General features: G+C 69.4%; 50 protein-coding genes. 29 read left to right on the top strand and 21 right to left on the bottom strand.

The features are described from left to right. On the bottom strand, positions 1-1,033 hold a 1,033-nt coding region (locus KIP79_RS37050), incomplete at its 3' end, for an ROK family transcriptional regulator (protein WP_308170077.1). Between the two features lie 101 nt (positions 1,034-1,134). On the opposite strand from KIP79_RS37050, the gene xylA reads away from it, so the two are divergent. From xylA to KIP79_RS37025, 5 genes are all read left to right on the top strand, one after another. After that, positions 1,135-2,277, top strand: coding sequence for a xylose isomerase (xylA, locus tag KIP79_RS37045; RefSeq protein ID WP_214109663.1), 1,143 nt, complete (start codon positions 1,135-1,137; stop codon positions 2,275-2,277). Further along, positions 2,274-3,653 (top strand): xylulokinase, encoded by a 1,380-nt coding sequence (xylB, locus tag KIP79_RS37040; RefSeq protein WP_214109662.1) that lies wholly within the window; start codon positions 2,274-2,276, stop codon positions 3,651-3,653. Before xylA ends, xylB begins: the two co-directional genes overlap by 4 nt. Positions 3,654-3,793: 140 nt before the next feature. Then, positions 3,794-4,399, top strand: coding sequence for a DUF998 domain-containing protein (locus tag KIP79_RS37035; RefSeq protein WP_214109661.1), 606 nt, complete (start codon positions 3,794-3,796; stop codon positions 4,397-4,399). 52 nt (positions 4,400-4,451) lie between these two features. Then, a complete protein-coding gene (locus KIP79_RS37030; RefSeq protein WP_214109660.1) occupies positions 4,452-6,365 on the top strand; it encodes a sensor histidine kinase in 1,914 nt (637 codons plus the stop codon). Continuing rightward, positions 6,362-6,754 carry a DUF742 domain-containing protein gene (locus tag KIP79_RS37025; protein ID WP_214109659.1) on the top strand — a complete coding sequence of 131 codons (393 nt, stop codon included), beginning with the start codon at positions 6,362-6,364 and terminating at the stop codon, positions 6,752-6,754. The genes KIP79_RS37030 and KIP79_RS37025 overlap by 4 nt, the downstream gene beginning before the upstream one ends. A 6-nt stretch (positions 6,755-6,760) precedes the next feature. Here the strand turns inward: KIP79_RS37025 and KIP79_RS37020 are convergent, their stop codons facing one another. From KIP79_RS37020 to KIP79_RS37010, 3 genes are all read right to left on the bottom strand, one after another. Further along, positions 6,761-8,047: a sulfotransferase family protein gene (locus tag KIP79_RS37020; RefSeq protein ID WP_214109658.1), complete on the bottom strand. Its 1,287-nt coding sequence runs from the start codon at positions 8,045-8,047 to the stop codon at positions 6,761-6,763. Positions 8,048-8,234: 187 nt separating this feature from the next. After that, a complete protein-coding gene (locus KIP79_RS37015; RefSeq protein ID WP_308170076.1) occupies positions 8,235-9,371 on the bottom strand; it encodes an acyltransferase family protein in 1,137 nt (378 codons plus the stop codon). A gap of 59 nt (positions 9,372-9,430) precedes the next feature. Further along, positions 9,431-10,231, bottom strand: coding sequence for an SDR family NAD(P)-dependent oxidoreductase (locus KIP79_RS37010; RefSeq protein ID WP_214109656.1), 801 nt, complete (start codon positions 10,229-10,231; stop codon positions 9,431-9,433). 188 nt (positions 10,232-10,419) lie between these two features. On the opposite strand from KIP79_RS37010, the gene KIP79_RS37005 reads away from it, so the two are divergent. From KIP79_RS37005 to KIP79_RS36990, 4 genes are read left to right on the top strand one after another with little or no spacing between them, the layout of a single operon-like run. After that, a complete protein-coding gene (locus KIP79_RS37005) occupies positions 10,420-12,816 on the top strand; it encodes a sensor histidine kinase (protein ID WP_214109655.1) in 2,397 nt (798 codons plus the stop codon). Further along, a complete protein-coding gene (locus KIP79_RS37000; protein WP_214109654.1) occupies positions 12,813-13,220 on the top strand; it encodes a roadblock/LC7 domain-containing protein in 408 nt (135 codons plus the stop codon). The genes KIP79_RS37005 and KIP79_RS37000 overlap by 4 nt, the downstream gene beginning before the upstream one ends. After that, the gene (locus tag KIP79_RS36995) at positions 13,217-13,585 is read left to right on the top strand and encodes a DUF742 domain-containing protein (RefSeq protein ID WP_214109653.1); all 369 of its coding nucleotides are present in this window, start codon (positions 13,217-13,219) and stop codon (positions 13,583-13,585) included. Before KIP79_RS37000 ends, KIP79_RS36995 begins: the two co-directional genes overlap by 4 nt. Then, positions 13,566-14,141 (top strand): GTP-binding protein, encoded by a 576-nt coding sequence (locus KIP79_RS36990; RefSeq protein WP_214109652.1) that lies wholly within the window; start codon positions 13,566-13,568, stop codon positions 14,139-14,141. The genes KIP79_RS36995 and KIP79_RS36990 overlap by 20 nt, the downstream gene beginning before the upstream one ends. Positions 14,142-14,236: 95 nt before the next feature. Here KIP79_RS36990 and KIP79_RS36985 read toward each other — a convergent pair whose 3' ends face one another. Further along, the gene (locus KIP79_RS36985) at positions 14,237-16,303 is read right to left on the bottom strand and encodes a glycosyltransferase family protein (RefSeq protein WP_214109651.1); all 2,067 of its coding nucleotides are present in this window, start codon (positions 16,301-16,303) and stop codon (positions 14,237-14,239) included. A gap of 91 nt (positions 16,304-16,394) precedes the next feature. Beyond that, positions 16,395-17,534, bottom strand: a complete 1,140-nt coding sequence (gene wecB, locus KIP79_RS36980; protein ID WP_214109650.1) for a non-hydrolyzing UDP-N-acetylglucosamine 2-epimerase — start codon at positions 17,532-17,534, stop codon at positions 16,395-16,397. Positions 17,535-17,621: 87 nt separating this feature from the next. On the opposite strand from wecB, the gene KIP79_RS36975 reads away from it, so the two are divergent. The 8 genes from KIP79_RS36975 (at position 17,622) to KIP79_RS36940 (ending at position 26,548) form a co-directional block, all read left to right on the top strand. After that, positions 17,622-19,256: a glycosyltransferase family 4 protein gene (locus KIP79_RS36975; protein WP_308170075.1), complete on the top strand. Its 1,635-nt coding sequence runs from the start codon at positions 17,622-17,624 to the stop codon at positions 19,254-19,256. 113 nt (positions 19,257-19,369) lie between these two features. Next, positions 19,370-20,632: a nucleotide sugar dehydrogenase gene (locus tag KIP79_RS36970; protein WP_214109648.1), complete on the top strand. Its 1,263-nt coding sequence runs from the start codon at positions 19,370-19,372 to the stop codon at positions 20,630-20,632. A 13-nt stretch (positions 20,633-20,645) separates the two neighbouring features. Next, a complete protein-coding gene (locus KIP79_RS36965; RefSeq protein WP_214109647.1) occupies positions 20,646-21,737 on the top strand; it encodes a glycosyltransferase in 1,092 nt (363 codons plus the stop codon). A 93-nt stretch (positions 21,738-21,830) separates the two neighbouring features. Further along, positions 21,831-23,603, top strand: a complete 1,773-nt coding sequence (locus tag KIP79_RS36960) for a DUF4434 domain-containing protein (RefSeq protein ID WP_308170074.1) — start codon at positions 21,831-21,833, stop codon at positions 23,601-23,603. A gap of 41 nt (positions 23,604-23,644) precedes the next feature. Continuing rightward, a complete protein-coding gene (locus KIP79_RS36955; RefSeq protein ID WP_214109645.1) occupies positions 23,645-24,301 on the top strand; it encodes an NUDIX hydrolase in 657 nt (218 codons plus the stop codon). 89 nt (positions 24,302-24,390) lie between these two features. Continuing rightward, positions 24,391-24,981 (top strand): dihydrofolate reductase family protein, encoded by a 591-nt coding sequence (locus tag KIP79_RS36950; protein WP_214109644.1) that lies wholly within the window; start codon positions 24,391-24,393, stop codon positions 24,979-24,981. Positions 24,982-24,995: 14 nt separating this feature from the next. After that, on the top strand, positions 24,996-25,334 hold the full coding sequence (locus KIP79_RS36945; RefSeq protein WP_214109643.1) for a YciI family protein: 339 nt from the start codon (positions 24,996-24,998) through the stop codon (positions 25,332-25,334). Continuing rightward, positions 25,331-26,548: an RNA polymerase sigma factor gene (locus tag KIP79_RS36940; protein WP_214109642.1), complete on the top strand. Its 1,218-nt coding sequence runs from the start codon at positions 25,331-25,333 to the stop codon at positions 26,546-26,548. The genes KIP79_RS36945 and KIP79_RS36940 overlap by 4 nt, the downstream gene beginning before the upstream one ends. Positions 26,549-26,940: 392 nt before the next feature. Here the strand turns inward: KIP79_RS36940 and KIP79_RS36935 are convergent, their stop codons facing one another. Next, positions 26,941-27,594, bottom strand: a complete 654-nt coding sequence (locus KIP79_RS36935; protein WP_214109641.1) for a hypothetical protein — start codon at positions 27,592-27,594, stop codon at positions 26,941-26,943. A gap of 120 nt (positions 27,595-27,714) precedes the next feature. Between KIP79_RS36935 and KIP79_RS36930 the strand changes: the two genes are divergently transcribed. The 4 genes from KIP79_RS36930 (at position 27,715) to KIP79_RS36915 (ending at position 31,188) form a co-directional block, all read left to right on the top strand. After that, positions 27,715-28,053, top strand: a complete 339-nt coding sequence (locus KIP79_RS36930) for a hypothetical protein (RefSeq protein ID WP_214109640.1) — start codon at positions 27,715-27,717, stop codon at positions 28,051-28,053. A gap of 154 nt (positions 28,054-28,207) precedes the next feature. Beyond that, the gene (locus KIP79_RS36925; protein WP_214109639.1) at positions 28,208-29,002 is read left to right on the top strand and encodes a DUF1707 SHOCT-like domain-containing protein; all 795 of its coding nucleotides are present in this window, start codon (positions 28,208-28,210) and stop codon (positions 29,000-29,002) included. Between the two features lie 238 nt (positions 29,003-29,240). Next, on the top strand, positions 29,241-29,924 hold the full coding sequence (locus KIP79_RS36920; RefSeq protein WP_214109638.1) for a type IV toxin-antitoxin system AbiEi family antitoxin domain-containing protein: 684 nt from the start codon (positions 29,241-29,243) through the stop codon (positions 29,922-29,924). Between the two features lie 157 nt (positions 29,925-30,081). Then, entirely contained in the window at positions 30,082-31,188 is a 1,107-nt protein-coding gene (locus KIP79_RS36915) for an acyltransferase family protein (RefSeq protein ID WP_308170073.1), read from the top strand. A gap of 24 nt (positions 31,189-31,212) precedes the next feature. Here KIP79_RS36915 and KIP79_RS36910 read toward each other — a convergent pair whose 3' ends face one another. Further along, complete coding sequence (locus KIP79_RS36910; protein ID WP_214109636.1) at positions 31,213-31,929, bottom strand: polysaccharide deacetylase family protein; 717 nt, start codon at positions 31,927-31,929, stop codon at positions 31,213-31,215. A 146-nt stretch (positions 31,930-32,075) separates the two neighbouring features. On the opposite strand from KIP79_RS36910, the gene KIP79_RS36905 reads away from it, so the two are divergent. After that, the gene (locus KIP79_RS36905; protein WP_214109635.1) at positions 32,076-35,156 is read left to right on the top strand and encodes an AfsR/SARP family transcriptional regulator; all 3,081 of its coding nucleotides are present in this window, start codon (positions 32,076-32,078) and stop codon (positions 35,154-35,156) included. On the opposite strand, the gene KIP79_RS36900 is transcribed toward KIP79_RS36905, so the two are convergent. Together KIP79_RS36900 and KIP79_RS36895 are read right to left on the bottom strand one after the other, a co-directional pair. Next, positions 35,132-35,785, bottom strand: coding sequence for a M15 family metallopeptidase (locus tag KIP79_RS36900; protein WP_214109634.1), 654 nt, complete (start codon positions 35,783-35,785; stop codon positions 35,132-35,134). The two genes, KIP79_RS36905 and KIP79_RS36900, sit on opposite strands and share 25 nt — an antisense overlap. A gap of 83 nt (positions 35,786-35,868) precedes the next feature. Further along, the gene (locus KIP79_RS36895) at positions 35,869-36,810 is read right to left on the bottom strand and encodes a CHAP domain-containing protein (protein WP_214109633.1); all 942 of its coding nucleotides are present in this window, start codon (positions 36,808-36,810) and stop codon (positions 35,869-35,871) included. A 331-nt stretch (positions 36,811-37,141) separates the two neighbouring features. On the opposite strand from KIP79_RS36895, the gene hisC reads away from it, so the two are divergent. Further along, positions 37,142-38,203 carry a histidinol-phosphate transaminase gene (gene hisC / locus KIP79_RS36890; protein WP_250214440.1) on the top strand — a complete coding sequence of 354 codons (1,062 nt, stop codon included), beginning with the start codon at positions 37,142-37,144 and terminating at the stop codon, positions 38,201-38,203. Here the strand turns inward: hisC and KIP79_RS36885 are convergent. The 4 genes from KIP79_RS36885 to purD form a co-directional block, all read right to left on the bottom strand. Then, on the bottom strand, positions 38,190-39,122 hold the full coding sequence (locus tag KIP79_RS36885; protein ID WP_214109631.1) for an EamA family transporter: 933 nt from the start codon (positions 39,120-39,122) through the stop codon (positions 38,190-38,192). The two genes, hisC and KIP79_RS36885, sit on opposite strands and share 14 nt — an antisense overlap. A 110-nt stretch (positions 39,123-39,232) precedes the next feature. Continuing rightward, entirely contained in the window at positions 39,233-40,459 is a 1,227-nt protein-coding gene (locus KIP79_RS36880; protein ID WP_214109664.1) for a GTP cyclohydrolase IIa, read from the bottom strand. 288 nt (positions 40,460-40,747) lie between these two features. After that, positions 40,748-42,049 (bottom strand): UDP-N-acetylglucosamine 1-carboxyvinyltransferase, encoded by a 1,302-nt coding sequence (gene murA / locus KIP79_RS36875; protein ID WP_214109630.1) that lies wholly within the window; start codon positions 42,047-42,049, stop codon positions 40,748-40,750. A gap of 210 nt (positions 42,050-42,259) precedes the next feature. Beyond that, on the bottom strand, positions 42,260-43,489 hold the full coding sequence (purD, locus tag KIP79_RS36870) for a phosphoribosylamine--glycine ligase (RefSeq protein ID WP_214109629.1): 1,230 nt from the start codon (positions 43,487-43,489) through the stop codon (positions 42,260-42,262). A 324-nt stretch (positions 43,490-43,813) separates the two neighbouring features. Here purD and corA point away from each other — a divergent pair, with 324 nt between their 5' ends. From corA to KIP79_RS36855, 3 genes are all read left to right on the top strand, one after another. Continuing rightward, positions 43,814-44,947, top strand: a complete 1,134-nt coding sequence (gene corA, locus KIP79_RS36865) for a magnesium/cobalt transporter CorA (RefSeq protein WP_214109628.1) — start codon at positions 43,814-43,816, stop codon at positions 44,945-44,947. A 213-nt stretch (positions 44,948-45,160) separates the two neighbouring features. Beyond that, positions 45,161-45,862 carry a DUF433 domain-containing protein gene (locus KIP79_RS36860; protein WP_214109627.1) on the top strand — a complete coding sequence of 234 codons (702 nt, stop codon included), beginning with the start codon at positions 45,161-45,163 and terminating at the stop codon, positions 45,860-45,862. Further along, complete coding sequence (locus tag KIP79_RS36855) at positions 45,837-46,121, top strand: PIN-like domain-containing protein (protein WP_214109626.1); 285 nt, start codon at positions 45,837-45,839, stop codon at positions 46,119-46,121. The genes KIP79_RS36860 and KIP79_RS36855 overlap by 26 nt, the downstream gene beginning before the upstream one ends. 171 nt (positions 46,122-46,292) lie before the next feature. On the opposite strand, the gene KIP79_RS36850 is transcribed toward KIP79_RS36855, so the two are convergent. The 6 genes from KIP79_RS36850 to fbaA form a co-directional block, all read right to left on the bottom strand. Beyond that, positions 46,293-49,145 carry a tetratricopeptide repeat protein gene (locus KIP79_RS36850; protein ID WP_214109625.1) on the bottom strand — a complete coding sequence of 951 codons (2,853 nt, stop codon included), beginning with the start codon at positions 49,143-49,145 and terminating at the stop codon, positions 46,293-46,295. A 783-nt stretch (positions 49,146-49,928) separates the two neighbouring features. Then, on the bottom strand, positions 49,929-50,552 hold the full coding sequence (locus tag KIP79_RS36845; protein ID WP_214109624.1) for a type IV toxin-antitoxin system AbiEi family antitoxin domain-containing protein: 624 nt from the start codon (positions 50,550-50,552) through the stop codon (positions 49,929-49,931). A gap of 82 nt (positions 50,553-50,634) precedes the next feature. Next, positions 50,635-51,564, bottom strand: coding sequence for a glycerophosphodiester phosphodiesterase family protein (locus KIP79_RS36840; protein WP_214109623.1), 930 nt, complete (start codon positions 51,562-51,564; stop codon positions 50,635-50,637). Positions 51,565-51,854: 290 nt separating this feature from the next. Beyond that, complete coding sequence (locus KIP79_RS36835; protein WP_214109622.1) at positions 51,855-53,138, bottom strand: adenylosuccinate synthase; 1,284 nt, start codon at positions 53,136-53,138, stop codon at positions 51,855-51,857. A gap of 79 nt (positions 53,139-53,217) precedes the next feature. Beyond that, positions 53,218-53,637 (bottom strand): DUF3151 domain-containing protein, encoded by a 420-nt coding sequence (locus KIP79_RS36830; protein WP_214109621.1) that lies wholly within the window; start codon positions 53,635-53,637, stop codon positions 53,218-53,220. Positions 53,638-53,775: 138 nt separating this feature from the next. Then, positions 53,776-54,798: a class II fructose-bisphosphate aldolase gene (fbaA, locus tag KIP79_RS36825; RefSeq protein WP_214109620.1), complete on the bottom strand. Its 1,023-nt coding sequence runs from the start codon at positions 54,796-54,798 to the stop codon at positions 53,776-53,778. Between the two features lie 138 nt (positions 54,799-54,936). Here fbaA and KIP79_RS36820 point away from each other — a divergent pair, with 138 nt between their 5' ends. Then, positions 54,937-55,617, top strand: a complete 681-nt coding sequence (locus KIP79_RS36820) for a DedA family protein (RefSeq protein ID WP_214109619.1) — start codon at positions 54,937-54,939, stop codon at positions 55,615-55,617. Between the two features lie 54 nt (positions 55,618-55,671). Then, entirely contained in the window at positions 55,672-56,100 is a 429-nt protein-coding gene (locus KIP79_RS36815; protein ID WP_214109618.1) for a hypothetical protein, read from the top strand. On the opposite strand, the gene pyrE is transcribed toward KIP79_RS36815, so the two are convergent. After that, positions 56,097-56,630: an orotate phosphoribosyltransferase gene (gene pyrE, locus KIP79_RS36810; protein WP_214109617.1), complete on the bottom strand. Its 534-nt coding sequence runs from the start codon at positions 56,628-56,630 to the stop codon at positions 56,097-56,099. The two genes, KIP79_RS36815 and pyrE, sit on opposite strands and share 4 nt — an antisense overlap. A 191-nt stretch (positions 56,631-56,821) precedes the next feature. Here pyrE and KIP79_RS47800 point away from each other — a divergent pair. After that, the coding region (locus KIP79_RS47800) for an NYN domain-containing protein (RefSeq protein ID WP_308170072.1) at positions 56,822-57,626 on the top strand (805 nt) is incomplete at its 3' end.

Here is a 57,626-nt window from a genome sequence, read left to right as displayed (position 1 = left end):
CCCGGGCCGAGGTGCCAGCCCCTGCCGGGACGGCGGTCCTTGCGGGGGCGGATGGGGGTTGTCCCACCCACCCACCCTTGTGACTCTCCGGGTCCGGGCCTGGCTCCGCCGGGAGGGCCGACTCCGGAACGGTTGGGACGATCGGCGGGCTGGCCGTAGTGGCCCCCGGTGGGCTGGGCGGTGAGGGTGGTGAGGTCAGTGGGCGGAGGAGGGCGTCCTGGCCGGCGTACTGTTCCAGGCAGCCGCGGCCGCCGCAGCGGCAGGGGGGGCCGTTCGGGGCGACCACGACGTGGCCGAGTTCACCCGCGAAACCCCGGGAACCCCGGAAGAGGGCGCCGGCCACGACCAGTCCGGCACCGATGCCGATCTCGCCGGAGACGTACAGGAAGTCGCTCGGGCCGGAGCCGAACCAGAGTTCGCCGAGTGCGGCCAGGTTGGCCTCGTTCTCCACGCGGAGTGGCATCCCGAGGTCCAGCAGGGAGAGCACCGGTACGTCCCGCCACCCGAGGTTGGGCGCGTTGTGCACGATGCCGCTGCGCGGATCCACGGGGCCGGGCACCGCGAGCACCCCGCCCACGATCCGCAGCCCGTTACCCACAGCTTCATCCACAGCCGAAAGGGCCAGTTTCCTGAGTCTGGCGATGACATCCACAGGCTGTGCATAACGGTTGTCCACAGCCTGTGTACGACGGAGCCGCACCGACCGGGACAGGTCCACGACCCGCACGGCCAGGTAGTCGACGTTGACCTCCAGCCCGAGGGCGGCGATCCGGTCCCCCCGGATGCGCACCTCGACCCCGGGCCGCCCCCGCTCGCCCGCCCGCACCGCGCCGGTCTCCACCACCAGCCCGGTCTCGATCAGATCCGCCACCAGCTTGGAGACCGTGGTCTTGGTCAGCCCGGTCACCTCGGCGAGCGCGGCCCTGGTCAACGACCCCCGCGCGCTGACCTCGCCGAGCACCAACGCCAGGTTGCGCGCCCGCATGGCGTCATGCCGTACCGCCGTCATCAACGCATCAACTCCGGTGCGCACCTGGAGAAAAAGTGACCGGTGAAATCCTAGACATCCCTACTTGACCCACGCCCAGCAACGCCCGATATTTAGTCCACAACGTAGACTAATTGGAGGCACCGATGTACACGCCCACTCCCGAGGACCGTTTCACGTTCGGGCTGTGGACGGTCGGCTGGCAGGCACGGGACCCGTTCGGCGACGCGACCCGCGCCGCGCTCGACCCGGTGGAGAGCGTGCACCGGCTCGCCGAGCTGGGCGCTTACGGCGTGACCTTCCACGACGACGACCTGCTCGCGGTCGAGCCGGACCGGGCCAAGGCGATCGAGAGCTTCAAGAAGGCGCTGGAGGAGACCGGCCTGAAAGTGCCGATGGCCACCACCAACCTGTTCACCCACCCGGTCTTCAAGGATGGCGGTTTCACCAGTAACGACCGCGATGTGCGGCGCTACGCGATCCAGAAGGTGATCCGCAACCTCGACCTGGCCGCCGAGCTCGGCGCCCGCACCTACGTCTGCTGGGGCGGCCGGGAGGGCGCGGAGTCCGGCGCCGCCAAGGACGTCAAGGCGGCCCTGGCCCGCTACAAGGAGGCCATGGACATCCTCTGCCAGTACGCGATCGACAAGGGCTACCAGATCCGCTTCGCGCTGGAGCCCAAGCCGAACGAGCCGCGCGGGGACATCCTGCTCCCGACCATCGGCCACGCGCTGGCCCTGATCAACGAGCTGGAGCACCCGGAGATGGTGGGCCTCAACCCCGAGGTCGGCCACGAGCAGATGGCGGGCCTCAACTTCGCGCACGGCATCGCCCAGGCGCTCTGGCACGGCAAGCTCTTCCACCTCGACCTCAACGGCCAGCACGGCACCCGCTACGACCAGGACCTGATCTTCGGCCACGGTGACGTGAAGGACGCCTTCTTCCTGGTCGACCTGCTGGAGAACGGCGGCTACGACGGCCCCCGGCACTTCGACTACAAGCCGCTGCGCACCGAGGACTCCGAGGACGTCTGGGTCTCCGCCGCCGCCAACATGCGCACGTACCTGATCCTCAAGGCGAAGGTGGCCGCCTTCCGCGCCGACCCCGAGGTGCAGGAGGCGCTGGCCGCCAGCCTGGTGCCGGACCTGTCGCTGCCCACCCTCGGCGAGGGCGAGACCATCGACCAGCTGCTCGCCGACGAGAAGGACCCGGAGGTGCTGGCCGAGCGCGGCTTCCACTTCACCAAGCTCAACCAGCTGGCCATGGAGCACCTGCTGGGGGTGCGATGACCCCAGGGGAAAGGACATTAGTGGCCGGGGTCGACTCCTCAACCCAGAGCTGCAAGGTGGTGGTGCGGGACGCCGCCACCGGCGCACTGGTCCGCGAGGGCCGGGCGACGCACCCGGACGGCACCGAGGTGCACCCCGACCACTGGTGGCGGGCGCTCCAGGAGGCGATCGAGCAGGCCGGCGGGCTGGCCGACGTGGCGGCGGTGTCCGTCGCGGGCCAGCAGCACGGCATGGTCTGCCTGGACGAGTCGGGCGCGGTGGTCCGCCCGGCGCTGCTCTGGAACGACACCCGTTCCGCCCAGGCCGCGCTGGACCTGATCGAGGAGCTGGGCGGCCCGGAGAAGTGGGCGGACGCGGTGGGCAGCGTGCCCGTCGCCTCGTTCACCGTCACCAAGCTGCGCTGGCTGGCCGAGCACGAGCCGGAGCACGCGCGCCGGACCGCCGCGGTCTGCCTGCCGCACGACTGGCTGACCTGGAAGCTGGCCGGCAGCCCGGAGACCATCACCACCGACCGGGGTGACGCCTCGGGCACCGGGTACTGGTCGCCGTTCTCCGGGACGTACCGGACGGATCTTCTCAACCGGGCCATCGGCGGCGACCCCGCGCTGCCGCGGGTGCTCGGCCCGGCCGAGCAGGCCGGGGAGACCGCCGCCGGGGTCCGGATCGGGCCCGGCACCGGTGACAACATGGCCGCCGCGCTCGGCGTCGGCGCCCGCCCCGGCGACGTGGTCGTCTCCATCGGCACCTCGGGTACGGCGTTCGCCGTGGCCGACACCCCGTCCAGTGACCCGTCCGGCGCGGTGGCCGGGTTCGCCGACGCCACCGGGCGTTTCCTGCCCCTGGTCTGCACGCTCAACGCGGCCCGGGTGCTGGACGCCACGGCCAGGATCCTCGGGGTCGGCCCCGCCGAGCTCAGCGACCTGGCCCTGTCGGCTCCGCCGGGGGCGGACGGGCTGGTGCTGGTGCCGTACCTGGAGGGGGAGCGCACCCCCAACCGGCCGGACGCGACCGGCTCGGTGCACGGGCTCCGGCTGGGCAACGCCACCCCGGCGCACCTGGCCAGGGCGGCCGTGGAGGGCATGCTCTGCGGGCTCGCCGACGCGCTGGACGCGCTCGGCCTGCGTCCCAACCGGGTGCTGCTGATCGGCGGCGGCGCGCGCTCGGAAGCGGTCCGCCGGATCGCGCCCGCCGTGTTCGGCTGCGCGGTCCAGGTGCCGGAGCCGGGTGAGTACGTGGCCGACGGCGCCGCCCGGCAGGCCGCCTGGCTGCTGGCGGGTTCGGCGGAGCCGCCGGAGTGGGACGCCGGGGAGACGGTCGGCTACCAGGCCGACCCGATCCAGGGACTGCGCGAGCGTTACCGCGAGGCGAGCGCCTGACCTGCGGGGACGGGAGTGGGGTGGAGCCAGCCCCACCCCGTCCCTGAGGCGACCCTGATGCCCCCTCGGGGGTGGGCATCAGGGCTATTTAGGTATTTAGCCGGATGGCTTGGGGCGGCGAACCGGATCACTCTAGAAGCATGGTCAAGAGGATCTCCCCCCTGGTCGCCGGCGCGGGACTGCTGCTGGCGCTGGCCGCGGTAGTCGCGGGCCTGCTCGACCCCGATCCCTACCTGGACCCTGCCCAGCTGACCCTCAGCGAGTACGTGGCGCTCGACCACGGTGGGAGCACCCGGGTAGCGCTCCTCGGCCTGGGCGTGGCCGGTCTGGCCTTGCTGGCCGGGCTGCGGGCCAGGCGGGCGCCGGTGCACGGATGGCCGGAGCGGCTGATCCTGATCTGGGCGGCGGGGGTGGCGCTGCTCGCGGTGGTTCCGGTGAAGGGCCTTGAGGTGGTGGCGTTCGTCGCGCTGCCGGTCGCGGCGGCCCAGTTGGCCGGGCGGTTCGCCGGGGAGGAGCGGTGGCGGGCGGTGGCCCGTCCGATGGAGTGGCTGGCGCTGGCCGCCGGGCTCGGCGTGGCCGTGCTCACCTATGTCGCGCTACCCGGCGAGGGCGTGCTGATCGGTCTGGTGGAACGCGGTCTGCTCGGCATTGAGATGGCCGTACTCGCGTTGCTGACCTGGTGTCAAATGCCTGTAACTGTAACAAGTCTGGCAATTCGTAACATGTCCTTAACTAGATCCAAATAGCACATCGCATACTGCTACTCTCATCGGCTACGAACGGCCTTTGAGGGTAGCGATGACAGCGAGCAGATCCGTCCGCTTCAAGATTTCGATGTTGCTGGTGATCCCGCTGATCTCACTGATCGCCCTCTGGGGGTTCGCGGCCACCATCACGGTCGGTGACTCGCTGAGCCTGTTGAACGTGCGCACCCTCTACGAGGAGATCGGCAACCCCGGTGACAAGCTGGTCCGCTCGCTCCAGCGGGAGCACCTGCTCGCCGCCGAGTACCTGGCCACCGGTTCCACCGAGGCCCGTGAACTCCTCGACGACCAGCGGCGCATCACCGACGACGACCGCCAGCTGATGCGCCGCAGCTCGCAGACCAACCAAGCGCAGAACGCGATGAGCCTCGCCATGAAGGCCAGGTACGACGACGTGATGGCCGCCGTGGACGGGATCGACGACCTCAGGCAGGACGTCAACGCCCGCCGCATCGACCTGGTCACCCTCAACCAGCGGTTCTCCTGGCTGCCCACCGCCATGCAGGCGCTGATCAACAGCATGACCGCCACCAACAACCTGGAGCTCTACCAGCAGTCCCGCAGCCTCACCATGATCGGCTTCTCCATCGACCACATGTCCAGGGAGTTCGCCCTGGCCGCGGGGCTGCTGGTGGTGGCCAACCGGTGGGAGGAGCCGGAGCGGCGGCTGTTCGTGCAGCTGGCCACCAAGCGGGAGTTCCTCTTCGAGCAGGGCATGGCCGAGCTGGAGCCCGAGCTGCGCGTGCCGTTCGAGCAGCTGATCGTCTCCGACGTGTACCGGCGGTTCCAGCGCATGGAGGCCCGCCTGGCCGCGGGGACCCCCGGCGCCGACATCACCTACCAGGCCTGGCGGCAGGCCGCCGTGGACCTGGAGAAGATCGCCCGGGAGGCGCTGGACTCGGGTGGCGTGGCGCTGGCCTCCCGGGGAGAGCCCGCCGCCATGGCCACCTTCGCCCGGGCCGGCGTGGCCGGCGTCGTCGGCCTGGCCGCCGTGGTGCTCTCGGTCTTCGTCTCCTTCCGCTCGGCCGCCGCCATCTCCCGCGAGCTGGCCGCGCTGCGCTCGGCCGCCCAGGAACTGGCCGAGGTACGGCTGCCGCGGGTGGTCGCGCGCCTGCGCCGTGGCGAGAAGGTGGACGTGGCCGTGGAGGCCCCGCCGCTCGAGCCGCCCGGTACCACCGGCGAGGTGCGGGACGTGGCCGCCGCGTTCAGCGTGGTGCAGCACACGGCGGTGGACGTCGCGGTGGACCAGGCCCGGCTCAGGGAGAGCATCGGGGAGGCCCTGCGCAATCTGGCCCGGCGCAGCCAGGGGCTGCTCCAGCGCCAGCTCAAGCTGCTCGACGCGATGCAGCGGCAGACCGAGGACACGGAGGCGTTGGAGGACTTGTTCCGGCTGGACCACCTGACCACCCGGATGCGCCGGCACGCGGAGGGCCTGATCGTGCTCTCCGGCGGCACCCCGGGGCGGACCTATCGCAACCCCGTGCCGGTGGCCGACACCCTGCAGGGCGCGGTCGCCGAGGTCGAGGACTACCAGAGGGTGCGGGTCTACCCGATGCCCGACGTGGCGGTGCAGGGCGCCGTGGTGACCGACCTGATCCACCTGTTCGCGGAACTGATCGAGAACGCCACCGCGTACTCGCCGCCGCACACCGAGGTGTCCATCAGGGGCGAGTCGGTGGCCAAGGGCTTCGCCGTCGAGGTCGAGGACCGGGGGCTCGGCATGGGCGAGGCGGAGATCGAGGCGATCAACCGGCGGCTGGCCGCGCCGCCGGAGTTCAACCTGTCCGACACCGACCGGCTGGGGCTGGTGGTGGTCGGGCGGCTGGCCACCCGGCACGGCGTGCGGGTGGAGCTGCGGCCGTCGCCGTTCGGCGGGACGACCGCGATCGTGCTCATCCCGGCGGACGTGCTGGCGCCGGAGCCGGTGCTGGAAGGGGCGGGCGCGTGAACTACTCAGAAGAATGGGTCGACGACGGCCCGGTGGTACGCTCCTACGCGCTGACCAGGGGCCGGGCGGCCACCAAGGCGCCGCTGGACCTGCTGTCGGTGGTCGCCGCCACCGGGGCCAAGGCGCCCAACAGCCCCGACCTGGGGCGGGAACACCTGCGCCTGCTGGAACTCATCCCGCGCTCCCGCCAGGTGGCCGAGGTCGCCTCCGAGGCCGACCTGCCGCTCGGCGTGGTCCGGGTGCTCCTCGGCGACCTGCTCGACTACGGCCTGATCCTGGTACGGCCCCCGGCCGGCGGCGCCTACGAGCCCGGCTCCGGCCAGGGCCCGGCGACACCGCCCTCGGAGAGCATCCTGCGCGAGGTGATCAACGGCCTGCGCGCGCTCTGATCACCCTCACGGCCCTTCGTGCGAGACGGCGAAGTGCTCGTAGTAGAAGGCGAAGCGTTCCCGCAGCCGGTCGGGGTGCAGGCCGAAGTCGGCGGGGACGTGCTGGTGGATGCCGTGGCGGCCCCGGCGGTGGCGGGGGTACCAGACGGTCATCAGGCGGTGGGCGTCGTCGGTCAGCGACATGCCCGCCGCCTTGTAGACCTTGTGCACGATGGCCAGCGGGTCGGCGTTGAGCTGGGTGAAGTGCACGTCCACGAAGCGCGGGTCGGTGGTCGAGCGGTCCCGCAGCGCGGCCCGCAGCAGGCGCTCGGTGAGATCGGCCGCGTGGCTGCCGATCAGGTGTGGGTTGGGGTGGAAGTAGTTCTGCCGCAGTGCGTGGCAGAGCGTCGAGGCCATGGAGAGCACGCTCCGCACGGGGTCCCGGTGGGTCTGCACGAAGGTCCCGTCGGGGAACGTCTCGGTGAGCGGGACCAGGTGCTCCAGGTGCTGGGGTGACCTCAGCAGCCAGCGCTCCCCGGCCGGACGGATCCACTGCATGGCCTGGAGGGTGCGGCGGAGGTAGGCGTACCCGGGGGTGTGGTCGGCGGTGAGGTACCAGGGCAGGTAGCCGGGGACGGGGGAGATCGTCTCGAAGAACAGCGAGGCGAACCCCATGGCCAGCAGGAGGAGTTCCTCGTCCGGCGCCTCGTTCTCCAGCTCGTGCATCTTGATGATCTCGGGGGAGACCCGTTCGATGAGGGCGAGCGCGCGGGCCCCCGCCTCGATCCGGGGGTCCGGCGCCGGAACCGGCGCGGTGACGTCCCCCAGCGGCAGCGGGTTGAGCGCCTCCCAGAAGGGGATCGACCGCAGGCCGGGGTCGCGGGCCAGCAGGCGGTGCAGGAAGGTGGTGCCGCTGCGCTGCAGCCCGGCGATCACGATGGGGGCCTCCACCGGCCGTTCGAAGACGTGCGGCCGGCGCCGGGCCAGGTCCTCCAGCCTGAGCCGGTTGACCAGCGCGCCGACCAGCGTGGAGTGCACGGTGAGCCGCCCCAGCGCGTGCAGCTCAGCGTCCTCGTCGAAGGCCAGGCAGAGCAGCCGGAGCGGCTCGTCCAGCGGCGCCAGGTCCCCGAACTCCGTCAGACCGGTCAGCCGCCGCGCCTTGGCCTTGAGCGCCTCCGGTTCCAGCGGCCACCAGAGCCGGGCGAAGGGGGTCCTGGCCGCCAGCCAGAGCGGGAACGGCAGCCGGGGATTCTGATAGGCGTACGCTCGTTCGGTCAGCTCGGCGCGCCCAGGTTGCGGAACACCCTTCAGCATGTGAACTCCGCATCATGAGACCGTCGACTCCCAAATCCCCCAAGAGGCTCCCCAGGGGCTCAGGAACCCGAAATCTCACTCAAACCGGATCCTCGGGTTGATCACAACCCTTGACAGCGGATGGAATAGCCCTCTGACTGACGGGCCCGCGCGGGTCAGTAAAGTGGCCGCGTCCCGGCCTTTCCGGTCAGCGGCGGCGGGCCCCGGCACGCCGCCGGAAGGCCCATGACATGTCCGGTTCTATCGCCCAGCTCGTGAGGCGGCGGACCGGCCGGGTACAGAGCACGGCGGTCAGCACGACCGCGAACGCGATCATGGCGGCCACCCCGAGCGGGTTGACCAGCTGGTCGTGGAAGCGCTCGACGACCTTCACCACGAAGCCGTGCAGCAGGTACGCGTAGATGGTGGCCGCGCCGAGCGCGGTGAACCAGGTCCGGCGCGAGGTGGTGATCGCCAGGAAGGCGGCCACCAGGAGGGCCCCCACCAGCAGCATGGCCAGCCGGATGAGGCTGCCGGTGACGTCGTCCACGCCGATCGCGGTGTTGGCGTGCCGCCACCGGATCCACTCGGTCTTCACCCCTCGGTGCACGAGGAACGCCAGCCCCAGCCCGGCCACCAGGATCACCGCGCCGGTCAGCCGCACCCAGCGCCTGCGCAGGAACGCGAAGTGCTCCGGCTTGAGCATGAGCCCGAGCACGTAGAACGGCAGCAGGCCCATGGTGCGGTTCATGGACAGCTCGTCGGGCAGGTTGCTGGTGCCGGACAGGATCGAGATGCCCACCGCCCAGGCCAGCGGCCAGCGCAGCTGGAACCAGACCGGGGTGGAGAGCCGCCACAGGAACAGCGACATCAGGAACCAGGTCAGGTAGTACGGGTCCAGCAGGCTGATCTCGAACTTCCCGTACAGGAAGTAACGCGGCAGCGAGTAGGCGATCTCGAAGATGACGTACGGCACCGCCAGGCCGGTGATCAGCTTCCGCGCCCGCAGGATGGTGAAGTTCCTGGACAGATAGCCGCTGATCACGATGAACAGCGGCATGTGGAACAGGTAGACGAAGAAGTAGATCGCGTGCGCCGCCTGCACGTCCCGCAGGTCCTCGATCAGGTGCCCCGCCACCACCATCACGATCGCCAGGAACTTCGCGTTGTCCAGGAACGGGTCCCGCTCCTTCGGCTGCGCCGGGGTCGCGGGGCCGTCGGTGGCCGTGCCGTCCCGGGGAGCGGGCGTGCCGAGCGGTAAGGACGACGGGTCGGAAGGCCCGGGCGAGGCCCCGGGGACGGTGGTGGCCGAGGACGGGGAAGGTGAAGGTACTGGCGGGGTCACCCGCCGGACCATAGAACAGGCCGCCTAACGCCGTCCCAACTTCAGCCGAACAGTGGCGGTCAGGATCCGGGGAGTTCCGTGAGCTCCGCGCTCACCTTCCACAGGGACTCGGCCAGCACGGGGTCGCTCATCACCCGGCTCGTCCGCGCGGGACGGCTGTTCCTGAAGTACCGGCCCGGGTGCCGCAGCCCGGCCTCACTCGTGGCCAGATAGGTCAGCCGCGCGGCGCCGATCTCCGGGGACGCGGCGATGCCCGGGAGGAGGAACAGGCGCATCATGAAAGTTCCAGTGGCGAAGCCCGTACGGTTGATCCCCGGATGGAAGCAGGTGGCGGCGACCCCGCGGGCGGCCAGGGCCACGGTGAACAGGATGTTGGCCTGCTTGCTGTCCCCGTACTGCATCCAGCCGTTCCACCGGCGCCGGGAACGCGATAAATCCGAAACGTCGATCCTGCCGGTCCGCGCGGCCATGGAGGACGTCGTCACCACCCGCCCCACCCGGTCCAGCAGCAGGTTGGTGAACAGGAACGGCGACAGGTGATTGACCTGGATTATCAGCTCGTGCCCGTCGGGGGTTAACTGCCGCGACGGCACCATCACGCCGGCGTTGTTCACCAGCACGTCCACCTGGGGGTGCCGCTCCAGGATTTCGGCCGCCGCCCGGCGTACCTCCGTGAAGGATGAGAAATCGGCCGAAACCACCTCTGGCTGACGGCCCGAAATCGCCGCGACACGCTCGGCCACCGAGCCCAGCCGGTCGGCCGATCGGCCGACGAGAACAAGTTGGTGCCCTTTTTGCGCGAGATCAAGGGCGGCAGCTGCGCCGATTCCGGCACTTGCCCCGGTGATCACAGTAATCATCAGTTCCTCCACTGCGCCAGAACAGTATCGGTGCTAGTCTCCTGTGCGATCTTCCGGAGGTGCATTTCCCCCCAAATGCGGTGTGAGCCTCCACACGCTGCACTGGAGTGGCCATGGGTTCAAGAAACCGGTCGATTCGGTTCAAGATCTTCTTGCTGCTGCTCTTACCCTTGCTGACCCTGAGTGCTTTGTGGGGATTCGTCCTCAACCTCACCATCGGCGATGGATTAGCCCTCCTCCGAGCCAACACCCTGTACGAGACCATCGGTATCACATCTACCGATCTTGGTATCCGGATTCAGGAAGAACGGGCGCTCACCGCCGACGTGCTCAGCTCGGGCCAGACCAGTTCGGCCGCGCTCAGCGAGAGCCAGGCCCGCACCAGCTCTGCGGTGGACGCCTTCACCAAGGCCGCCGCCGCCCCCGCCACCCGCTCCGCGATGAGCGAGGAGCTGCACGCCCCCCTCGACAACCTGATCTCCAGCCTGGACGGCCTGCCCTCCATCCGGGACGCGGTGGCTCTCGGCAAGGCCTCCCGCCTGGACGCCGTCAAGGCCTACAACGGGGTCATGGACGAGCTCTTCCGGGTCTACGACCGGCTCGTCTCGGTGCCGGACCTGAGCATCTTCCAGCAGGCCAGCGCCATGCAGGCGATGGGCAACGCGCACGAGATGATCACCCGCGAGGACGCGCTGATCCGGGGCGCGCTGGTCAAGGGCAAGCTCTCCGCCGAGGAGCACAACGCCTTCGGCGAGTGGGTGGCCACCCGGCACTTCCTCTACCAGAAGAACCTGCCGGTGCTGGAAGGCGACATGCGGGCGCCGTACGAGACGGTGCTCAACTCCGACCTGTTCACCCAGTTCCAGATGCTGGAAGGGCAGATCGTCAACCAGGTCAGGTCCGGCGGGCCACTCCCCGCCGAGGCGGGCAAGTGGAAGACCACGGTGGACAGCCTGATCGTCCGGCTGGACGACGCGCGCATCCGCTCCTCGGACGCCCTGACCGCCAGCGCCACCTCGGTGGCCACCGGCATCATGGCCCGCATCGCGGTGGCCGGCGGGCTCGGCCTGGTGGCCGTGGTGGCCACCATCATCTTCTCGGTGCGGTTCGGCCGCCGCCTGGTCCGCGACCTGGCCGGGCTCCGGCACGCCGCCCTGGAACTGGCCGACGTACGGCTCCCGCGCGTGGTCAGCCGCCTCCGCAAGGGCGAGGACGTCGACGTGGAGGCCGAGGCGCCGCCGATCACCGCCGGCGGCTCCAGCGAGGTCGCGGACGTGGCGCACGCGTTCAGCTCGGTGCAGCGCACGGCGGTGGAGGCCGCCGTGGGGCAGGCCCGGCTGCGCCGCGGCGTCAACCACGTCTTCCTCAACCTGGCCCGGCGCAAGCAGAGCCTGCTCCACCGCCAGCTCACCCTGCTCGACTCCATGCAGCGCCGGGCCACCGAGCCGGAGGCCCTGGAGGACCTGTTCCGGCTGGACCACCTGACCACCCGGATGCGCCGCCACGCGGAGGGCCTGATCATCCTCTCCGGCGCCGCCCCCGGCCGCTCCTGGCGCAAGCCGGTGCCGATCGTGGACGTGGTCCGCGCGGCGGTGGCCGAGGTGGAGGACTTCACCCGGGTGAACGTGCTGCCGATGCCGGACACCTCGGTGGCGGGCGCCTCGGTGGCCGACCTCATCCACCTGGTGGCCGAGCTCATCGAGAACGCCACGATCTTCTCCCCGCCGCAGACCAAGGTGCAGGTCAGGGGTGAGATGGTGGCCAACGGGCTGGTGCTGGAGGTGGAGGACCGCGGCCTCGGGCTCGCCCCAGAGGAGTACGCCGAGATCAACGCCAGGCTGGCCACGCCGCCCGAGTTCGACCTGGCCGACAGCGACCGGCTGGGCCTGTTCGTGGTCGGCCAGCTGGCCGCCCGGTACAACATCAGCGTGGTGCTCCGCTCCTCCCCGTACGGGGGCACCACGGCGATCGTGCTGGTGCCCCGGTCCCTGGTGGCCGAGGACGGGTCCCCGGCCGCCATCCCCCCGGTCACCGTCACCGCGACGGTGCTGCCCGCGCAGGCGATCACCTCACCGGAGGAGCCCGGCGACGACCGGTCCGGGCCCGACACCTCCCCGTTCTTCACCCCCGCCGCGCTGCGCACCGAGCCGGTGCCGCCCGCGCCCCGCAACGACGGTCTTTCTGTGGTGCCGGAGCGCGGCTCCGGCGGGCCGCCGGCGCTGCCGTCCCGGCGGCGCACCAGCCCGCGCCCCAGGCCCGAGAAGATCGAGAAGACGGAAACGCCCGCGCCCGCTCCGGTGACGCCCGCGCCGAGCCACACCGGCTCGGTGGCCAGCGGCACCCACGCGGGCCTGCCACGCCGGGTCCGCCAGTCGCACCTGGCCCCCCAGCTGAAGGAACGGGCGCAACCCCTGTCCGCACCCACGGAGCCCGCCGCCCCCGCCGCCCCGGCGGAGCGCTCACCCGAGCAGGCGCGCGCGATGTTCTCCGCCTTCCAGGCGGGTTCGCGGCGCGGCCGCGAGGATGCAGACTACGCAGATACAAACAGCGGCGAGACCACCAACGGCGAGAAGGGCGAGGAATGACCGGGAAAGTTACTGCGTCCGGCGAGCTGAACTGGTTGCTCGACGACCTCATCAGCAGGGTCGGCGCGGTTCGGCAGGCGGTGATCCTGTCCACGGACGGGCTCGTCGTCGGCGCGTCGCAGGGACTGGCCCGCGAGGACGCCGAGCACCTGGCCGCCGTGGCCGCCGGATTCCAGAGCCTGGCCCGCGGCGCGGGCCGTCACTTCGCCGGCGGCGAGGTACGCCAGACCATCGTGGAGATGGAGGCGGCCTTCCTGTTCGTCACCGCCGCCGGGCAGGGCACCTGCCTGGCCGTGCTGGCCGCCTCCGACGCGGACGTCGGGCACATCGCCTACGAGATGGCGATGCTGGTGAAGCGGGTCGGACAGCACATATCCACAACTCCCCGGCGGAACTTGCCATGACGCCCCCGGAGTGGCTGGACGACGATGCCGGGCCGGTGGTCCGGCCCTATGCTCTCACCCGGGGGCGGGCGCGCTCCTCTGCCGACGACCTGGACCTCATCGCCATGGTCACGGCCAGCGGGAACGCCCCACGGGACCCGGCGGAGATCAGCCCAGAACAGTGGCGCATCCTGGACATCACCGCCAGGGCCACTTCGGTCGTGGACATCGCCTCCGACCTGGACCTCGCCATCGGCGTGGTCCGGGTGCTCCTCGGCGACCTCCAGGACCAGGGGCTGATCCGGGTACGTCCTCCGGCTCAGGTCGCGCCGCTGCCCAGCGAGCGCATTCTCAAGGAAGTGATCAATGGCCTTCGCGCCCTCTGACGAGCCGGTCGCTCTGAAGATTCTCGTCGCCGGCGGCTTCGGCGTCGGCAAGACCACGCTGGTCGGCGCGATCAGTGAGATCCGCCCGCTGCGCACCGAGGAGGTCCTCTCCGACCGCGGCGTCGGGGTGGACGACGTGGGCGGCGTCGAAGCCAAGACGACGACCACCGTCGCCATGGACTTCGGCCGGATCACCATCCGCGAGGGCCTGGTGGTCTACCTGTTCGGCACGCCCGGCCAGGAGCGGTTCTGGTTCATGTGGGACGAGTTGAGCTACGGCGCGCTGGGCGCCGTGGTGATCGCCGACACCCGCCGGCTGACCGACTGCTTCCCGTCCATCGACTACTTCGAGCAGCGCGGCACCCCGTTCATCGTGGCGGTCAACTGCTTCGACGGCGCCGAGCGGTACGAGCCGGACGACGTGCGCATCGCGCTGGACCTGGACCCCGAGGTGCCGGTGCTGCTCTGCGACGTGCGCCGCCGGGCCTCCGCCAAGGTGGTCCTGATCACGCTCGTCGAGCACGCGCTGAAGACGCTGACGGCGGCCCAGCGCTGAAGCCGTCGCCCCGCGGCGCTGAAAGGCGCGCTGCGGGGCGTTTGATGCCTGTCGTGACTGCCGGGTACCACAGAGGCCCGATACCCCTTCAGGGGTCAAATCATCACGTGTTGCTCGGGGTTGCCGACGAAGCAGAACTGGGCGTTGCGGGTCAGCTTGTAGTCGGCCGCCTGCCAGGTGTGCGCCTGGGCGTCCGAGCCGCGCATGTAGACGAAGTTGAACCGGTCGGCCGAGTAGATCCGCACCCCGTCCTCCTTCAGCCGCCGTACCAGCCGGGTGTCCTCGCCCGCGTTGACCGCCTCGAAGGCGTACGAGCGGAGCAGGCCGGCCCTGGCCAGGATGGTGGCGCCCTGGACCAGGTGGGCGTACCGGTGCTCCAGGCCCGGCAGCCGGTAGACGGTCTCGTTCCGGTCGGGGAAGTAGGTGTAGTGGGCGCCCTTGCCCACCAGCTCCGCGTCCGCGTAGTCGAAGGCGCGGACCAGGTCGTACAGGTAGTACTCGCCGTAGAGGTTGTCGTCGTCCATCTTGGAGATCAGCTCGCCCTCGGCCTGGGCGATGCCGAGGTTGAGCACCTCGCCGAGGGTGAAGTGCGGCGGCGCGGTGAGCACCTTGACCGCCGGGACACCGGCCGCCAGCGCCTTGTCCCTGATCACGCCGGGGTCCTCGGAGAGCCCGTGCAGCACCAGGATGAGCTCCAGGTTCCGGTGCCGCTGCCGCGCCACCTGGCTGATCGCGTGCTCCAGCTGCCCGGCCCGGTTGGTCGGCAGCACCACCGAGACGCTGTACGACCGGGGCGCGACCGGCTTCCCCAGGCCGCGCAGGATCTGGTCCACCCGGTGCGCGAACAGGTGCTTGTCGAACACCTCGCGCATGGCCAGATGCCCCTGCCTGGCCCGCAGCTCCGGGCTGTTGATCATGTACAGCGCCCGGTTGTAGGCCTCCTCCGGCGAGTGCGCCACCGGGATCAGCTCCCCGAAGGTCTCCTCGATCGCCCGTGACCAGCCGGAGAGCACCGTGGTCGAGCAGGCCGACAGCTCGAAGACCCGCCGGGCGCACATGGTCGGTGAGTCGATCACCGAGTTCACGTTGAGGAAGACCTTGTACATCTTGTACGCGGCGAGCATCTGCTCGTAGGGCAGCTCGCCCACGATGTGCGGCCGGTACTCCTCCGGCCAGGCGTACTTGTCGGCGACCGTGCCGTTCCTGGCGAAGATGTGCAGGCCCAGCTCGCGGGCGGGAGCCAGCACGGTCTCCATCTGCTCGCGCCGCTCGGGGTGCTTGTCGCGGAAGTACATGCCGCCGAACACGATGTCGTACGTCCGGCCCTGCTTGGTCTGGACCGGGTTGTGGATCCGGGGCTGGGCCGCGAACTGCAGCACATCAACCCGGTCATGCCCCAATACCTCGCGGTACTTGGGGATCATGTCGCCGTCGCAGGTGTAGACGACGTCGAAGAGCTTGGCCGTGTCGATGAAGAAGTCGAAGTTGGGCGGGTCCTCCTTGTTCCAGAAGACCGTCGGGATGCCCTCCGCCCTGCACCAGGCCACCAGGTCGCGCAGCTCCTGCTTGGGGGCGTTGGTGCCGGTCATCTGGTAGCGCCAGCGGCCCTGGTTCCCGTGCCAGGCCGACTCGCAGAACAGCAGGTCGGGACGCTTCTCGGCGAAGATCTCCGGCCAGTCCTGGAGCCCGAACTCGATCTGGTCCCACTCGTACTTGAAGGCCATCCGGGAGAAGTCGTCCAGGATCACCGCGACCTTCAGGTCGGGCCGGTTGATCATGCCCTCCGGCCACTGCAGGGTCGGGATCTTGACCTCGGGGCCCTTCTGCTCGGCCTGGGCCGCCGCCTCCACCACCGAGAGGGGCGCCTTGGGGCTCTTGCGGCCCTTCATCGCCTTGCTCAGGTCCCGGGGGAGCCGGACGAACTTGGCCGGTTTGGCCGCCCCGGTGAGCGCCTGGGCCACCCGGTACGGCCGCTGCGTCTGGGTGGCCTTCAGCTTCCAGATGGCGTACTCGGCCCGCGCCTCCTGGACGGCGAGCTTCTTCTCCAGTTCCCGGATGCGCTGCTCGTAGCGCTCGACGACCTTGCGCTCCTCGGGCAGCCAGTTCACCGGCCCGAGGCGCTGGAACCGGGGCTCGTCGAAGGTCTCGTCGCTGTCAGCCATGCCCCGCCCTTGCTCTTTGTCGCCCAAGCTCGATCATCCAGGATCAGCATCGTACGGCGCTAACCCTGGACATTTGGTCGTTTTGACCGAATTAGCCTGCGATACCGCGGGATGCCGGGGCGAGGTTGTCCCCCCGCAGCCAGGCCGCGATCACCCGCGCGATCCGGATTCCCGACTTGCCGTCCCAGAGCGGCGGCAGCTCCTCGCTCGGGGTCGTCGCGCCGTCCGCCAGCGCCTTCGCCGCCGCCGCGGGCAGCTGGGCGGGGGTCACCAGCCGGTTGGTCCCGTGGGTCACGGTGATCGGCCGCTCGGTGTTGGGCCGCACGGTCAGGCACGGCACGCCGAGCACGGTGGTCTCCTCCTGCACGCCGCCGGAGTCGGTCACCACCAGCGCGGACCCCCGTACCAGGGAGAGGAAGTCCAGGTACCCGAGCGGGTCGACGATGCTGAGGCCCGGCCGGTCCACCAGACCGGCGTCGGCCAGCCGCTGCCGTCCGCGCGGGTGCAGCGGCACGAACACCGGCAGCTGCTCGGCCACCCCGAGGACCGCGTCCACCAGTTCCTTGGCCGCCTCCGGCGCGTCCACGTTGCCGGGCCGGTGCAGGGTGGCCACCGCGTACCGGCCGAAGGCGCCCAGCCGCTCCTGCACGGGGGCCGGGTCCAGCTTGGGCAGTGCGGCCAGCAGGCTGTCGATCATCGAGTTGCCGACCAGGTGCACCCGGTCGGCCGGCACGCCCTCCCTGGCCAGGTGGGAGAGGCCGTCGGGGGAGGTGACGAAGAGCAGGTCGGCCAGCGCGTCGGTGACGATGCGGTTGATCTCCTCCGGCATGCTCCGGTCGAAGGAGCGCAGGCCCGCCTCCACGTGCGCGGTCGGCACGCCCAGCTTGGCGCAGACCAGGATGGCGGCCAGCGTGGAGTTGACGTCGCCGTACACCACGACCAGGGAGGGCTTCTCCCGGAGCACGACCTCCTCCAGACCGGCCAGCAGCGCGGCGGTCTGCTGCGCGTGGCTCCCGGAGCCGACGCCCAGATTGGCGATGGGCTCGGGCAGCCCCAGGTCGGCGAAGAAGACGTCCGACATCAGCACGTCGTAGTGCTGGCCGGTGTGCACGATTCCCTGCCTGACCCCCAGCTCCGCCAGACCGGTCACCACCGGGGCCGCTTTGGGGAAGTTGGGCCGAGCACCCAGAACATGCAGGACGTAACTATCCTGAAGCCGAGGATCCCGCATTTGACCTTGTCTTTCTTCTGGGACTGGGGCAAACGTTGCCTATGGTACGGTCACGCCGTGGTAAGCGAGGCCAACAAGCCAACGAAGGTGTCAGCCAAGAAGGCGCGTGCCGGTGTGGGCGGTCTTCTGCGGGGATTCGTGAAGAACCCGGTCATCGTTTCTCGGGTCGTGGTGGGCAAGGTCAAGTCCGACCCGATGCGGGTCGCGCAGGCCGCCGCCGACGCCATGCCGGCCCGGATGCGGCCGCTGGTCGGCCGGGTCGCCTGGCCGGTGGCACGGTACGCCCGGGTGACCATCCGCAAGATCGTCCGCCGGATGGCCGACGGGCCGCTGGAGGCTGCCAAGGGGCACTGGGAGGCCGGGAAGATCACCAAGGCCATCGAGGTGCTCCAACCGCACACCCGGTGGCCGTTCATCCGGCGGCGCATCGCGTACTACGAGGGTGAGCTGGCCGCCATCGGGGAGAACCCGATCCCGCCCAAGGCCAAGGTGATCATGGGCGAGCGGGTGTCCGGCCGGGTGCTGCACATGGTGACCAACGCCCTGCCGTACACGCAGGCGGGGTACACCGTGCGCACCCACCGCATCGTCACCGCGCAGCAGGCGGCCGGGCTCGATCCCCACGTCGTCACCAGCTGGGGCTGGCCGATGCTCCAGGGGCACACCGACGCCACGCCGTACGAGGAGATCGACGGCATCCCGTACCGGCGGCTGCTGCCCAGCGGCGAGGTGCCGTTCGAGAGCCGGGGCCGCATGATCCGCGGCGCGGCGGACGTCACCGAGCTGGTCCGCCAGCTCCGCCCGCAGGTGCTGCACGCGGCCACCGACCACCGCAACGGCTCGGTCGCCCTGGCCGTGCGCGAGCGCACGAACACGCCCTTCCTGTACGAGGTGCGCGGCTTCCTGGAGGAGACCTGGACCTCCAGGGACCCCAAGCGGGTGGGCAGCGAGCGCCACCTGCTCCAGAAGGCCCGCGAGGCGCACATCATGCGCTCGGCCGACGCGGTGGTGACGCTGGCCGAGACCATGGTGGCCGAGATCGTCGAGCGCGGCGTGCCCAGGGAGCGCATCTACCTGGCCCCCAACGCGGTGGACGACGCGCTGCTCACCGCCGACTACGACGGCCGCGCGCTCCGCCACGAGTACGGCATCGGCGACGACGAGATCGTGGTCGGCTCGGTCTCCAGCATCGTCGGCTACGAGGGCTTCGCCACCCTGATGAGCGCCGCCGCGCTGCTCAAGTCGACCGGCGCCCCCGTACGGGTGCTGCTGGTCGGGGACGGCGCCGAGCGGCCCGCGCTGCTCCAGCAGGTGCAGAAGCTGGGCATCGGCGACATCGCGGTGTTGCCGGGCCGGGTCGGCCCCGAGGAGGCGCTCCAGGCCCAGGCTGCCATCGACATCTTCGTCTGCCCCCGCGAGGACCTCCAGGTGACCCGTCTGGTCACCCCGCTCAAGCCGGTGGAGGCGATGGCCCTGGGCAAGCCCGTGGTGCTCAGCGACCTGCCCGCGCTCAGCGAGCTGGTCGGCTCGGACGGCGCGGGCCTGCTGGTGCCCGCGGGCAGCCCCGAGGAGCTCGCCAAGGCTCTGGCGGCGCTCCGCGACGATCCAGACCGCCGCCGGGAGATGGGCGAAGCCGGTCGGGCCGAAGTTGCCGCGAAACGCACGTGGAGCAGCCTCGCCAAGACCTATGGTGAAATTTACGAATCGATCGCCAGCAAGTGAGTTGAACCGAAGAGGCCTGATGTCCGCCGGATGTGGTGCATCAGGCATCCTTGGTGCCGAGTTGAGATAGCCTTTGCGACCATGACGTGTTGTTCCCGCTCCCAGGTCTCATCGTGACCAGCTTCGATCTAACGATCATCGGGCTGGGCTACGTGGGCATGCCGCTGGCCAAAGAGGCCGTCGCGGCAGGTCTCCGGGTGGCCGGGCTCGACGTGGATCCGCGCAAAGTAGCCGCCCTCAACGAGGGCAGGTCCTATATCGACGACCTGACCGACGCCGACCTCGACACGATGCTCGGCAACGGATTCATCGCCTCGCTGGACCCGGAGATCCTGGCGCGGTCGAGCACGATCGTCATCTGCGTGCCGACGCCCCTGGACGATGACCACCGTCCCGACCTGTCGGCCGTGGAGGGTGCCACCGCCACGGTCGCCGCGCACCTGCGGCCCGGCACCCTGGTGGTGCTGGAGTCCACCACCTGGCCCGGCACCACCGACGAGGTGGCCCGCCCCATCCTGGAGCAGTCGGGCCTGGTCGCGGGAACCGACTTCCACCTGGCCTTCTCCCCGGAGCGCATCGACCCGGGCAACCCCAAGTACGGCCTGCGCAACACCCCGAAGGTGGTCGGCGGCTACACGCTGGCCTGCCGGGACCGGGCGCAGGCGTTCTACTCCCAGTTCGTGGAGCGGGTGGTCCCGGTCAGCGGCACCCGCGAGGCCGAGATGGCCAAGCTGCTGGAGAACACCTACCGGCACGTCAACATCGCCCTGGTCAACGAGATGGCGATCTTCTGCGACGAGCTCGGGGTGAACCTCTGGGAGGCCATCGAGGCGGCGGCCACCAAGCCGTTCGGCTTCCAGAAGTTCCTGCCGGGGCCGGGGGTGGGCGGGCACTGCATTCCGGTGGACCCGTCGTACCTGTCCTACACGGTGCGCAAGCTCGGATACCCCTTCCGGTTCGTGGAACTGGCGCAGGAGATCAACGAGCGCATGCCGTCGTACGTGGTGGCCCGGGTGCAGCGGCTGCTCAACCGGCACCGCAAGGCGGTCAACGGATCGAAGGTGCTGTTGCTCGGCGTGACCTACAAACCGGATATCGCCGATGAACGGGAGACACCCGCCATACCGGTGGCCGAGGCGCTCCGGGAGCTCGGGGCGGACATCGCCTTCTGCGACCCGCACGTCAAGGGGTGGTCGGTGGACGGCGTGCCGGTGCCACGCGAGGAGGACCTCGCGGCAGCCGTCGAGGAAGCGGACGTGACGGTGCTGCTCCAGCAGCACTCCGCGTTCGACCTGGAACTCGTCGAGCGGCGGGGCCGCCTGGTGCTCGACACTCGTGGCGTGCTCGCCACGAGCGAACGCGTCGAGCGGCTGTAGGGAGGCCAGTCGCGTGCACGTGCTCGTCATGACGGTGGTGCACCACCCTGAGGACGCCCGGATCCTGCACCGGCAGATAAGGGCACTCGTCGACGCCGGTCATGAGGTCACGTACGCGGCGCCGTACACGGCTCGCGGAGTGGTCCCCCGGTCCTGGGTGAACGGGGTGGACCTGCCGCGGGCGGCGGAGCGACGGCGGGTCACCGCCGTGCGGGCCGCCAGGAAGCTGTTCAGGAGCATGCGCGGCAAGGTGGACCTGGTCCTGATCCACGACCCCGAGCTGCTGTTCGCCGTGGCCGGGGTGCGCAACCGGCCCCCGGTGGTCTGGGACGTGCACGAGGACACCCCGGCCACGCTCTCACTGAAGCCCTGGCTGCCGGCCTTCCTCCGGCCGCCGACCCGGTTCCTGGCCCGGCTGCTGGAAGGCACGGCCGAGCGCCACATGCACCTGCTGCTGGCCGAGACCGCCTACGCCGGCCGGTTCCGGGAGGCCCACCTGGTGGTGCCGAACGAGACCTGGGTGCCGGACAACGTCAGCGCGCCCGGCGACGACCGGGTGGTCTACCTGGGCTGGCTCTCCGAGGCCCGGGGCGTGCGTGAGGCGGTCGAGGTGGGCCGCCTGCTCCGGCCGCACCGGGTGGCGGTGGAGCTGATCGGGTACGCCGACCCCCAGACCCGGCCGCTGCTGGCCGATGCGGTGGCCGAGGGGCTGCTGGAGTGGCGCGACTTCATGCCCAACGACGAGGCGCTCAAGCGGCTGGACGGCGCGCTGGCCGGACTCTCCCTGCTGCACGACGAGCCGAACTACCGGCACTCCATGCCCACCAAGATCGTGGAGTACATGGCGCACGGCATACCGGTGATAACCACGCCGTCCCCCCGCGCGGTGGAGCTGGTGGAGCGTTACCAGAGCGGCGTGGTGGTGCCCTGGCAGGATCCGCAGGCGGTGGCCAAGGCGGTGCTCTCGCTGCGGGACAACGTCGAGGAGCGCCGGGGCGCGGGCGCGCGTGGCTACGCCGCGGCCCGGGCCAACCACCACTGGCCCAACTCGGCGCGCCGTTTCGTGGCCCAACTTGAAGCATGGGCGGCCAACCCGCGATCCTGATATTTGCCGACAAATGCCGATAATGCCGAATACGTCTGGGGTGACGGTGTGCGCTGGCTGGCTCTAGTTCTCGGTGTCGCGATACTCGGCGGGGTGGCGTCCGTCGTGCTCGCGCTCAACGAACCGGATACCCCGCGCGCCTCCCACGTCGGCAGCACGGCGCCCTCCTCGCCACAGCCCGGCGAGTCCCCTCCGGCCGACAAGTTCACCGACCCCTGTGGAACGTTCGACACCAACGTCACGACTCCGTACGCGATCACCGGCTACTGGGTGGTGCCCACCGCCGACCGCTGCAACTGGCGGCGCCAGCTGGAGGCCATCCACCACGTCGGCGGCGACACCGTGGTCCGCATCGGCTTCGGCCTCAAGCCGCGCCAGGTCAACGCCAAGGGCCAGATCCTGGAGGAGGCCTCCGGGAACGAGACCCCGTTACCCGACCAGCGGTACGCGTACTGCGTGGAGGACGGCGTGCCGTGCGCCAAGGCCGCCGAGAACGAGCTGAAAGCCGCCAACCCCGGCAACCGCATCAGCTGGAACTTCGTCTACCGCACCGACGAGCAGTACGGCGACGGCGTGTTCCGCTGCCCCCAGTACGAGCGCAAGATCGTGGTCGGCGACAAGGTGTTCTTCCGCCTGATCGCCTCCGAGGACGGCTCCGACGACGCCACCTGCGACTTCACCTCCGCGGGCAAGGGCTACCACCTGATCCTGATCTCCGCCGGGACCACCGACAGCCTCACCGAACTGCTCGACCTGGGCGACCGGTTCGGCATCCAGGTCTTCCCCGCGCTGCCGCTGGCCCCCCGCGACCCCACCGGCGCCACCAAGGCCAACCCCCGGCACGTCGGCACGCTGACCACCCTCACCCGGCGCATCCTGCAGGACTACGGCGACCGGTTCACCGGCCGCAAGTCGTTAGGCGGCGTCTACCAGCCGTTCGAGCTGCAGATCCGGGACTGGGCCGAGCCGGAGAACGTGCCCACCCTCCAGGTCTACGCCGAGCAGCACCGGATCGTGGAGCAGGAACTGCCCGGCAAACCCATCCTGGTCAGCCCGTACCTGGACGCGCGGCGGCGGGTGCAGTACACCTCCACCCCCAAGCAGGTGGCCGCCGGGTTCAAGGCGCTGGCCAGGACCGGCGTCGGCATCATCGCGCCGCAGGACAGCCGGGGCACCGGCAAGGTCGGCCTGTTCTGGCCCAACTGGAAGAACAAGCCGGTGGACGAGCGGCTCAAGCCGGTGGTGGGCGAGAGCACGTACAACACGGCCTACTACGGCGGCACCCGGGACTACTACCGGGAGATGTCCCAGGCCCGCAAGGAGCTGCTGGAGGAGGGCATCGAGGTCCGGCTCTGGGCCAACGTGGAGTCCTTCGAGCCGTCGGCCACCGAACGCTGCGGCACCCAGGGCACCCGGGGGCGCACCGACAAGCCTCGGATGGACACCGCCGTGACCCTGGTCGGCCCGTACGTGGAGAAGATCATCTCCTACATGTGGACCGACTTCTACACCTGCGGCTCGCCCTCCCTCTCCGAGGAGATCGCCCGCGACTGGGACCGGCCCGTGGCCATCCAGGCCATCCGCGAGAAGCGCCAGATCCAGGACGGCCTGGAGATCCGCGGCTACCACATGCAGGACGCCAAGGTCACCCTGAGCTGGCCCGGCCTGGAGACCCCCCGCGTCGTGGACTCGGCCACGGTCGGCTGGTACGACCCCACCCCCCTCCCGGACCTCCCGGAGACGGTGGGCCGTATCTGGATCCCCGTGGACTGGGCCTCGGTTCCCGACGGCGTCTGGGTCCGGGTGGACGTGACCTCCGCCGACGGCCGCAAGGCCGCCGAGTCCGTCTACTTTCACCACGAGTGATCCACACACCGTTGATCCACACAACGTGTAACGTGGCCGCCATGGTGCCACGCATTCCGGTCAGCGTGGATCTCGTGGTGCTCACCGTACGGTCCCAGCAGCTGAGCGCCCTGGTCTGGAAACGCGACCGCCCGCCGTACGCGGGTCTGTGGGCGCTCTCCGGCGGCTTCATCCAGCTGGAGGAGGACCTCCCCGCGGCCGCCGCCCGAGTCCTGGCCGAACGAGCCGGCCTGCCCGGCGCCCCCGTGCACCTGGAGCAGCTCCAGACCTACGGCTACCCCGACCGCGACCCCCGCCAGCGCGTCGTCTCCGTCGCCTACCTCGGCCTGGCCCCCGACCTCCCCGCCTCCACCGAGGCCCACATGAGCTGGCAGCCCGTCTCCGCCCTCACCGAGATGGCCTTCGACCACCGCCGCATCGTGCTGGACGGCATCGAACGCGCCCGCGGCAAACTCGAATACACCTCCCTGGGCGCCGCCTTCTGCCCCGAGGAGTTCACCGTCGCCGAACTCCGCCGCGTCTACGAAATCGTCTGGGGCCGCCCCCTGGACCCCCGCAACTTCCACCGCAAGGTCACCAAGACCGAGGGCTTCCTCATCCCCACCGGCCGAACCACCACCCGCGACGGCGGCCGCCCCGCCATGCTCTACCGCCGCGGCCCGGCGGTCCTCCTGCATCCACCCATGCTGCGCTTGTGAATTCCACGCGTTGTCGATCCGGGGGCGGGCCGTTCGTGTAGCTGGTGACGGGCCGGCGACGGGCTGGCCCCGCACGCGAGGAGAACGCGATGGGCAAGCTCGTGGTGGTTGAGAGCGTGACGCTCGACGGGGTCATGCAGGCACCCGGCGGGACCGATGAGGACACCCGGGGTGACTTCCCGTACGGCGGCTGGGCCCACCCGTACGCCGACCGCGTCATGGCCGAGACGATGGGCAAGGGGATGGGCGAGGACGGCGCGATGCTGTTCGGCCGGCGCACGTATGAGCAGTTCCACGGTTTCTGGTCGAAGCAGACCGATGGGAACCCGTACACCGAGGTGCTCAACCGCAAGCACAAGTACGTCGCCTCGCGGCGCCTGTCCGAGCCCCTGCCCTGGCAGAACTCGTCCCTGCTGAAGGGCGAGGCGACGCAGGCCGTGGCCGCGTTGAAGCGCGACGTCGAGGGCGATCTGGTCGTGCTCGGCAGCGGCGAGCTCGTGCGGTCGCTGGCCACGGCCGGCCTGGTCGACGTCTTCACGGTGTCCATCCACCCGCTCACGCTGGGGACGGGGACGAAGCTGTTCGCCGAGGGCAAGCCCGGATACGGCACGTTCGAGCTGGTCGGGGCCGTACCGACGACGACCGGCGTGATCATCGCCACCTACCGCCCGGCCGCCTGAGAGAATCGTGTGGCATGAGGCAGTACCTGCTCAGCGTCTACCAGCCCGACGGCGACCCACCTCCGCCGGAAGTCCTCGCCCCGATCATGGCCGATCTCGGCGCCCTGGCCGAAGAGATGCGGGCCGCCGGCACCTGGGTCTTCTCCGTCGGCCTCCACCCGGCCGGCACCGCGACGGTCGTCCGCGACCGCGACGGCGAAGCACTGCTCACCGACGGCCCCTTCACCGAGGGCAAAGAGCACCTCGGCGGCTTCACCGTCATCAACGCGCCCGACCTCGACGCCGCCTTGGCGTGGGCCGCCAGGATGGCCCGCGCCGCCACGCTGCCGGTCGAGGTGCGGCCCATCGCATGAGCGCCGATGTCGAGCGCGTCTTCCGTAAGGAGTACGGCCGCGCGGTCGCCGTCCTCGTCCGCGTCTTCGGTGACATCGACGTCGCCGAGGACGCGGTCCAGGACGCGTTCGCCACGGCCGTGCGGCGCTGGCCGGTCGACGGGGTGCCGCCCAGCCCGGCCGGCTGGATCATCACCACCGCCCGCAACCGGGCGATCGACCGGCTGCGCCGCGAGTCGACGCGGGCCGACCGGCACGCCGAGGCGCTGTTGTTGCGGGCGTCCGACGACGCTCCCGATCCCGGGCAGGAAGGTCCGGTGCGCGACGACCGGCTCCGCCTGATCTTCATCTGCTGCCATCCCGCGCTCGCGCCCGCCACCCGCGTCGCGCTCACGCTCCGGCTGCTCGGCGGGCTCACCACCGCGGAGATCGCGCGCGCGTTCCTCGTGCCCGAGCCGACCATGGCCCAGCGACTCGTCCGGGCCAAGGGCAAGATCCGCGACGCCGGCATCCCGTACCGCGTGCCCCGCGACGCCGACCTTCCCGACCGCCTCCGCGCGGTCCTCGCCGTCGTCTATCTGATCTTCAACGAGGGCTACACCGCGAGCTCCGGTGACGAACTCGCCCGCGACGACCTGAGCGCCGAGGCCGTACGGCTCGGCCGTCTGCTCGCGGCACTGATGCCCGATGAGCCGGAGGTGCTCGGCCTGCTCGCACTGATGCTGCTGATCGAGTCGCGACGACCGGCCCGCACGGACCCCGGCGGCGGCCTCGTCCGCCTCGCCGAACAGGACCGCACGCTCTGGGACCAGAAGCTGATCGCAGAGGGCCAGGATCTGCTCAGGCGGTGCCTGCGCCGCGATCAGCCGGGCCCCTACCAATTGCAGGCGGCCATCAACGCCGTACACAGCGACGCCACCACGGCCGCCGACACCGACTGGCGCCAGATTCTCGCCCTGTACGACCACCTGGCCGCCCTGACCCCCACCCCCGTCGTCACCCTGCACCGCGCGGTCGCACTGGCCGAGGTACACGGCCCGGCCGCCGCCCTGCCGCTCGTGGAAGCCCTCGACGCCCTCGACCGCCATCACCTGCTCCACGCGGTACGCGGCGACCTACTCCGCCGCCTCGGCCGCACCGAAGACGCCGCAGCGGCCTACGAACGAGCCGCCACCCTCACCAACAACACCGCCGAGCGCCGCTTTCTCCACTCCCGCGCCGCCCTATCCGCTTGACGACAGGCACCTGGGAGGGGAACGCCTTCCCTCAGTTTCCCCTATCGCCATCTGGTGGCTCGTCTTCGACGACGTCCCGGGTCGGCACCCCGACCTGTCGCGGACTCCCCGGATGTACCGATCGGGGCACCCTGGCAGGATGTGGTGGATCCCCCACATGATCATGGCCGCGCGCGAACCCCGCGCTGCGGAGAAAGCCCTCATCGGAGTGCCCGCATGGGAAGAACTGCCCGCCGAGGTGGTCACCAGCTACGCCGCCGCCTACGCCGGGTACTGGACGCGCATGAGGCATGCCCCTGCCCCCTCAGATCCGCATTGCGCACTGCGGCCCTGCCCGTATTCGATGAGGCTCGGGCCAAGCGTTCAGCGCTCTTCGCGTCGCCATTCTTCGCCTACCGCGTGGGTCGCGAACTCTGGAAGTCATCCGGGTCGTCGAGGTCGGCGGCTCGCATCCAAGCGATGCCGGCCCGCTCGCGGGGTGTGCGGACCGCCCAGTACGTCGTTGTGCCATCGGCGCGGGGCTCGATTCCGGAAACCAACTCGATCCTGTCGCCCTGGTACTTGTGTTTCAGGGGATGACCGCTCTCATCCGGAGTGGTGAAGACGGGGGCGGTGACGACCCGCACTCTGGTGAAAACTCGGGAAGGGGATTCGGAAGGCCCACCGTCGGTTGGTCCGGCAGGCAGCGCATTTGGGGAATCCACGCTGGACGGAGCTGGCGACTGCGCTCGGCCTCGGCCATTGCGGCCGGCGACGAAGCGTTCGGCCGGCAGCCACAGATCCTTACGCCACTGCTCCGTGTCGACATCCAAGAACAGCAGAAGCAAACAAAACTTCGACCAGCCGTCTTTGGGCATCCGGCGATGTTGGAACCAGTCACTCAAGGTGCCACGCGACAAGCGGTGGCTCTGCTTGGTGTTTATGCTCCACTGCTCTATCTCGCTGAAGTGCGGCCTTCCGCGTAGCTCCCACACGCGGATTACCTCTGTCCACAGCCTCTCCACCGGGTCGATGCCGCTCGGATCGGAGGAATAAGCGTCGGTCATACCCGAAAGTATGGCTCAAGCCCTGGCACTCATGGTCCGGTCCGACTCGGTCCGACTCGGACCGACATCTGTTCTTTCGGCGTCCCTCGAGACGGACCATGACTACCACGACCTCGCCAAATGGTGGTCGAGGCGAAGCAGGGGAGCATCTCATTGAACAGACGACTGCCTCGGATCGGTCTCATCCTGACCCTGGCTCTGCAGCTCAACGCGGTGGCCACTACCTCGGCGCAGGCGGCTCCGTGCGGATTGAGCGGCCGATTCACCGCGCACGGAAGTCCGCTCTACCTTTACTACAACTACACGATTCGCCAGTGCAATGGCTATCCGGTCAGGCGTCAGGTCGACGTCGTCGGCGAGGATGACGGACGGTGCCATGTCATTCTCGGCCACTCATCGGTCACCGGTCGCATCGCGGTTCCGATATGGGGGTATGTACGCGGCCTGAAAGCGTGCTAATCCAACCGATTGCGACGTATGTCTGGTCCCGCCCGGGTTCGGGTGGGACCATCCAAGATCGCCTACTGTGCAGATTCGGTAAGAGCCGAACAAAACTCCCATATTGCGGTAGTATGCGCCCCGCATCCATCATCCTGCGCAGGAGGTATCAGAGATGTCTCGCATACGCGTTTCCGACGTTGATCGCGACAGAGCCTGCGTCATCCTGCGCGAACATTTCGCCGTAGGTCGACTGAACGAGCAGGAGTTATCCACTCGGGTGGCGGCAGCGCAATCGGCCGTAACATGGGATGACGTCCAGGAACTGCTTGCTGATTTACCGCCGATTCCCGGCATGTCGCTTCAGGCTCCTTCGGCCGATGGGACGTTCCAAGAATCGTATAAAGCGCGCCGGCCAACCTCGGCCTCGACTTCATACTCGCCTCCGGGCTATACGGCACCAACATTTGGTGGCTCATACACTCCCAACTCGTACACCGCTTACCAGGATCCGGTGAACGCTTCACAGAAGCGCAGCACATGGTCCAGTTGGGACTTTACGACACGCTCTATTGTCGTATCCTTCGTCACGATCCTCGTGATTGGAATCATAAGCGCTTCCCTGAGTGACGCCGCAAAAAAGAAACCTACGATAGAAGCTCCGAAGATCACTTACGATCAGGTAGAAGTGGAGATCGCGAGCAAGGATCCGTCGGCCACAGTAGATGAAATGTATGCGGTCATCGACGGTGACAAAAGAACCGGGAATGCGGTGCGACTTCCGTACCGGGTGGCTTCGGATTACGCAAAGCCGCCTTACGACCTGGAGGTATATGCCCAGAATGGAGATAATTCCCAAATGAGCCCTGCACCCCTAACCTGTACCATAAAGGTGAATGGGGAGATCGTGGCCGAGTCATCTTCAGCCAATGATCCAGAGCACGAGTGCTATGCCTCCTTCAAGGGATAAGGCTGCCGCATTCGTAAAGCTGCACCGGATCAGGTCGGCGTGCCTGGCGGCGAGGGAGAGTGGCGAAGTGAGGCCAACAGCCTGGCTGCCGGACTTATGGGTCAGTAGGAACTGGACTGGGGATCGGCCGCGTGGTTTGCCCAGAGAGTGAGCCGCGTCGAGTTTCCACTGTCTCCGACAGCGTATCGAGATGTATCGAACTCTGCCCCTCGCCAGGTTGATGGGTAGAGTTTGATACATGGGGGCGAGGGAAGGTCGGGCGTTCGAAGCACGGTTGGTGGCCTTGCCGTCCACCTTTACCTCTGCTCAAGCACGTCGTGCTGGCATCCCGTCCCGCGACCTTGCTCTTCTGGTATCGGAAGGGAAGCTTGACGAGCTGTCGCGAGGGGTCTATCGCCAAGCGAGCGCTCCGGAGACCGCGCATCTTGATCTGCTTGCTGTGTGTACGCGTGTGCCGCGCGCGATCGTCTGCGGAGAATCCGCTCTTGCTCTTCACGAACTCATCGACGGCATACCTTCGGCTGTGCACATCGCTGTGGCACGCGGCAGTCATCGCCCGTCGTTTCCCTATCCGCCTGTTGTGGTGTCCCAGTACGCCGCCGACACGTTCGACCTCGGCCGCGAGGACTTCCCCGTCGCCCCCGGAGAGAACGTTCCCGTCTACAACGCGCCCCGGAGCGTGGTCGACGCGATGCGACATCGCCATGTGATCGGAAAGGACTTGGCGCGAGGCGGTGTTGGCCTGATGCCCAACCCGCCACGCACCGCTGTCCTCGGACAGGTATGGAACGACCTGCGTGGCCTGGCGCGACGCGAGGGCAGGTCCACCGACGAAGTCATGGTCGAGTACGTGCTCCGCTCGCTTGCTCCCGTCCGCCGTAGAGTTCGGCCGACGTGTGAACGGCATAGCCGAGCTCGGTGATCGTGCGCCGGACCCGCTTGCTGACCGTGCATTCGTCCAGGTAGAACTTCGAAGAAATGGGCCTTGGGCCGCGAGCCCATCAACTGCATCCTGGGCACCATGGACGAATCACACGTAACGTGATCTCCCAGGCTTTTCTCAGGATATATTGCCCTTCGTGCTGACCTCGGTGCCCCCGTCTCCGGAGGCCTTGGCGGAACCCGCCGCCGTTGAACCCCCCGTTCGGTCACGGTTACGTGTCCTGGATCTGCTGCGTTTCGTGGCGGCGCTTGGGGTGGTGCTCTTTCACTTCGGGGAGACCCGTGCGTGGGGTACGCCGAACGCCTTTCCCGCGCTCAGCGCGGTGACCATGTTCGGTGTGTACGGGGTGCGTCTGTTCTTCATGATCAGTGGGTTCGTGATCCTGATGAGCGCCTGGGGAAGGAGCACGGGCGAGTTCGCCGCCTCCCGGATCGCCCGTCTCTACCCGGCGTACTGGGCGAGCGTGATCGTGCTCGGTGTGTTGGCGCTGGCGGGGCTGATCACCGACCACCGGCCCACCCTGTCGGAGCTGCTGGCCAACCTGACCATGCTCCAGCACGGCCTGCGGGTGCGCGACCTGGAGGTGGTCTACTGGACGCTCTGGCAGGAGCTGGTGTTCTACGTGCTGGTCGGCTGCTTCGCCGCGATCGGCATCACCTACCGGCGCTGCCTGGGCTTCCTGGCGGGGTGGGTGTTCCTGCTGCTGGTCGCCGAGCGGCTGGACGTGAGCTTCCTCAAGGTGGTGCTGGTGCAGTTCAGCGCGCCGTACTTCATCGCGGGGATGGCGCTCTTCCTGATCTACCGGTTCGGCGGCTCGCTGCTGCCGTGGCTGTTCGTGGCGGTGGCCTGGGTGCTCGCTCTGGTGCAGCTGCTGGGCGAACACCCGGCCGCGCTGGAGCGGTTCGGCGAGGCCACCGGGTCGGCCCTGGTGGTCGGGGTGATCTCGCTGATCTTCCTGGTCATGTGCCTGGTCGCGGTGGGCCGGCTGGACGGCCTGGACTGGCGGTGGTTCACCGTGCTGGGGGCGCTGACGTACCCGCTCTACCTGTTCCACCACCACATCGGGTTCCTGCTCATCCAGTGGCTCCACCCGGTGCTGGGCAACCGGGTGACGCTGCCGGTGGTGGTGCTGGCCGTGCTGGGTGTGGCGTACCTGGTGTACCGGCTGGTGGAGGTGCCGCTGGGGCCCCGGCTGAAGACGGCGCTGGCCCGCTCGCTGCGGGCCGACGCCGGAAAAGCCTGATAAGCCGGAAAAGCCGGAAAGCCGCTACTTCTTCTTGGGCCGGGGCGGCCAGATCTCGCCCGCGGCCAGCTTCCTGTCGCCCAGCAGGGTGGAGACGGTGACGAACTTGTAGCCCTTGGCCTTGAGGGTCTTCAGCACCGCCGGCATGGCCTTGACCGTCTCCGGCACGATGTCGTGGAGCAGGATGACGCCGTTCCGCTTGGCCAGCTTGAGCGTGCGCTGCTTGATGATCTTCTGGTTCCTGGCCTGCCAGTCCAGCGTGGAGCCGGTCCAGAGGATCTGCGGCAGCCCCAGCTCGGCCATCCGCTCCCCGACCCGCTCGTTGGTCGCGCCGTTCGGCGGACGCATCATGGTCGGGTACCTGCCGATGGTCTCGTAGATCACTTCCTGGGTGCTGGTGATCTCCGCGACGATGTCCTCGTCGGAGAGCTCGGTCAGGCTCGGGTGGTCCCAGGTGTGGTTGCCGACCTCGTGCCCCTCCTTCACCATGCGCTGCATCATCTCCGGCCGGTTGGCCACCTTCCGGCCGAGCACGAAGAAGGTCGCCTTCGCCTTGTACTTCTTCAGCGTGTCCAGCAACTCCGGCGTGTACGGCCAGGGCCCGTCGTCGAAGGTCAGCGCGATGCACTTGTACTTCACGCAGTAGGGCTTGGGCTTGACAGCCTGGGCAGTGGTGGCAGAGGACGCTAACAGGCCGGTGGTACACACGACGGCGAGGAGCATTCGGACGATCAGCCGCATGCTGCCGCATCCTAATGGTGATCACCGCACACGGTAGCCCTGCTCACGTTCGCGATACATCTTGCGGTCCCGTGACCAGGTGAGGTTTGATCTAAGCGCCTTTTCCTGTTCCGCTTCGTCCCACGTCCTGACTGCGGGGAGCGACGGTGGAGTTTCGAATACTCGGGCCGGTCGAGGTCCGGGACGGGGCGCGGGAACTACAGCTGGGCGGCCCGAAACCACGAACGTTGCTGGCCGCGTTGTTGCTGGAGCCGGGCCGGGTGATCTCGGTGGAGCGGCTGATCGACCTGCTCTGGCCGTCCGCGCCCCCGGGCAGCGCCCAGTCGCTGGTCCAGACGTACGTTTCAGCGCTGCGCAAGGAACTGCTCGCGGCGGGCCGGGGCGAGGTGATCGAGACCCGGGCGCCCGGCTACCTGGTCCGGGTACGGCCCGGCGAGCTGGACGCCGAGGAGTTCCGCACCCTGGTGGCCGAGGGCCGCCGCCGCGCGGCCGACGGCGACCACGAGGGCGCCGGCGCCGCCTTCGCCGCCGCGCTCCGGCTCTGGCGGGGGGACGCGCTGGGCGGGCTCGGCGACGCGCTGCGGGCCGAGGCCGACCGGCTGGCGGAGCTGCGCCTGTCGGCCGTCGAGGAGCGGGTCACCGCCGACCTGGCCAGGAACGCCCAGGCCGAGATCGTGGCCGAGCTGCGCTCACTGGTCGGCGAGCATCCCACCAGGGAGCGGCTGCGCGGCCAGCTGATGGTCGCCCTCTACCGGCTGGGCATGCAGGCCGAGGCGCTGGGCGTGTTCCGGCACGGCCGGGACCTGCTGGTGGACGAGCTCGGCATCGAGCCGGGTCCGGAGCTGCGGGCCATCCACGAGGCCGTGCTGCGGGCCGATGACGCGGCCCTGGGCTGGACCGGCACGCCCGCCCCCAGATCCGCCGCGAAACCCGCCCCGAGAAACGTCCCGGAGACCCTGCCCAGCCTGGCCCAGCTGCCGCCGGAGCCGCCCGACTTCACCGGGCGCGGCCACGAGGTGGAGCTGCTGGGCGAGCTGCTGGTGCCGCGCGCGGGCAGTTCCTCGGTGCCGGTGGCGGTGGTCTCCGGCCAGGGCGGCAGCGGCAAGTCCGCGCTGGCCGGACACGTCGGGCACCGGTTGGCCCGGGAGTTCCCCGACGGTCAGATCCACGTCGAGCTGCGCGGCATGAGCGACGCGCCCGCCTCCCCTGACGAGGTGCTCGCCCGGCTGCTCCGCGAGCTCGGCGCCGACCCGGTCAACCTGCCCATCGGCCGGGAGGAGCGGGCCGCCCGCTACCGGTCGCTGCTGGCCGGGCGGCGGGTGCTGATCCTGCTGGACGATGCCGCCGACGAGCGCCAGGTACGGCCGCTGCTGCCCGGCACCCCTGGCCCGGCCGTGCTGATCACCTCGCGGAACCGGCTGGCCGGTCTCGCGGGGGCGGTCTTCACCGAGCTGGCCGTGCTCAGCGAGGCGGAGAGCGTCGAGCTGCTGACCAGGATCGTGGGCACGGAACGGGTGGGCCGGGAGCCGGGGGCGGCCCGGCGCATCGTGGCGCTCTGCGGCCACCTGCCGCTGGCGATCAGGATCGCCGGGGCCAAGCTCACCTCCCGCCGGGCCTGGCCGCTGGACCTGCTGGCCGAGCGGCTCACCAACGAGCTGCGCCGGCTGGACGAGCTGGCCGTCGGGGACCAGGAGGTGCGGGCCGGGATCGAGCTCAGCTACCGGGCGCTGCCCGGGGACGCCCGGCGCGGGCTGCGCCTGCTCGGCCTGCTCGGCCTGCCCAGCTTCGGCGCCGAGTCCGTGGCCGCGCTGCTCGGCACCTCCCCTGAGGCGGCCGAGACCCTGCTGGAGGGCCTGGTCGACGCCCAACTGGTGGAGCACACCGTGCCCAGCGGGGGCGCGATCAGGTACCGGCTGCACGACCTGGTCCGGATCTTCGCCAGGGAGCGGGCCGAGGCGGAGGACACCCCCGCCGAGCGGGCCGCCGCCGTGGAGCGGGCGATCGGCCAGTGGCTCTGGCTGCTCCGGGAGATCGCGCAGGCCGCCCCGTCGGGCGGGGTGGCGGTCCGGGAGGCGTACCCGCACGCGGTGCCCGTCTCCGCCGCGCGGGTGGCGGAGGTGCTGGCCGACCCCAGGGCCTGGTTCGAGGCCGAGCAGGACGCGCTGGTGACGGGGGTCGAGGTGGCCGCCGCGATGGACCTGGACGAGCTGGCGGGCGAGCTCGCCTCCGCGCTGTCCAGCTCGGTGTTCGTGGTGCACAACCGCCTGGAGGCGTGGACCCGTACGCACGAGGCCGCGCTGGCCGCCGCCCGCCGGGCCGGGAACAAGCACGGGGTGGCCCGGCTGCTGACCGAGCTGGGCGACCTCAAGTTCGCCCAGGACCTGTTCGCCGAGTCCCGCGCCCACCTGGTCCAGGCGCTGGAGGTGTTCCGCGAGGTGGGCGACGGAGCGGGCGAGACCTCGGCGCTGGCCTCGCTCGGCGCGGCTTGCCGGGAGCAGGGCAGGTTCGCCGAGGCGGTGGCATACCTGGACGCGGCCCTGGAGAGCGCGCGGGCGCTGGGCGACGAGGCGGCCATCGGCCAGGTGACCCGGTTGCGCGGCTCGGTACGGCTGGAGGTCGGCGACTTCCCCGGCGCGGCCGAGGACCTGGCGGAGTCGCTGGCCGCCTACCGGAGCGCGGGCAGCCGCCGGGGCGAGGCGCTCACCCTGCGCAGCCTGTCCCTGCTGCACCGGGCGAGCGGGGACCTGGACCTGGCCGAGGAACTGGCCGCCCAGGCGCTGGCCGTCTTCCGCGAGGTGGGCGACGAACTGCTGGCCGCGTTCTGCGTGCAGGCGCTGGCCAAGACCAGGATCCGGCTGGGGCGCCGCGATGGGCTGGCCGAGCAGCTGACCGAGGCGCTGGCGGTCTCCCGCCGGTCGGCGGACCGGTTCGGGGCCGCGCTCACCCTGCGCACCCTGGGCGAGCTGCGGCTGGCCGAGGGCGATCTGGACGGGGCGGATCGGGCGTTCGAGAGGTCCATCCGGATCTGGGAGGAACTCGACCTGCCGCTGTTCCGGGCCCGTACGCTCCGGGACGTGGCCCGGCTGCGGGACCGGCAGGGCGACCCGGCCACGGCGTCCGCCACCCGGGACGCCGCGCTCGCCGTCTTCCGCCGCTACGGAGCCCGCGAGTACACCGAACTACTGGCAGAAGCCCAGGAGGATCAGGGCCACTCCAGCGGCCGGTAGCGGGCCGCGGACGCCCCCGTCAGCGTCGCCCAGTACCGGTCGCCGTACGACCAGTGCCACCATTCGGTCGGATAGTTCACCAGGCCCTCGCCCGCCAGCACCTCGCCCAGGATGGCCCGGTTGGACCGGACCTCGGGGGAAAGGCCGGGGGCCTCGGTGTAGCAGGCGTCGTCGCTCTCCTCGGGGCTGGCGTTCACCTCGGTGCCCATCGGGAGCTCCTCCCCCTCCTCGGTGCAGAGGGTGAGGTCGACCGCGCCCCCGCTGACGTGCGGCCCGATCGCGGGCGGCGCCAGCGACCTGCTGGCCTGCCGGTACAGGTGCTCGGCCGACCAGCCGGGGTTGGCGGCGCGCAGCTCGGCGGCGTACTCCTCGAAGTAGTGGGTCTGCAGGGACAGCGGCCGGTAGCCCTCCACCACCAGTAACCGCAGGCCAGCGGGGAGCCGGCCGCCGGCCCGGTCCAGGCGGGCGGCGACGCCCTCCCTGAGCCGGACGTACGCGTCGGCCGGGTCGGCCAGCCGATGGTCGATCCGCAGGCCCGGGACGTCCCGCAGGTCGACCAGGGGTTCCCCGCAGTCCTCGACCGGCACGGCCGCGACCCGCGGGTCGGACATCAGGATGATCTCACTCATGTGTCTCTCTTTCTGGCGCGTGAACGCCGACAAAGCCGGTGGGCGTCGGCGACCGACGCCCACCGGCGGTGGGTGCTTGGGGTTCAGCAGTCCGGGATGACCACCCCGCTGTTGTCCTTGGCGACGTCGTTCCCCCAGCGGCTCAGGTAGTAGGCCGAGACGTACTGGTTCTGCCAGGGGCTGCCGCTGTCCAGGTCGGTCTTGAGCCACCAGTGGTTGTAGTCGCTGCCGACCTGCACGTTCGGGCCCCAGACCTTGCAGAAGACGTAGTTGGTGCCGGCGTTCAGGGTGCCGGTTCGGATGCCGCCGGGGCTGGAGTAGCCGGGGGCGGCGGCGAAGGTGTCCACCCAGTACTTGGTGTTCGGCGGGGGCGGCGGCGGGGTGGTGCTGCCACCGGTCACCCCGAGGGGCTCGGAGTAGCCGACGATGGAGGTGTAGGAGCGGCTGTAGCTGTTGGCCAGGGTCCGGCTCGAGCTGCCGGCGTTGCCCTCGATCGTGTAGACGGTCGAGCTGTTGGCCGAGGTGACGATGCCGACGTGGTCGATGACGCCGTCACCGCCCCAGTCGAAGACCACCGCGTCACCGGGTTGCGGGGTGTAGCCGCTGGTTCTGGCGTGCCAGGTGCCGTACGTGGTGCCGTAGCCCTTGAACGAGGAGGCGTTGCCGGTCAGCGGACCGCCGCTGCCCTCGGGGATGTTGGCGTGGGTCACGCCGGCCTGCAGCCAGACGTACTTGGCGAAGTCGGCGCACCAGTCGCTCTCCCGCCAGCGCACCCCGTCCGTGGTGGGGCAGGACGCGGTGGCGGGCTTCCAGGTACGGAAGTAGCCGGTGTAGAAGTTGCACACGCCCCACTGCCCGATCGGGCCCGCGCCGTGGTTGCGCGAGGCGTTGTTCAGCTCGGCCTGGGCGATCGAGACGATGCTCGCCCGGGTCGCCGCGGACGCGGGCGTGGAGGAGATCGTGATCAGGCCGGCCGCCAGGGCGAAGGCGGCCAGCGCGCCGCTCATCAGTTTTCTGAGGTTCATCGGAGTCGTTCCCTTCAGGGGGTGCCGCTCGGGGATGGTCACGACTCTCCCCCCGCCTCCTCCAGATCCGCTCCAGAGCCGCTGTAAGCGCGTTCCCAGCCGCGCTGGAGCGGATCTGGAGCCTGGCCGCGGACGCTTGCTCCACGTCAGCGGAAACGACCTGTGGAGGTTCCAATGAGAATGGCCACCCGCAAGAGCGCCGCGCTTCTCGGCGCGCCCCTGGTCGCCTCGGCGATCGTGGCGGTGAGCGGTGCGTCCCGGCCCTCGCGCGGGGGCCGGGACGCAGCCACTATGGTGAATGGGCACAAAGCCGCATTCCCAGGGGGACGCCATGCCGCAGTTCCGGGCCGTCTTCGACACCATGGCGGGCTACCAGCCCGGCCGGGCGGTGATCGCGCCTGACGGTCGCTCGTACAAGCTCTCCTCCAACGAGGCCCCCGACGCCCCGCTGCCCAGCGTGGTGCGGGCGATCGCGGAGGCGGCCACCCAGATCAACCGCTACCCCGACCCGGGCGCCACCGAGCTGGTGGCGGCCCTCGCCGAGCGGTACGTCGTGCCCGCCGAGCACGTGGCGCTGGGCGCCGGCTCGGTCACCGTGGCTCAGCAGCTGTTCGCGACCGTGGGCGAGCCCGGCGCCGAGGTCGTCTACGCCTGGCGCTCCTTCGAGGCGTACCCGCTGCTGGCCGACCTGGCCGGGGTCGTCTCGGTCCAGGTCCCGCTGGTCGAGGAGACCCACGACCTGGAGGCGATGGCCAACGCGATCACCCCGGCCACCCGCATGATCCTGGTCTGCAACCCGAACAACCCGACCGGCACCGCCAACCGCTCCGGCGAGCTCAAGCGGTTCCTGGACCGGGTGCCCGAGCGGGTGCTGGTGATCCTGGACGAGGCGTACCGGGAGTACGTGCGGGACGCCGACGTGCCGGACGGGCTGGAGTTCTACCGGGACCGGCCGAACGTGGCGGTGCTGCGCACCTTCTCCAAGGCGTACGGGCTGGCCGGCCTGCGGGTGGGCTACCTGATCGGGCATGAGCCGGTGGCGGCGACGGTGCGCAAGGCCATGGTGCCGTTCGCCGTCAACCACCTGGCCCAGGCCGCCGCGGTGGCCTCGCTGCGCGCCGAGGACGAGCTGCTGGCCCGGGTCTCGGCCGTGGTGGCCGAGCGGACCAGGGTGCGCGCCGAACTGCTGGCGCAGGGCTGGACGGTGCCGTCCTCGGAGGCCAACTTCGTCTGGCTCCGGCTGGGTGAGCGGACCCCGGCCTTCGCCGCCGCGTGCGCCGCCGCCGGGGTCGCGGTGCGGCCGTACGGCGCCGAGGGCGCCCGGATCTCCATCGGCGACCGGGAGGCCAACGACGCCTTCCTGACGGCGGCGCGGGAGTTCAGGTCTTCGTGAGCGGCGCGGTGAGCGGCTTGGCGAGCGAGGGTCGCCGCTCGGTGGACACCACCAGGGCGACCCCGGCCACGATCACCAGGCCTGCCGCCATCATCGGCACGGTCACCGCCTCGTTCAGCACCAGCACGCCGAGGATCACGGCCACCACCGGGTTCACGTACGCGTAGGTGGACACCAGCGAGATCGGCGCGTTGCCGAGCAGCCAGGCGTAGGAGGTGAACCCCACCAGGGAGCCGACCAGCACCAGGTAGCCGAGGCCCAGCCAGGAGCGGGTGGAGACCTCGGCGACGGCCAGATGCTCCCCGAAGACCGGCCCCACCAGCAGCAGCCCGGCCCCGCCCACCGTCATCTCCACCGTGCTGGCCGCGAACGGGTCCTTCGGCATCGGGATGCGCCCGGCCAGGTAGGACCCGGTCGCCCAGGAGACCGAGCCGAACAGGATCACCATGACCCCGACGATGCTGTCGCCGCCCGAGGTGCCGCCGCCGACCGACAGGATGGCCACTCCCACGAACCCGATCAGCACGCCGGTGAGGGTGAGCAGGTGCGGCCGGTCCCTGCCGATCGTGCGGAGCACCACCAGCCAGAGCGGCGTGGAGGCCACCAGCAGCGCGGCCAGACCGGTCGAGATGTGCTGCTCGGCCACCGCCACCATGCCGTTCCCGCCGGTCAGCAGCAGCACCCCGACCAGCGCGGCGCCGCCCACCTCGCGCCGGGTCATCCGGTACGGCGCCGCCCCCCGGCGCACCAGCAGGAAGATGCCCAGGATCAGCGCGGCGGTGACGAACCGCAGGCCGCTGCCGATCATCGGCGGCATGGTCTCGATCATCACGGCGATGCCGAGATAGGTCGACCCCCAGACGACGTAGACGATCGCCAGCGCGACCCAGACCCGGATGTCATGACCGTTATCCCGCATGAGTCCTGACGGTAGCGACCCACACTGACATTCTTAACGTCAGGGGTGGACAAATCCCCCTCGGCCGGTTGAACACCTCCCCACGAGGCGTTCAACCGGCCAAAGTGGACCTAACGGTTTAACTTCTCAACTATCAGCCGATACAGCTGCCGGGGACGGCCGGGCTGCGGAGTGCGGTTCGGCGGAAGCGGCCACGCGAGTCCCTCGTCGACCAGCGTGCGCAACAACCGCCGTGCCGTACGCGGGGTGACGCCGAGCATCTTCCCGGCCCCCTCCGCGTCCACCACCGTGTCCCCGCCCTCCAGCTTGGCGGCCAGCCGGGCGAGCACCTCCACACCTTTGGGCTTGACCGGGCCCGCCGACTGCGGAGGCATCCGGGGGGGAGGGACCAGTGCCCGGCCCTCCCGGTCCACCGCGAAGCCCTGGGCCGCCTTGCCCGCCTGGGTTCTGGCCAGCGCCGCCCGGGCATGGGTCTCCGCGTCGTGCGTGGTCCGGCCCATGCCGACCCCGACCTCCACGGCCAGGCCCAGCTCGTCCCGGATGCGCGCGGCGAACGGGAGCACCCGGAAGCCGTCGGTGGCTCCGGCGATCGACCCCCGGGTGGCCACCACCAGGTAGCTGTGGTCGTCGATCGGCCAGACGCTGGCGTTGATCCGGTTGGCCTCCTGCACCAGCAGCCGGTGCAGCGACAGGCGCAACTCGTCCCGCCAGTAGCGGGGCGCCGCTCGCCGTACCGGCTCACGAAGCGTCGGCACCTCCACCAGGATGACGGTGAGCTGCGACTCCTCCAGCCGGTGGTGCGCGCCGAGCAGCGCGGCGGTGTGCAGGGCGGTCCGGACCGCGGCCGAGGTCGGCCGGATCCTGATCGCCGGGACACCGGCCGCCGTGAGCCGGTCGGCCACCCCCGGGATGCAGGTGAGCGCCCCGGTGGTCGCGCCCTGCCGGACCAGCCGCTCATGGAACGCGGCGATGGTACCGGTGGCTCCCGGTTCGTCCCTGCTGTGCACCTCGGCGGTGGATAACCCGAGGTCGGCGTAGGCCTCGTCGACCTCGGCCCGGCTCAGCACGTCCACGCTGACCCGCCGTGGATCGATCCGATCGTCGAGCGCGGCCCGGGCCAGTGCCGCCGTCAGCGCGGCGCCGCCGAGCTGCACGTGGGTGGCCGGCATGGTGAGCACGCCGGATCGCCGGGCCAGTTCGTAGGGAATCGGGCTGGCGAAGAGGCATGCGTCCACTCCGCCTAGTCTCGTTACTTTGTCCGAGGCCTCCTGTTCGTCGCGATAGGCAGCGGCCACCAGGCGGCACGGCACCGGCGCCGCCGCGTGGCCCATGAGCATCACCCGCTCGACGAGGTCATGGGGCCCCACCACACCGATGGTGAGGTCCGGCGTCCCAGCGCCGATGCCGGCCCCCAAACGCGATCCGCGTGGAGACTCATCCGTGCGCTCGACCAATGTTCGTCCCATCCCGCGCGCCTTCGTTGGTTTCGCTTCCCCGGAAAGCTCCGGAATCCGCTCCTGAGAAGCTTCTCTTTGGAACGATCGCTCGCGGCGGCCGAAATGTCACGCCCTAATTTGCCGGAATACCGTTCTGCGATGGCGCGAAGCACCAATTACAGCGGTGTTTTAGCTGGTCAGTGCGTTTATGGACGCGGAATGCCCGGAAGTGGAAATCTCACGTTCCACATCGGCCCCGATGGCCTGCATGCGGGTCGCGAGATCGGCGTGACCACGATCGATGAGATAGCCGGTGTCGATTGTGGTCTCTCCGTCGGCGACCAGACCGGCCAGCACAAGAGCGATTCCGGAACGCAAATCGTGAGCCGTGACGCGCGTTCCTCGCAATTTCGCCGGGCCGCGCACCACAGCCCTGCTCCCGGTCACCTCGATGTCGGCGCCCATCTTGTTCAGCTCACCGGCCAGCGCGAACCGGCCGTCGAAGATGCGCTCGTGAATGTAGCTGGTGCCGTCCGCCATGCAGGCCAGCGTCATCAATGGCGGCTGGAGGTCGGTGGCGAAACCAGGAAAGGTGTCAGTGATCACGTTGATCGGCCGGATCGGTCCCGCCCGGTGCACCCCCAGCACCGCGCCCTGGTCCTCGAACTCCACGCCCATCTGCTCCAGCTTCCAGCGGGCCACGCCCAGATGCTCCAGCGAGCCGCCGACCAGGTTCACCTCGCCGCCGGTGAGCGCGGCCGCGAGCATGAACACCCCGGCGTCCAGCCGGTCCGGCATCACCGTGTACTCGACCGCGGTCAGGTCGTGCACGCCGTCCACGGTCAGCACGCCGGTGCCGGCACCGTGGATCCTGGCCCCCATCCGGACCAGCATGCGGATGACGTCCAGTACCTCGGGTTCCAGCGCCGCGTTCTCGATCACCGTGGTGCCGGTGGCCAGCGCCGCCGCCATCACCAGGTTCTCGGTGCCGGTGTGCGAGGGAGTGTCCAGGTAGAGCGGCGCGCCGGTGAGGCCCGCCGACTTGATGTGGATGACGCTCTCTTCCTCGTTCACGAGAGCGCCGAGCCGCTTGTAGCCGTTGTAGTGGAAGTCGAGGTTGCGGCTACCGAGGTTGCATCCCCCGACTCCCTCGATCACCGCCTCGCCCAGCCGGTGCAACAGCGCGGGCACGAACAGCACCGAGCCGCGGAACCTGCGCGCGATCTCGGCCGGTAGGACAGGGCTGGTCAGCCGCGAGGCGTCGATGACCAGCGTGCGTTCGGACTCGTGGAACTGGACCTTGGCGCCGATGGCCTCGGCCAGCTCGACCGCGCGTCGCACGTCTTCGATGGCGGGAACGTTGCGCAGCACCGTGCGGCCCTCGGACGCGAGCAGCGCAGCCCCGATCATGGGCAGCACCGCGTTTTTCGCGCCTTGGACGAAGGCGGTTCCACGCACTGCGTTGCCACCGCGTACGCGGTAACGGACCATGAAAAAGACTCCTCAGTTGGGGGTGTGGAGGATGAGGTGGCTGGTGCGGTAGCCGGGTATCGGGCCACAGTAGCCGCTAACCGGGTCGATTCGCGGGGGAACTACCCGGTGGGGGTGGTTCCGGTCAACCGCTCGAACCGCTCCGCATACCACTTGCGCTCGGGCCCCAAATGTGATGTCCCCAGGCCGCAACGCCAGTAGCTGGGGCTCCTACCCCAGAGCGGCGATGTCGGACCGGTAATGGCCGCCGCGCAGCCGCAGCCGCGCCATCGCCTCGTACGCGGCCGCCCGGGCCGCCGCCACATCCGCTCCGGTACCTACCACGTTGAGGACCCTGCCCCCGTTGGCCACGATCTTTCCGTTTTGTACGGCGGTGCCGGCGTGCAGCACGTACGCGCCCTCCACCTGCGGATTCAGCCCTTCCACCGGGTCGCCCTTAACCGGTTCGCCCGGGTAGTTCTCGGCCGCCAGCACCACCGTCACCGCTGCGCCACCCCGGTACCGGAGGGCCTCATGACCGCCCAACCGACCCGTCGCGCACGCCAGCAACAGGCCTCCCAGCGGCGTTTCCAGCCGATCCAGCACAACCTGGGTTTCCGGGTCGCCGAAACGTGCGTTGAACTCGATGACCCGGGGTCCTTTACCCGTCAACGCCAGCCCCGCGTACAACACCCCTGTGTACGGCAGGCCGCGCTGAGCGAGCTCCGCCACCGTCGGCCGGACCACCTCTTCCATGATCTGCTCGGTGAGCCCCTCCGGCGCCCACGGCAGCGGCGTGTAGGCCCCCATGCCGCCGGTGTTGGGCCCCTCGTCCCCGTCCAGGGCCCGCTTGAAGTCCTGGGCGGGCTGGAGCGCCACCGCGGTCTGGCCGTCGCAGAGCGCGAACAGCGACAGCTCGGGACCGTCCAGGAACTCCTCCACCACCACCCGCTCGCAGGCGGCGGCGTGCGCCAGCGCGGCCTCCCGGTCCTCGGTGACCACGACCCCCTTGCCGGCCGCCAGACCGTCGTCCTTCACCACGTACGGCGGGCCGAAGGCGTCCAGCGCGTCGGCGGCCTCCTCCGGGGTGACGCAGGTGAAGGACCGGGCGGTGGGCACCCCGGCGGCGTTCATGACCTCCTTGGCGAAGCTCTTGGAGCCCTCGATCCTGGCCGCCTCGGCGGACGGCCCGAAGCAGGGCACGCCGCGCTCCCGCACCGCGTCGGCCACGCCCGCCACCAGCGGCGCCTCCGGCCCGACGACCACCAGGTCGGCGCCGATGTCCTCGGCCAGGTCGGCCACGGCCGTACCGTCCAGGACGTTCACCTGGTGCGTGGTGGCGATCTCCGCGATGCCCGGATTGCCGGGCGCGCAGTGCAACTCCGCGACGGAAGGGTCGAGCTTCAGACCACGGCACAGGGCGTGCTCGCGGCCCCCGGATCCAATGACGAGTACGCGCACGTGTCGAAGGGTACGGGATAGGTGGGGATAGCCAGGAAGCGCGCCCGTTCTTTGGCAATTGCCGCCCCGGGACGCCGGGGCAACCTGCGGGTATCCTGAGAGTTCGCTGATGCGATGTGGTAGTTTTGCCCCTGCTATGAGTGTCTCTTGGTGATTGGAGGTGGTCCGGGTGAATCCTGGTGATCCCGTCAGTACGTGCCCGCGCACGACTGACGTGCGCGACCCCGACCATTCCAATCAGGTGCCCGAGAGCGCCTCCACGCCCAGCAAGGGGTGACTCGTCTTTCGCGTGGAGACGTTTGAGTCGGGCGGGAAGGGACCGCCATGCGCTCCGCCACGATTTTTCCCAGCTTTCCACGCATCGCCCGTGCCGCCGCCGTCCGCGCCGAGTCCTCGGCCCGCAGGAGCGCCGCAGTGGACCCGGCGAGAAAGTTTCCGTGCGTGCCCTCGGCCACGTCGTTGATCGAATTCGGCGCGTACATCGGGGGCAAGAAGTTCACCGTGGACGGCATCGCCGACGCCGTCCGCCTGGTCCGCGAGCACAACGAGGACAGCCCGACGCCCGGCGCCTTCGTCTGGGTCGGCCTGTACGAGCCGGACGCGCCCGAACTGGAGTGGCTGGCCGAAACCTTCGGCCTGCACCCGCTCGCCGTTGAGGACGCCGTCAAGGCCCACCAGCGGCCCAAGGTCGAACGGTACGGCGACTCGCTCTTCGTGGTGCTCAAGACCGTCGCCTTCACCGACAGCGTCCCCAAGAGCGCGACCAGCGAGATCATCGCCACCGGCGAGATCATGGTCTTCGTCGGCCCCGACTTCGTGGTGACGGTGCGGCACGGCGCGCACTGCCCGCTTTCCGACGTCCGCGAGAAGCTCGAGGACAAGCCGAAGCTGCTCAACCGGGGGCCGACCGGCGTGCTGCACGCCATCGCCGACTACGTGGTGGACAAGTACCTGCACGTCGCCGACCAGATGCAGGCCGAGCTGGAGGAGGTCGAGGCGGCCGTCTTCGCCGAGGTCAGCTCCCGCGACATCAACCGCATCTACCAGCTCAAGCGCGAGATGCTGGAACTGAAGCGGGCCGTGGCCCCCCTCCAGTCCCCCCTCAACGCGCTCCCGCAGCGCCGGATGATCCCGTCCGAGATGCGGGAGTACTTCCGCGACGTCGGCGACCACCTCTCCCGCGTCTGCGAGCAGGTCCAGTCCTCCAACGAGCTCTCCGACTCCATCCTGCAGGCCGCCCTGGCCCGCACCAACGCCCTGGCCAACGAGGACATGCGCAAGATCTCCTCCTGGGTGGCCATCCTCGCCGTCCCGACGATGATCGCCGGCATCTACGGCATGAACTTCAAACACATGCCCGAACTCGACCAAGCCTGGGGCTACCCCGCCGTAATCGGCGTCATGATCACCGTCTGCACCCTCCTCCACCGCGCCTTCCGCCGCAACGGCTGGCTCTGACCAGCCACCTTTGCGACATCCGCGCTGCGCACCCTCGTATGACTCATGCGAGGGTGCGTCGCCGAGTACCCTCTGGCTCGATCTCCTGGCGCAGTCCAACCGACAAATCAGACGTACCTACCTGAAGCTGCATTCAGCGGTTCAGTCGCTCTGCCAGCGGGAGGAGACATGTTGCATCATTGAAGGCCGGACGACGTGATCTAGGAGGGGGACATGGCCATCGATCGGTTCACCACGCCGCTGTACGGCATCGCCGAAGCGGCCGGCTATCTCGCGATACCCGCCTCCACCTTCACCACATGGGCCTTCGGCTATGAGCGCCGCCAGCGCGACGGTCGTACCTTTCACGCCAAACCAGTCATCACCGCCGCCCGGGCAGAGCGCCCACACGAGGCCTCCGTGCCGTTCATCGGCTTGGCCGAGGGATACGCCCTAGCCGCGTTCCGGCAGGCGGGCGTGCCGCTCCAGCGCATCCGCCCGGCGATCGACGCGCTTCAACGGGAACTCGGCCTGGAACACGCCCTGGCCAGCCGCCGGCTCTTCACCGACGGCGCCGAGGTCCTCTACGACTACGCCGAACATGTCGGCGACGACTCGGCCCGCGAGTTGGTGGTCGTCCGCAACAACCAGCGAGTCTTCGCCGAGGTCGTGGAGAACTACCTCCGGCGCGTGGACTTCGCCCCCGACGGATACGCCCAAGTGATCGCCCTCCCTCAATACCGTGTCGCCAAGATCACGGTAGATGCCAACCATGCCTTCGGCCGTCCCCGGTTCGCCCGCGGCGGCGCCAAGCTCGAAGACGTGATCGACCTCTTCCAAGCGGGTGAACCGGTCGACATCGTGGCAGAGGAGTACGGACTCACCCGAAACGAGATCGAGGACGTTCTACGTGTCGCCACCCGAGCCGCCGCGTAAGTTCTTCATCGACCGCAGCCTCGGCCGAGTCGCCATCCCCAAAATGCTTCGCGACGCCGGGTGGGATCTGATCACGCTGGCCGAACACTACGGCGTCCCCCACGACGAGACCGTCGAGGACACCCGCTGGATCGAAGACAGCGCCAAACTCGGCTGGGCCGTCCTGATGAAGGACAAACGCATCCGCTACCGACAGGCGGAGATCGACGCCGTCATCGAACACCAGGCCCGCTGCTTCGTCATCACCCCGGTGACCTGACCTCCGCCGCCTCCGCCGAACGCTTCATAACCAACCAAAAGGCCATCTTCACCGCAACAGATACCTCCGGCCCCTTTATCTACGCCGTCCACACCGACCGACTGGAACGCCTCTATCCGCCACGTTCCTGAGATCGTTTACCCAGCGCTCATCAGCCACAGCGGCGGGCCGTCAATGGTCGCGCCGATGCGCGGCGAGGCGTTCTGCAGCGTGGGCGGCGTACGGCTTGCTCGACTCGGCCAGCGCCCGCAGGCCCGCCCAGTCGCCGGACCTGGCCAGCTGGCCGCTCAGCAGCCATCCGGCGTAGTCGCTGCCGTCATCGGCGAGAGTGCGCAGCTCGTCGACTCGGCCCAGGGTGGCCAGCAGTTGGGCCAGACGCCAGGCGGCGTCCGAATTCCCGTTGCGGACGGGTTCGCGGAGTAGGGCGATCGCCCCGTCATGCTCTCCCCGATCGATCAGTCGTTCGGCGAGCCGCCACTGGGCCGGGTAGTACCCGGCTTCCGCCCAGGCGCGTAGCTCGCTCTCCTTATCCTGGCGGGCCAGCGCCTCGACCGCCGCCACACCCGGGAGATCGGGCCGCTTCTGTACCGTGCGGGATGACTCAACCAGTCTCCGGTCGTTCTTATGCAACTCGGCCAGTGCGATCTGCGCGCCCCAATGGCCGTTGTCGGCGGCTCTGCTGAGCAGGGTCTCGGTGTGGACCTCCAGTACGGAATCGTCCAGATATTCATCCAGATATTCGTCCAGTAAGGGGAACGAGTCCCGTCCCACCGTCAGCACCCAGTCCTTGATCGTTTTTCGGTCCTGCTGGCCGAGCAGGTGAGCGAGCTCCTCGACGGCCACCACGGAGCCGGTACGCGCGAGGTCGCACAGGATCTGGAAGGCGTCCACCAAACTGTCCCAGGTCCGGAACAGCGCGGTCGTGTCGCGGACGCGCTTGATGTCGCCGGCCTTCACGGCCTTCACGAGATCCCACCGCATCCTGGCCATCCGGGTACGCATCAGCTGAGTGGCCATCTGCCGAGTCGCCCAGCTGTTGCCGTCGGCGGCGGCGTCCCGCCAGATCTGCCTTGCCTCGTCCAGGCGCCCATGACGTTCGAGCAGCTCCGACAGGGCGCGCATGGCGGTGACGTTGTCGCGCGCCGCCTGCCGTAAGAGGTCGATGGCCTCGGCCACGCGCCCGGCACGCTCCAGCAGCTGCGCCAGCTCCTTCTGGCCGCCCACTCGGCTCTCTCGCTGCCGCACCTCGATGGCCTCATCCAGGCGCCCGGCCCGCTCCAGCAGTTGGGCCAGCCGGTATTGCCCGGCCGGGCTGGTGTCCCGCCGCCACAGCTCGAGGGCTTCATCCACACGCCCGGCCCGCTCCAGTAGCCGGGACAACTCGTGCTCCGCACCAGGGCCAGTGTCCTGCCGGGCGAGCCTGATCGCATCGTCCAGCTGTCCGGTCCTTTCGAGCACGCCCACCAGCTTCCGCCTGGCCGTCGGCGCGCCCAGCTGGAGGGCTCGACGCAGCCACCACTTCGCCTCCGCTATGTCCCCGTTCCTTTCACAGGACTCGGCGAAACCGATCATCCCCACCGGATTCCCCAACTCGGCGGCGGTGCGCCAGACCTCACTGGCCTGCTGGTGGAAGCCCTCCTTCTTGAGCTGGTGGAAAAGCCGGGACAGGGCGAGCGCGTCAGCCGTCCGGGCGGCCTCCTTCACCCAGTTCTCGGCGATCCAGGCCTCGGGCACAGGCAGGAGCGGCAGCTTCGCCTCGCGCCACAGCTGCCACGCCAGGTCGGGTGAGCCCTCCAGCGCCTGCACCAGGCGCACGGTGAAAGTCCAGGACGGCAGTTCCGCACCGGACAGCACAGACGCGACGTGCGCGTGGCTGAAGCTGATCTTTTCTGCGATCGCGCGTACCGAGGGGTTGCCCGCGCTCCTGCGTATTGCGGCGAGGTAGCGGATGAAGTACCGGCGGCCGTGATGGACCGGCGTCACGCCGACGTTTCTGCGGGCCCGGGTGATCGCGGCCTCCACGGTCCACCGCGAGACGCGGAGCAGTTCCGCCACCTCCTTACCGGAGTGCCCGAGGCTGCGCAGGTACACGACCTTGGCCGAGCCTCGATCGAGCCTGCGTAACAGCTCGTGCGCCTGGGCCTCCTCCACGATCGTGTCCGCCACATCAGGAGCGGCCGGCACCGAGCCGGCCGGCGGAGTCAGGCCCATGAGGAAAGGGGGGTCCTGAGGTCTCCGCCTGGCCAGGCGCGCGGTGTGGGCCAGCAGCCACCCCCGCAGATCGGAGACGACGGACAGGTCATGCCACTGCTCGAAGGCGTCGGCCAGCACATCCTGGACCAGGTCGGCCTCGTCCTCCGGGTCCAGCTCTCTCCGGCGCAGGCTCTCCCGGACCCAGTCGGCGCCCAGAGGATGGAACTCCTCATAGGAGTCGGAAATCCAGATCCCGTGGCGAATGCTCTGCTCGGCGAACGACCGGCGGCGCCGCCACTCGCCGGGGTCGGCGCCACAGGCCATGGCGATCGTGGTGACCAGCGCCGCGGATGGCAGGGCGTGCCCGGAGAAGGCGGCGGCGACGGCGGAGACACTGCACGCGGCCTGGGCGGCGATGTCCCAGAGGGACGGTTGCGCGGCCGAGTCTCGCAGGCTTCTCAGCATCGCGGCGAAATCGATGAGGACCTGGTCGCGGGTGATCGCCGTTCCCGGAGTGGGGCGGCCCCCGCCCGATGCCGCCTCGCGTACCTGGTCGCGCTCGCGCAGAGCCTTGATGGACTGTTCCCAGCCGAGGGCGTTCAGGCGGTAGTAGCGGCGGCGTGGGCCACGGCCACGTGCCTCCGCCGGTTGCTCGGACTCCCAGCGGGCGTCCAGCCAGCCCAGCCTTTCCAGCCGGGAGAGCAAGGGGTAGACCGTGCCGGTGGGCCGCTTGATCGTACCTGCGATCTGGAAGCCGTACACCGCCTCCCCTTCGGAGAGGACGTCAAGGACCGCGAGAGTCACGCCGGTAAGACGCACAGCTCTGCTCATGGATCAACACCATCTAGCTATGTAGATCTGGCCGTAGCGCGCGTCCCCAGGTATGTAATTAGATGACTCTGTACGTTCGGGGGATGTACACACTCCGGATGTACCTTGCGATGCTGTGGGCGAAGGGTCCCGGCTCCAGTTTGCGACCTGATTTCCGGAACCCCCCGCCGGTCAGCGATACCGCCGGCTAATGGCCCGAGTAGCTACTCGGGCCATTTGTCGCCAATGGTGTAATAAAGTCGGATTTGTACCGAGGTTCCAGCACTGACCCGCACCATCCGGCGCATCCACCGGCGACGGTGACTACGTCTTCCGGACAGCGATACGTCCGATTCCGGATGCTCTCCGGGCAGTTCCGTACCACCATCCCATTGCTGCGACAGCATGTCGCCTTTGGAAGGTGTATCCACCTGATGTACCTTTCTGAGTGCATTTTGGTAGGCCGGGAAACCGACCCCCGAGGTCGGTTTCATTCACCTCAAAACACCCAGAAAGAGCACAAACGCCAGCCTAGTGGGATACCGCCTGCTGGTGAGCCCCACTAAACATGGCCGTAACTCATATGTACCAGTAAATCAGGACTTCCGGCGGAGTAAGCCAATCGAAGGCAACGCCCGGATCAGGACCCGAAGGCACATGCCGCCCGCGCCTGAATCATGGCCCCAGGCGGGGAGCCAAAGATCACACCATCCTCGACAACTGTTCCCGCTATCCCGGGCTATCCGTCGCATGATCTCGGCATCGTCGCCGGGAAGGCACGGCCAAGAATGTCGATGTCTCTCGTCATGCGCCGAGCGCCAACACCGCCTCGACCGCTGGGCGGATCGCCGGCATTGCCTTCAGTTCCTCGGCTATGTCCTGAAGTTCATTGACCGCGGTACGACCGCGAGTGCGCAGGTACCGGCCGAGCGCCGAGAGCGCCAAGTCCTTTCCGATCACATGGCGATGTCGCATCGCGTCGACCACGCTCCGGGGCGCGTTGTAGACGGGAACGTTCTCTCCGGGGGCGAGTGGGAAGTCCTCGCGGCCGAGGTCGAACGTGTCGGCGGCGTACTGGGACACCACAACAGGTGGATAGGGAAACAATGGGCGATGACTGCCGCGTGCCACAGCGATGTGCACAGCCGAAGGTATGTCGTCGATGAGTTCGTGAAGAGCAAGAGCGGATTCTCCGCAGACGATCGCGCGCGGCACACGCGTACACACAGCAAGCAGATCAAGATGCGCGGTCTCCGGAGCGCTCGCTTGGCGATAGACCCCTCGCGACAGCTCGTCAAGCTTCCCTTCCGATACCAGAAGAGCAAGGTCGCGGGACGGGATGCCAGCACGACGTGCTTGAGCAGAGGTAAAGGTGGGCGGCAGGGCCACCAACCGTGCCTCGAACGCCCGAGCTTCCCCCGCCCTCATGTATCAAACTCTACCCATCAATCTGGGCGAGGGGCAGAGTTCGATACATCTCGATGCGCTGTCCCCTCGGATACCGGGCTGCCTAGGTCAGGGCCGCGGAGCGCAGTGCGCGGAGCTGAGGGGGTAGGGGCAGGCCGCGGGCGGTCCAGAGTTCGCGCATGCGGTTTGGGTAGTCGGTGACGATGCCGCGGACGCCCAGGTCGAGTAGTTGGGCGGCGTGGTCTGGGCTGTTGACCGTCCAGGCCACGACCGGGAGGTTGTGGGTGGCTGCGCTGGTCATCAGGGGTTCGTCGATGAGGATGTGGTCGGGGGAGAAGGCGGTGGCGTTGATGGCTGTTGCCATGGTGGGGAGGTCGGAGGCGAAGTCGTGGGGGTTCAGGCCGGCCAGCCAGCGGGGGTCGATGGTGTCGGACTCGATGAGGGCGACGCGGTGGGGGACGGCTTCGCGGGTGAGGGTGAGGAGGCGCCAGTCGAAGCTGAGGATGGCGGAGGTGGACAGGCGCTGGTGGCGGTCGAGTTCGGTGAGGACGAGGTCGGTGAAGCGGTGCGGGTCGGGGGAGAGGTCGGGCTGGGTGGGGTCGGATTTGAGTTCGATGTGCAGGCGGACCTTGTCGGCGCTGTAGGCGGCCACCAGGGCGAGGACGGCGCCGAGGGTGGGCATGCGGGTGTCGGGGATGGGGAGCTGGGTGGCCGCGAAGGGGTCGTTGTCGCGGGTGGGGTGGCGGACGCCGGCTTCCAGGGTGTGGAGTTGGGCGAGGGTGAGGCGCCTGATGGGTTTGCCGACGTAGGGGTACATCGGGTCGCCCGGGGTGGCCGGGCGGGTGTCGGCGGTGGTGACCGGGGAGACGGTGAGGTCGTGGCTGAGGATCAGCCGGTCGTCCGCGGTCAGCGTGACGTCGAATTCCAGCGCGTCCACGCCCGTCTCCAGGGCGTACGCCAGCCCCGGCAGCGTGTTCTCCGGACGCAGCCCCCGCGCGCCCCGATGGCCATGCAGCTCAACATGTCCGTGCACGCCGCGAAACCCTACCTGGTCCCCCACCCCGGGCTAAGAACCCGGGGCGGTACGGCGCGGCAAGAGGGGCTGTCGGCGCGCCCAACGGCGACACATCTCATCAACTCCCACCATCCCTGACGAGTGAGAATATTCCGACGAGCCCCACGAAATTCCTCTAATTCGGACGAAGCCTGCGAAAGTCCCCGAATCTCACCGAGCTCCGATGAACTCTGCGAACATCTCCGAAGTTCCGAATCTCATCGAGTCCGGACGAACTCTGCGAACGTCTCCGACTTCCGATGAAACCTTCAGACGAGCGAGCGGATCTGGACGGTCTGGTCGCGGCCCGGGCCGACTCCGATGGCGGAGATCGGGGCGCCGCTCATCTCCTCCAGGGCCCGCACGTACGCCTGCGCGTTCGGCGGCAGGTCGTCGAAGGTCTTGGCGCTGGTGATGTCCTCCTGCCAGCCGGGGAACTCCTCGTAGACCGGCGTGGCGTGGTGGAACTCGGTCTGGGTCATCGGGATCTCGTCGTGGCGCTTGCCGTCCACCTCGTACGCGACGCAGACGGGGATCCGGGCCAGCCCGGAGAGCACGTCCAGCTTGGTGAGGAAGAAGTCGGTGACGCCGTTGATCCGGGTGGCGTACCGGGCGATCACCGCGTCGAACCAGCCGCAGCGGCGGTTGCGGCCGGTGGTGGTGCCGTACTCGTGGCCGGTCTGCCGGAGCCACTCGCCCTGCTCGTCGAGGAGCTCGGTGGGGAAGGGCCCGGACCCGACCCGGGTGGTGTACGCCTTCAGGATGCCGATCACCCGGGTCAGCCGGGTGGGCGGGATGCCGGACCCGGCGCAGGCGCCGCCGCTGGTCGGCGAGCTGGAGGTGACGAACGGGTAGGTGCCGTGGTCGATGTCGAGCAGCGTGCCCTGACCGCCCTCAAGCAGCACGAACCTGCCCTCGTCCAGAGCCTGGCTGAGCACCAGCGAGGTGTCGGCGATGAACGGCCGGAGCCGCTCGGCGTAGGCCAGGTACTCCGCCAGCACCTTGGCCGGGTCGAGCCCTCGCCGGTTGTAGATCTTGGTGAGGATCTGGTTCTTGTCGTGCAGCGCGCCCTCGATCTTCTTCGCCAGGATGCCGGGGTCGAGCAGGTCCTGCACCCGGATGCCCATGCGATTGATCTTGTCGCTGTACGCGGGCCCGATGCCCCGCCCGGTGGTCCCGATCTTGGCCTTGCCCAGGTACCGCTCGGTGACCTTGTCCAGCGCCTTGTGGTGGGGCATGATCAGGTGCGCGCTGCCGGAGATGAGCAGGCGGTCGCAGGAGATGCCGCGGGCCGCCAGGCCGTCGATCTCGCTGAGCAGCACGCCCGGGTCGATCACCACGCCGTTGCCGATCACCGGCGTCACCGAGGGCGACAGGACGCCCGTCGGCAACAGGTGCAGCGCGTACTTCTGGTCGCCGATGACGACCGTGTGCCCCGCGTTGTTGCCCCCCTGGTACCGGACCACGAAGTCGACCTCACCGCCCAGCAGGTCGGTGGCCTTTCCCTTGCCCTCATCGCCCCATTGGGCGCCAACCAGAACGACAGCCGGCATGCTCAAACTCCCGTACACCAAAACAAACCCCTGCCGCAATCGCGACAGGGGCTCTTGCACCCTTAATGTACGCGAACAACTAGCTACTAGTTAGTTCCGCCGCAGCTGTCGGCGAGCTCTCCCGCAGGAACTGGAGACACCGCTCGGCCTCGTCCTTCTCCCCGATGGCCTGCGCGGCGCGGGCCAGGGCGTTGAGGCAGCGCAGGAAACCGCGGTTGGGCTCGTGTTCCCAGGGGATGGGGCCGTGGCCCTTCCAGCCGGCGCGGCGGAGCTGGTCCAGGCCGCGGTGGTAGCCGGTGCGGGCGAACGCGTAGGAGGTGACCGCGTGACCGGCCGCGAAGTAGTCGTCGGCGAGGGTCGCCCAGGCCGCCGAGTACGCGGGGAAGCGGGCGGCGACGTCGGCCGCCTTGAACCCCTTTTCGGTCATGTCCCTGGCCTCGGGGGTGTCGGGCAACAGGGTGGGCGGCGGACCAGCCAGCAGGTTGTCGCTGATTTCCATCGGCTATACGGCTCCCGTTCCTGGAGGATTCACGAAGTTAGTCATACCTGATCCGTGCCAGCCGTAATCATTTCCTCAAATTTACGCGAAGGGCCCAGATCTTCGTGATCCGGGCCCTTGTTGCGGGGCGGTGCGGGTTCAGCCGAGCTTGGTGCCCGCCGACTTGAGGTCCTGGCAGGCCTGGGCCACCCGGGCGGCCATGCCGGCCTCGGCGGACTTGCCGTACGCGCGGGGGTCGTAGGACTTCTTGTTGCCGACCTCGCCGTCCACCTTCAGCACGCCGTCGTAGTTGCGGAACATGTGGTCGGCGACGGGGCGGGTGAACGCGTACTGCGTGTCGGTGTCGATGTTCATCTTCACCACGCCGTACGAGATGGCCTCGTGGATCTCCTCGAGGAGCGAGCCGGAGCCGCCGTGGAAGACCAGGTCGAACGGCTTCTCCTTGCCGTACTTGGCGCCCACGGAGTCCTGGAGCTCCTTCAGCACCGAGGGGCGGAGCTTGACCGCGCCCGGCTTGTAGACGCCGTGCACGTTGCCGAAGGTGGCGGCCAGCAGGTAGCGCCCGCGCTCGCCCAGGCCGACCGCCTCGGCGGTGGCGATGGCGTCCTCGGGCGTGGTGTAGAGCTTCTCGTTGATCTCGTGGGAGACGCCGTCCTCCTCGCCGCCGACGACGCCGATCTCCATCTCCATGATGACCCTGGCCGCCGCGCACTTCTCGATCAGCTCGGCCGCGATCTGGAGGTTCTCCTCCAGCGGCACGGCGGAGCCGTCCCACATGTGGGACTGGAAGAGCGGCTCCTGGCCGCGGGCCACCCGCTCCCGGGAGATCTCGACCAGCGGACGCATGAAGCCGTCCAGCTTGTCCTTCGGGCAGTGGTCGGTGTGCAGCGCCACCGTCACCGGGTACTTGGCGGCCACCACGTGCGCGTACTCGGCCAGCGCGACCGAGCCGGTCACCATGTCCTTGATCGTGGTTCCGGAGAGGAACTCGGCGCCACCGGTGGAGACCTGGATGATGCCGTCGCTCTCCGCCTCGGCGAAGCCGCGCAGCGCGGCGTTCAACGTCTGGGACGAGGTCACGTTGATCGCCGGATAGGCGAAGCCACCCGCCTTGGCCCGGTCGAGCATCTCGGCGTAGACCTCTGGGGTTGCGATAGGCATCGGAAGTCAGCTCCCTGTTCAATGAATCTGGCTGTTGCCAAAGTATCCCGAAGGGCAGCCCGGTGAGGGAAGCGCAGGGCCTACCCACCAACGAGGCTTCTCCACCATTTTCCGTCACCCGGGGTAGGCTCGTCCGCGATGGACGTCTCAAATCTCCTCAGCGCCGAATGGTGGATCGTCACCTTCGGCCTCATCGGCATTCTGACGATCATTTTCGCCGAGACCGGGCTCCTGATCGGCTTCTTCCTGCCCGGTGACTCGCTGCTCGTGGTGGCCGGGATGGGGGCGTCCGCACAGGTCGCCAGCGCGGTCGGGCTCGAAACGCCGTTCCCTCTCGGGTTATTGCTGGTCGGCGCCCCGATCTGCGCCATCGCGGGCGCGCAGCTGGGTCACTACATCGGCGCCAAGGCGGGGCCGCGGCTGTTCGCCCGGCCGGACTCCCGGCTCTTCAAGCAGGAGTACGTGGACAAGGCCCAGTTCTACTTCGAGAAGTTCGGGCCGGAGAAGGCCGTGGTGCTGGCCCGGTTCATCCCGATCGTCCGGACCTTCCTCAACCCGGTGGCGGGCATGCTCGGCATGAACCCCCGGCGTTTCCTGATCTGGAACGTCATCGGCGGCATCGTGTGGACCGACGGCCTGCTGCTCTTCGGGTACTTCATCGGCAGCAAGATCCCCAACGTCGACCGCTACATCCTGCCCGGCGCGGCGGTGATCATCCTGCTCTCGGTGATCCCGATCATCAAGGAGATCCTGAAGAACCGGAAGGCGGCGGCGCCCGATCCGAAGGGCAAGCACCACCGCGGACTGATCGACCAATAGCGGTTGGTAGATCTTTCACCACAGTTCGGTTGATATGTGGCTACTCTCCACTAGATGGGACGCCATAGATCCAGATCACTGGGGGCGGCCCGGCTGGTGATCATGGTGCTGTCGGCCGGGTTGCTGGCGCTGCTCGCGGTGGCTCTGATCACCCTGGCCAACCGGGACCAGGGGGAGCCGCCCCGGCCCGCCGAGGCCGCGGCCACCGTGTCCTCGACACCCGTGCCCCGGCCCAGCGAGACCAGGGTGGCGACGCTGCGGCTGCTCTGCGCCGCACAGCGCTGCCCGGTCTTCGTGCGGGTCCCCGGCGGCGACATCCTGATCGACCAGGACCTGACCGCCGGCCAGGAGGTCAGCTACTTCGAGCCCAGACTCGACGTAGTGCTGAACGACGCGGGAGCCGTCCACGTGCTGGAGAACGGGAAGGAACGCCCGGCCGGGGAACCCGGCAAGCGCGCGGAGTTCCAGGTCAAACGCGACTAGAGCCCAAGATCCGCCAGCGTGTAGGCCGAGCGGTACGGCACGCCGGTGGCGATCAGCTTCTCCGCCGCCCCCCGGTCCACGATGGTGGCGATGCCCGCCACGATCGCCCCCGCCTCCTGCAGCGCCTCCACGGCGGTCAGCACCGAACCCCCGGTGGTGGAGGTGTCCTCGACCGCGAGCACCCGCCGCCCGGCCACGTCCGGCCCCTCGATCCGCCGTTGCAGGCCGTGCGCCTTGCCCGCCTTGCGCACCACGAAAGCGTCCAGGATGATCCCGCGCGCCGCCGCCGCGTGCAGCATGGCGGTGGCCACCGGGTCGGCCCCCAGGGTGAGCCCGCCCACCGCCTCGTAGTCGAGATCCTCGGTCAGGTCCAGCATGACCTGCCCCACCAGCGGGGCGGCCACCCCGTCCAAAGTGATCCGGCGCAGGTCGACGTAGTAGTCGGCCTCCTGGCCGGAGGAGAGGGTGACGCGGCCGTGCACCACACCCTTGTTCCGGATCTCGGACAGCAGTTCGTCGCGGTGGCTCATGGAACCCAAGCCTAGATCCGGGCCGGCTGCGGGATGTCGGGCGGTCACCGTACCGGCTTGGTCTGAGTGGGGGAAAGACAGGGACAAACTGGTACCGTCGGCGTGGGGCCTCGGGAATCGCCGGGTTTCCTCCTCGCGTTCTCACCCGCTTGATTACCCTGAGATGGCCACGTTAGGAAGGGCGGTGTCGCGTGGATCGCTGCGCGCTTTTCGTTGACGCTGGCTACCTGCTGGCGGACGGCGCGATGGCCGTGCATGGGACCCGCCATCGTGAGGCCGTCGGCTGGGACTATCCGGGGCTGCTCCAACTGCTGACCGGTCTGGCCAGGGAGCGCACCGGGCTGCCGCTGCTCCGCTGCTACTGGTACGAGGCCACCGTCGAGGGCCGGCGCACCCCCGAGCACGACGTGCTCGCCGACATCCCCGGCCTGAAGCTCCGGCTGGGCCGGATCCGCCCGGGCCGCAGGGAGGGCGTGGACGCCCAGGTGCACCGCGACCTGATGACCCTGGCCAGGAACAACGCCGTGGTCGACGCGGTGGTGGTGAGCGGCGACGAGGACCTGGCCCAGGTGGTCAGCGACGCCCAGGACCTGGGCATCCGGGTGACGGTGATTCATATCACCGCCGAGGGCAGCTGGGCGGTCTCCCGTACGCTCCGGCAGGAGTGCGACGACCTGATCGAGATCGGCGCGGGCCACCTGCGGCCGTTCGTGAACCTGGTCACCGGGGTGGACACCATGGCCGGCGGGGTCGCGGGCGGCCAGTCCAACGGGCGCAGCAACGGGAACGGCTCGGCCCCCGAGCGGGTCAACCAGGGCGGCAACGCGTTCCCTGGGTCGGTCAGCAGCCCACCGGCCGGGACTCCCGCGCTGCCGAGCCCGGCGTCGCATGCCCGCCCGGCTCAGCAGCCCGCCTACAACTATCCCCCGGAGCCGCAGGCCGCCCCGCCGCCCCCGGTGTCCCCCGTGCCCCCCGCGCCGCAGCCACCCCCGCAGT

Origin of the sequence: Acrocarpospora catenulata, assembly GCF_018476525.1 — a bacterium.
Classification (GTDB): domain Bacteria; phylum Actinomycetota; class Actinomycetes; order Streptosporangiales; family Streptosporangiaceae; genus Acrocarpospora; species Acrocarpospora catenulata.
This window is presented reverse-complemented; position numbering and strand designations above follow the sequence as displayed.

Excerpts from the sequence above, each read along its gene's own strand:
- xylA (WP_214109663.1), top strand. The coding sequence starts at position 1,135 with ATGTACACGCCCACTCCCGAGGACCGTTTCACGTTCGGGCTGTGGACG.
- xylB (WP_214109662.1), top strand. The coding sequence starts at position 2,274 with ATGACCCCAGGGGAAAGGACATTAGTGGCCGGGGTCGACTCCTCAACC.
- KIP79_RS37035 (WP_214109661.1), top strand. The coding sequence starts at position 3,794 with ATGGTCAAGAGGATCTCCCCCCTGGTCGCCGGCGCGGGACTGCTGCTG.
- KIP79_RS37030 (WP_214109660.1), top strand. The coding sequence starts at position 4,452 with ATGACAGCGAGCAGATCCGTCCGCTTCAAGATTTCGATGTTGCTGGTG.
- KIP79_RS37020 (WP_214109658.1), bottom strand. The coding sequence starts at position 8,047 with ATGCTGAAGGGTGTTCCGCAACCTGGGCGCGCCGAGCTGACCGAACGA.
- KIP79_RS37010 (WP_214109656.1), bottom strand. The coding sequence starts at position 10,231 with ATGATTACTGTGATCACCGGGGCAAGTGCCGGAATCGGCGCAGCTGCC.
- KIP79_RS37000 (WP_214109654.1), top strand. The coding sequence starts at position 12,813 with ATGACCGGGAAAGTTACTGCGTCCGGCGAGCTGAACTGGTTGCTCGAC.
- KIP79_RS36995 (WP_214109653.1), top strand. The coding sequence starts at position 13,217 with ATGACGCCCCCGGAGTGGCTGGACGACGATGCCGGGCCGGTGGTCCGG.
- KIP79_RS36990 (WP_214109652.1), top strand. The coding sequence starts at position 13,566 with ATGGCCTTCGCGCCCTCTGACGAGCCGGTCGCTCTGAAGATTCTCGTC.
- KIP79_RS36985 (WP_214109651.1), bottom strand. The coding sequence starts at position 16,303 with ATGGCTGACAGCGACGAGACCTTCGACGAGCCCCGGTTCCAGCGCCTC.
- wecB (WP_214109650.1), bottom strand. The coding sequence starts at position 17,534 with ATGCGGGATCCTCGGCTTCAGGATAGTTACGTCCTGCATGTTCTGGGT.
- KIP79_RS36955 (WP_214109645.1), top strand. The coding sequence starts at position 23,645 with ATGGTGCCACGCATTCCGGTCAGCGTGGATCTCGTGGTGCTCACCGTA.
- KIP79_RS36950 (WP_214109644.1), top strand. The coding sequence starts at position 24,391 with ATGGGCAAGCTCGTGGTGGTTGAGAGCGTGACGCTCGACGGGGTCATG.
- KIP79_RS36945 (WP_214109643.1), top strand. The coding sequence starts at position 24,996 with ATGAGGCAGTACCTGCTCAGCGTCTACCAGCCCGACGGCGACCCACCT.
- KIP79_RS36940 (WP_214109642.1), top strand. The coding sequence starts at position 25,331 with ATGAGCGCCGATGTCGAGCGCGTCTTCCGTAAGGAGTACGGCCGCGCG.
- KIP79_RS36935 (WP_214109641.1), bottom strand. The coding sequence starts at position 27,594 with ATGACCGACGCTTATTCCTCCGATCCGAGCGGCATCGACCCGGTGGAG.
- KIP79_RS36930 (WP_214109640.1), top strand. The coding sequence starts at position 27,715 with ATGGTGGTCGAGGCGAAGCAGGGGAGCATCTCATTGAACAGACGACTG.
- KIP79_RS36925 (WP_214109639.1), top strand. The coding sequence starts at position 28,208 with ATGTCTCGCATACGCGTTTCCGACGTTGATCGCGACAGAGCCTGCGTC.
- KIP79_RS36920 (WP_214109638.1), top strand. The coding sequence starts at position 29,241 with ATGGGGGCGAGGGAAGGTCGGGCGTTCGAAGCACGGTTGGTGGCCTTG.
- KIP79_RS36910 (WP_214109636.1), bottom strand. The coding sequence starts at position 31,929 with ATGCGGCTGATCGTCCGAATGCTCCTCGCCGTCGTGTGTACCACCGGC.
- KIP79_RS36900 (WP_214109634.1), bottom strand. The coding sequence starts at position 35,785 with ATGAGTGAGATCATCCTGATGTCCGACCCGCGGGTCGCGGCCGTGCCG.
- KIP79_RS36895 (WP_214109633.1), bottom strand. The coding sequence starts at position 36,810 with ATGAACCTCAGAAAACTGATGAGCGGCGCGCTGGCCGCCTTCGCCCTG.
- hisC (WP_250214440.1), top strand. The coding sequence starts at position 37,142 with ATGCCGCAGTTCCGGGCCGTCTTCGACACCATGGCGGGCTACCAGCCC.
- KIP79_RS36885 (WP_214109631.1), bottom strand. The coding sequence starts at position 39,122 with ATGCGGGATAACGGTCATGACATCCGGGTCTGGGTCGCGCTGGCGATC.
- KIP79_RS36880 (WP_214109664.1), bottom strand. The coding sequence starts at position 40,459 with ATGCTCATGGGCCACGCGGCGGCGCCGGTGCCGTGCCGCCTGGTGGCC.
- murA (WP_214109630.1), bottom strand. The coding sequence starts at position 42,049 with ATGGTCCGTTACCGCGTACGCGGTGGCAACGCAGTGCGTGGAACCGCC.
- corA (WP_214109628.1), top strand. The coding sequence starts at position 43,814 with ATGCGCTCCGCCACGATTTTTCCCAGCTTTCCACGCATCGCCCGTGCC.
- KIP79_RS36860 (WP_214109627.1), top strand. The coding sequence starts at position 45,161 with ATGGCCATCGATCGGTTCACCACGCCGCTGTACGGCATCGCCGAAGCG.
- KIP79_RS36850 (WP_214109625.1), bottom strand. The coding sequence starts at position 49,145 with ATGAGCAGAGCTGTGCGTCTTACCGGCGTGACTCTCGCGGTCCTTGAC.
- KIP79_RS36845 (WP_214109624.1), bottom strand. The coding sequence starts at position 50,552 with ATGAGGGCGGGGGAAGCTCGGGCGTTCGAGGCACGGTTGGTGGCCCTG.
- KIP79_RS36835 (WP_214109622.1), bottom strand. The coding sequence starts at position 53,138 with ATGCCGGCTGTCGTTCTGGTTGGCGCCCAATGGGGCGATGAGGGCAAG.
- KIP79_RS36830 (WP_214109621.1), bottom strand. The coding sequence starts at position 53,637 with ATGGAAATCAGCGACAACCTGCTGGCTGGTCCGCCGCCCACCCTGTTG.
- fbaA (WP_214109620.1), bottom strand. The coding sequence starts at position 54,798 with ATGCCTATCGCAACCCCAGAGGTCTACGCCGAGATGCTCGACCGGGCC.
- KIP79_RS36820 (WP_214109619.1), top strand. The coding sequence starts at position 54,937 with ATGGACGTCTCAAATCTCCTCAGCGCCGAATGGTGGATCGTCACCTTC.
- KIP79_RS36815 (WP_214109618.1), top strand. The coding sequence starts at position 55,672 with ATGGGACGCCATAGATCCAGATCACTGGGGGCGGCCCGGCTGGTGATC.
- pyrE (WP_214109617.1), bottom strand. The coding sequence starts at position 56,630 with ATGAGCCACCGCGACGAACTGCTGTCCGAGATCCGGAACAAGGGTGTG.